The 57,671-nt window shown below is 39.8% G+C and carries 44 protein-coding genes and 3 pseudogenes (1 of these 47 running past the window's edge); 26 read left to right on the plus strand and 21 right to left on the minus strand.

Translation table 11 applies throughout. The features are described 5' to 3' along the window. The first annotated feature begins 383 nt into the window (after positions 1-383). The gene (locus tag KV40_RS16835; RefSeq protein WP_036483946.1) at positions 384-1,394 is read left to right on the plus strand and encodes a radical SAM protein; all 1,011 of its coding nucleotides are present in this window, start codon (positions 384-386) and stop codon (positions 1,392-1,394) included. Between the two features lie 137 nt (positions 1,395-1,531). On the opposite strand, the gene KV40_RS32240 is transcribed toward KV40_RS16835, so the two are convergent. Beyond that, positions 1,532-6,406, minus strand: coding sequence for an FG-GAP repeat protein (locus KV40_RS32240; protein WP_052055707.1), 4,875 nt, complete (start codon positions 6,404-6,406; stop codon positions 1,532-1,534). Between the two features lie 623 nt (positions 6,407-7,029). Between KV40_RS32240 and KV40_RS33450 the strand changes: the two genes are divergently transcribed. The 4 genes from KV40_RS33450 to KV40_RS16860 all read left to right on the plus strand — a co-directional run bounded on the left by KV40_RS33450 (position 7,030) and on the right by KV40_RS16860 (position 12,643). Beyond that, positions 7,030-8,211 (plus strand): YgcG family protein, encoded by a 1,182-nt coding sequence (locus tag KV40_RS33450; protein ID WP_036484187.1) that lies wholly within the window; start codon positions 7,030-7,032, stop codon positions 8,209-8,211. A gap of 325 nt (positions 8,212-8,536) precedes the next feature. Continuing rightward, entirely contained in the window at positions 8,537-10,423 is a 1,887-nt protein-coding gene (locus tag KV40_RS16850; RefSeq protein WP_036483948.1) for a hypothetical protein, read from the plus strand. Positions 10,424-10,437: 14 nt separating this feature from the next. Beyond that, positions 10,438-12,123, plus strand: coding sequence for a Calx-beta domain-containing protein (locus KV40_RS32250; RefSeq protein ID WP_052055708.1), 1,686 nt, complete (start codon positions 10,438-10,440; stop codon positions 12,121-12,123). 331 nt (positions 12,124-12,454) lie between these two features. After that, positions 12,455-12,643, plus strand: coding sequence for a hypothetical protein (locus KV40_RS16860; RefSeq protein ID WP_036483950.1), 189 nt, complete (start codon positions 12,455-12,457; stop codon positions 12,641-12,643). 99 nt (positions 12,644-12,742) lie between these two features. Here KV40_RS16860 and KV40_RS16865 read toward each other — a convergent pair whose 3' ends face one another. Further along, entirely contained in the window at positions 12,743-12,928 is a 186-nt protein-coding gene (locus KV40_RS16865; RefSeq protein ID WP_036483952.1) for a hypothetical protein, read from the minus strand. Between the two features lie 211 nt (positions 12,929-13,139). On the opposite strand from KV40_RS16865, the gene lipA reads away from it, so the two are divergent. Together lipA and sigC are read left to right on the plus strand one after the other, a co-directional pair. Then, positions 13,140-14,033: a lipoyl synthase gene (gene lipA, locus KV40_RS16870; protein ID WP_036483953.1), complete on the plus strand. Its 894-nt coding sequence runs from the start codon at positions 13,140-13,142 to the stop codon at positions 14,031-14,033. Between the two features lie 374 nt (positions 14,034-14,407). Beyond that, a complete protein-coding gene (gene sigC / locus KV40_RS16875; RefSeq protein ID WP_036483956.1) occupies positions 14,408-15,658 on the plus strand; it encodes an RNA polymerase sigma factor SigC in 1,251 nt (416 codons plus the stop codon). 43 nt (positions 15,659-15,701) lie between these two features. Here sigC and recF read toward each other — a convergent pair whose 3' ends face one another. Both recF and hemJ read right to left on the minus strand, forming a co-directional pair. Then, the gene (recF, locus tag KV40_RS16880) at positions 15,702-16,859 is read right to left on the minus strand and encodes a DNA replication/repair protein RecF (protein ID WP_036483959.1); all 1,158 of its coding nucleotides are present in this window, start codon (positions 16,857-16,859) and stop codon (positions 15,702-15,704) included. A 5-nt stretch (positions 16,860-16,864) separates the two neighbouring features. After that, positions 16,865-17,452 carry a protoporphyrinogen oxidase HemJ gene (hemJ, locus tag KV40_RS16885; RefSeq protein ID WP_036483962.1) on the minus strand — a complete coding sequence of 196 codons (588 nt, stop codon included), beginning with the start codon at positions 17,450-17,452 and terminating at the stop codon, positions 16,865-16,867. A gap of 159 nt (positions 17,453-17,611) precedes the next feature. Here hemJ and KV40_RS16890 point away from each other — a divergent pair, with 159 nt between their 5' ends. After that, the gene (locus KV40_RS16890; RefSeq protein WP_036483964.1) at positions 17,612-18,442 is read left to right on the plus strand and encodes a metallophosphoesterase; all 831 of its coding nucleotides are present in this window, start codon (positions 17,612-17,614) and stop codon (positions 18,440-18,442) included. Positions 18,443-18,472: 30 nt separating this feature from the next. On the opposite strand, the gene radC is transcribed toward KV40_RS16890, so the two are convergent. Then, positions 18,473-19,204, minus strand: coding sequence for a DNA repair protein RadC (gene radC / locus KV40_RS16895; RefSeq protein ID WP_036483966.1), 732 nt, complete (start codon positions 19,202-19,204; stop codon positions 18,473-18,475). A gap of 291 nt (positions 19,205-19,495) precedes the next feature. Here radC and KV40_RS16900 point away from each other — a divergent pair, with 291 nt between their 5' ends. Then, entirely contained in the window at positions 19,496-20,176 is a 681-nt protein-coding gene (locus tag KV40_RS16900; RefSeq protein ID WP_036483968.1) for a methyltransferase domain-containing protein, read from the plus strand. Positions 20,177-20,280: 104 nt separating this feature from the next. Here the strand turns inward: KV40_RS16900 and pyrR are convergent, their stop codons facing one another. Continuing rightward, positions 20,281-20,817, minus strand: a complete 537-nt coding sequence (gene pyrR / locus KV40_RS16905; protein ID WP_036483970.1) for a bifunctional pyr operon transcriptional regulator/uracil phosphoribosyltransferase PyrR — start codon at positions 20,815-20,817, stop codon at positions 20,281-20,283. Between the two features lie 63 nt (positions 20,818-20,880). Continuing rightward, entirely contained in the window at positions 20,881-21,762 is an 882-nt protein-coding gene (locus tag KV40_RS16910) for a lipopolysaccharide assembly protein LapB (protein ID WP_036483973.1), read from the minus strand. A gap of 540 nt (positions 21,763-22,302) precedes the next feature. Between KV40_RS16910 and KV40_RS16915 the strand changes: the two genes are divergently transcribed. The 4 genes from KV40_RS16915 to KV40_RS16930 all read left to right on the plus strand — a co-directional run bounded on the left by KV40_RS16915 (position 22,303) and on the right by KV40_RS16930 (position 27,783). Further along, the gene (locus KV40_RS16915; protein WP_036483975.1) at positions 22,303-23,730 is read left to right on the plus strand and encodes an efflux RND transporter periplasmic adaptor subunit; all 1,428 of its coding nucleotides are present in this window, start codon (positions 22,303-22,305) and stop codon (positions 23,728-23,730) included. Positions 23,731-23,812: 82 nt separating this feature from the next. Next, positions 23,813-25,030 (plus strand): ABC transporter permease, encoded by a 1,218-nt coding sequence (locus KV40_RS16920; RefSeq protein ID WP_036483978.1) that lies wholly within the window; start codon positions 23,813-23,815, stop codon positions 25,028-25,030. A 243-nt stretch (positions 25,031-25,273) separates the two neighbouring features. Continuing rightward, positions 25,274-25,747 (plus strand): hypothetical protein, encoded by a 474-nt coding sequence (locus KV40_RS16925; protein ID WP_036483981.1) that lies wholly within the window; start codon positions 25,274-25,276, stop codon positions 25,745-25,747. A gap of 626 nt (positions 25,748-26,373) precedes the next feature. Next, complete coding sequence (locus tag KV40_RS16930; protein WP_052055709.1) at positions 26,374-27,783, plus strand: NAD-dependent succinate-semialdehyde dehydrogenase; 1,410 nt, start codon at positions 26,374-26,376, stop codon at positions 27,781-27,783. Between the two features lie 251 nt (positions 27,784-28,034). On the opposite strand, the gene KV40_RS16935 is transcribed toward KV40_RS16930, so the two are convergent. From KV40_RS16935 to KV40_RS16960, 6 genes are all read right to left on the minus strand, one after another. Continuing rightward, a complete protein-coding gene (locus KV40_RS16935; protein WP_036483984.1) occupies positions 28,035-29,417 on the minus strand; it encodes an alkaline phosphatase family protein in 1,383 nt (460 codons plus the stop codon). 109 nt (positions 29,418-29,526) lie between these two features. Continuing rightward, the gene (gene eboE, locus KV40_RS16940) at positions 29,527-30,771 is read right to left on the minus strand and encodes a metabolite traffic protein EboE (protein ID WP_036483987.1); all 1,245 of its coding nucleotides are present in this window, start codon (positions 30,769-30,771) and stop codon (positions 29,527-29,529) included. 24 nt (positions 30,772-30,795) lie between these two features. Then, positions 30,796-31,998 (minus strand): 3-dehydroquinate synthase, encoded by a 1,203-nt coding sequence (locus tag KV40_RS16945; RefSeq protein WP_036483988.1) that lies wholly within the window; start codon positions 31,996-31,998, stop codon positions 30,796-30,798. Positions 31,999-32,089: 91 nt separating this feature from the next. After that, entirely contained in the window at positions 32,090-33,001 is a 912-nt protein-coding gene (eboC, locus tag KV40_RS16950; RefSeq protein WP_036483990.1) for a UbiA-like protein EboC, read from the minus strand. Positions 33,002-33,028: 27 nt separating this feature from the next. Continuing rightward, positions 33,029-33,934: a TatD family hydrolase gene (locus tag KV40_RS16955; RefSeq protein ID WP_036484195.1), complete on the minus strand. Its 906-nt coding sequence runs from the start codon at positions 33,932-33,934 to the stop codon at positions 33,029-33,031. A 127-nt stretch (positions 33,935-34,061) separates the two neighbouring features. Continuing rightward, on the minus strand, positions 34,062-34,802 hold the full coding sequence (locus tag KV40_RS16960; protein ID WP_036483992.1) for an EboA family metabolite traffic protein: 741 nt from the start codon (positions 34,800-34,802) through the stop codon (positions 34,062-34,064). A 106-nt stretch (positions 34,803-34,908) separates the two neighbouring features. Here KV40_RS16960 and KV40_RS35000 point away from each other — a divergent pair, with 106 nt between their 5' ends. From KV40_RS35000 to KV40_RS16980, 5 genes are all read left to right on the plus strand, one after another. Continuing rightward, positions 34,909-35,088 (plus strand): hypothetical protein, encoded by a 180-nt coding sequence (locus tag KV40_RS35000; protein WP_156114061.1) that lies wholly within the window; start codon positions 34,909-34,911, stop codon positions 35,086-35,088. 368 nt (positions 35,089-35,456) lie between these two features. After that, positions 35,457-36,329 (plus strand): SDR family oxidoreductase, encoded by an 873-nt coding sequence (locus KV40_RS16965; RefSeq protein ID WP_036483995.1) that lies wholly within the window; start codon positions 35,457-35,459, stop codon positions 36,327-36,329. Positions 36,330-36,476: 147 nt separating this feature from the next. Further along, on the plus strand, positions 36,477-36,878 hold the full coding sequence (locus tag KV40_RS34190; protein ID WP_156114062.1) for a hypothetical protein: 402 nt from the start codon (positions 36,477-36,479) through the stop codon (positions 36,876-36,878). Between the two features lie 147 nt (positions 36,879-37,025). Next, on the plus strand, positions 37,026-37,619 hold the full coding sequence (locus KV40_RS16975; RefSeq protein ID WP_036484199.1) for a hypothetical protein: 594 nt from the start codon (positions 37,026-37,028) through the stop codon (positions 37,617-37,619). A 113-nt stretch (positions 37,620-37,732) separates the two neighbouring features. Then, positions 37,733-38,755 (plus strand): AI-2E family transporter, encoded by a 1,023-nt coding sequence (locus KV40_RS16980; protein WP_036483999.1) that lies wholly within the window; start codon positions 37,733-37,735, stop codon positions 38,753-38,755. Positions 38,756-38,827: 72 nt separating this feature from the next. Here the strand turns inward: KV40_RS16980 and wrbA are convergent, their stop codons facing one another. After that, positions 38,828-39,460: an NAD(P)H:quinone oxidoreductase gene (gene wrbA, locus KV40_RS16985; protein WP_036484002.1), complete on the minus strand. Its 633-nt coding sequence runs from the start codon at positions 39,458-39,460 to the stop codon at positions 38,828-38,830. A 160-nt stretch (positions 39,461-39,620) separates the two neighbouring features. Between wrbA and KV40_RS16990 the strand changes: the two genes are divergently transcribed. The 3 genes from KV40_RS16990 to KV40_RS17000 all read left to right on the plus strand — a co-directional run bounded on the left by KV40_RS16990 (position 39,621) and on the right by KV40_RS17000 (position 43,265). Then, on the plus strand, positions 39,621-40,628 hold the full coding sequence (locus KV40_RS16990; RefSeq protein WP_036484004.1) for a hydroxyacid dehydrogenase: 1,008 nt from the start codon (positions 39,621-39,623) through the stop codon (positions 40,626-40,628). 94 nt (positions 40,629-40,722) lie between these two features. Next, positions 40,723-42,375, plus strand: a complete 1,653-nt coding sequence (locus KV40_RS16995) for an alpha-amylase family glycosyl hydrolase (RefSeq protein ID WP_036484006.1) — start codon at positions 40,723-40,725, stop codon at positions 42,373-42,375. Positions 42,376-43,073: 698 nt separating this feature from the next. Further along, positions 43,074-43,265: a hypothetical protein gene (locus tag KV40_RS17000; RefSeq protein ID WP_036484008.1), complete on the plus strand. Its 192-nt coding sequence runs from the start codon at positions 43,074-43,076 to the stop codon at positions 43,263-43,265. 9 nt (positions 43,266-43,274) lie between these two features. Here the strand turns inward: KV40_RS17000 and KV40_RS17005 are convergent, their stop codons facing one another. After that, entirely contained in the window at positions 43,275-43,943 is a 669-nt protein-coding gene (locus KV40_RS17005; RefSeq protein WP_036484009.1) for a class I SAM-dependent methyltransferase, read from the minus strand. An 88-nt stretch (positions 43,944-44,031) separates the two neighbouring features. After that, positions 44,032-44,475 (minus strand): NUDIX hydrolase, encoded by a 444-nt coding sequence (locus tag KV40_RS17010; protein WP_036484012.1) that lies wholly within the window; start codon positions 44,473-44,475, stop codon positions 44,032-44,034. Positions 44,476-44,609: 134 nt separating this feature from the next. Here KV40_RS17010 and KV40_RS17015 point away from each other — a divergent pair, with 134 nt between their 5' ends. Next, positions 44,610-45,605 (plus strand): hypothetical protein, encoded by a 996-nt coding sequence (locus KV40_RS17015; RefSeq protein WP_036484013.1) that lies wholly within the window; start codon positions 44,610-44,612, stop codon positions 45,603-45,605. Between the two features lie 25 nt (positions 45,606-45,630). Here the strand turns inward: KV40_RS17015 and KV40_RS37340 are convergent, their stop codons facing one another. Further along, positions 45,631-45,795: a hypothetical protein gene (locus tag KV40_RS37340; RefSeq protein ID WP_172657305.1), complete on the minus strand. Its 165-nt coding sequence runs from the start codon at positions 45,793-45,795 to the stop codon at positions 45,631-45,633. 458 nt (positions 45,796-46,253) lie between these two features. Beyond that, positions 46,254-47,147: a sulfotransferase domain-containing protein gene (locus KV40_RS17020; RefSeq protein ID WP_036484016.1), complete on the minus strand. Its 894-nt coding sequence runs from the start codon at positions 47,145-47,147 to the stop codon at positions 46,254-46,256. Between the two features lie 358 nt (positions 47,148-47,505). Here KV40_RS17020 and KV40_RS17025 point away from each other — a divergent pair. From KV40_RS17025 to KV40_RS17035, 3 genes and pseudogenes are all read left to right on the plus strand, one after another. After that, positions 47,506-47,736, plus strand: a pseudogene (locus tag KV40_RS17025) (LL-diaminopimelate aminotransferase); the annotation flags it as partial. Between the two features lie 888 nt (positions 47,737-48,624). Further along, the gene (ltrA, locus tag KV40_RS17030) at positions 48,625-50,442 is read left to right on the plus strand and encodes a group II intron reverse transcriptase/maturase (RefSeq protein ID WP_172657302.1); all 1,818 of its coding nucleotides are present in this window, start codon (positions 48,625-48,627) and stop codon (positions 50,440-50,442) included. A gap of 107 nt (positions 50,443-50,549) precedes the next feature. Beyond that, a pseudogene (locus tag KV40_RS17035) lies at positions 50,550-51,554 on the plus strand (LL-diaminopimelate aminotransferase); the annotation flags it as partial. Positions 51,555-51,699: 145 nt separating this feature from the next. Here the strand turns inward: KV40_RS17035 and KV40_RS17040 are convergent. The 3 genes and pseudogenes from KV40_RS17040 to KV40_RS36715 all read right to left on the minus strand — a co-directional run. Beyond that, positions 51,700-52,761 carry a group II intron maturase-specific domain-containing protein gene (locus KV40_RS17040; protein ID WP_052055713.1) on the minus strand — a complete coding sequence of 354 codons (1,062 nt, stop codon included), beginning with the start codon at positions 52,759-52,761 and terminating at the stop codon, positions 51,700-51,702. 79 nt (positions 52,762-52,840) lie between these two features. Further along, positions 52,841-54,502, minus strand: a complete 1,662-nt coding sequence (gene ltrA, locus KV40_RS17045) for a group II intron reverse transcriptase/maturase (protein WP_036476559.1) — start codon at positions 54,500-54,502, stop codon at positions 52,841-52,843. A 613-nt stretch (positions 54,503-55,115) separates the two neighbouring features. Next, a pseudogene (locus KV40_RS36715) lies at positions 55,116-55,772 on the minus strand (reverse transcriptase N-terminal domain-containing protein); the annotation flags it as partial. A gap of 868 nt (positions 55,773-56,640) precedes the next feature. Between KV40_RS36715 and KV40_RS17055 the strand changes: the two are divergent. Beyond that, on the plus strand, positions 56,641-57,671 hold the 5' portion of the coding sequence (locus tag KV40_RS17055) for a hypothetical protein (protein ID WP_036484021.1). The gene runs 340 nt beyond the window's last position; only the first 1,031 of its 1,371 coding nucleotides appear in the window; its start codon is at positions 56,641-56,643; its stop codon lies beyond the right edge, outside the window.

Raw genomic sequence — 57,671 nt, forward strand, 5'->3', positions numbered from 1 at the left:
CAAACCAAGTACGAGTAAACCCTCAATACCCGACATATGTACCGTTGGTATATGTCTTCCTCCCGACCGATTTGACCATAACAAACTAGTTAGCTCTAAACCAGGCGATGTTTTTAAAAAAGCCAAGATCTAGCTCTAAATTATAGGAGTCTAACTTCTCAGTAAAGTGACTACTTCAAAGTAGTTGCGGTTATAGCAGTAAAAATTAGCTCTTCTTTCGTACACGAGACGCTAATTGATAGCGTCTTTTTCTTCGGTATCAAATTTTGGACAACATTGAATAGACTCTTTATCTTCGCACATATAAATAGGGATTGAGTCGAACCGACAAAGCACTTCATTATCAATTCTGCTATTTCTATATATATAAGGATTATAAACCTATGACACCTACAAAAATTACCAATAAAATTTTGCATATTCATCCTCTAAGAAGATGCAATCTGCGCTGTCTCCACTGCTATAGTTCGTCTAGTCCAGAAGAACGAGAAGAATTAGAGGTCGAACTTTTACAACAAGCGATTGCTGATGCTAGTGAAGAAGGCTACAGTGTTCTAAGCGTTTCGGGTGGCGAACCGATGCTTTATCAACCCCTAGAGGAGCTATTAGCAACCGCTCATCGCTATCAAATGAGAACGTCTATTGTTTCTAACGGTATCTTATTAAATCCTTCTCGTTTAGAGCAGTTGCAGGGGTTGATAGACATAATTGCTATTAGTTTAGATGGCAAACCAGAGTTACACGACCGCCTGAGAAATAAATCGGGTGCGTTCGCTCACATGGTAGCCAAACTAGAAGGATTGCGTCGGTCAAAAATTCCTTTCGGGTTTGTGTTTACCGTCTCTCGGTTCAACTTTCGTGACTTGGGTTGGGCGGTCGATTTCGCTCTCGAACAACAAGCAAAATTATTACACATACATCTTTTAGAAGAAATTGGCAGAGCCAAAGAAAATTTATCGGGGATAGAACTCAACGAGACTATTGCCGCTTATGTCTATTTTCAAGCTATGAAGTTAAAAGATAAAGTAGGCGATCGCTTAAAAATTCATATCGATCTATTACACCAGGAAACACTTAGAGCAAATCACGCTTATTTTTACGCCGAAGAGAGCGAAAGTTCGCTAACAAAGATACCTCTAGCCGAAATAGTTTCACCTCTAATTATCGAAACTGATGGCACTGTCGTTCCGTTACAACATGGAATGGCAAGAAAATACGCTTTGGGTAATTTGAAACAAACAGCTTTACCTCAACTAGCACGTCAGTGGCAAAAACAGAAATATCGAGCTTTTCGCCAGCTTTGCCAGCAAGTAGAGCAAGAATTAATGCTACCAGCAGAATTGCCAATCAAAAACTGGTATAGAGAGATATTTAAACGGGCAGCGAGCGTGTAAAGCTTGGGACGTATCGAGCGTTAAATTAATTTAAGCAAATATAATTGCATGACTGCGGTGGCTTGCGCCAATCGACTTTGCCGCTTCCCCGCTCATACCAATTCTCGAAAATACTGTTTTTTCACTCTTTTTGGGGTTTAATATTTACTTGACCAGGTAAAATCGGACATAGTCAAATTACTAGCATCAACCCCAATTAAAGTCGCTAAAACTTCTTTAGTCTCACTTACACTTATCTTCGTTCCATTTTCATTAGTTCCAATTGTCAATTTATTGAAGTCTAAACCTCCTGCCAGTATCAGCGAGTCAATACCAACTTGAAAATCAAAAATCGTATCGGTTCCCGCACCTTTTTTCAGCACGAATTCATCAGCACCAATACCACCAAATAAACCATCATTGCCTTTACCACCGTCTAAGCGATCGCTACCTCTGCCCCCATCGAGTAGTAAGTCATCGCCACTATTACCGCGCAGCACGTCATCTCCAGAACGTCCTAATAAAACATCATTGCCTTTTAGACCATCAATTACGTCATCGGAGTTATTAAACCCTTGAAGGATATTATCCAAATCGTTTAAAAATGTCGCCGTATTAAAATTAAACACGCGAGAGCGAATTTGCTCGGCATCAAACACATCAAAGCTATCGGCAATTGTTTGTTGTCCGTCGAACAAAATGTTACCGATACCTGATGGTAGATTATCTAGCTGTTCTAAATTGAAGTCTGACAAAATAACTGTGGTGTCTGCTACTCCTTTAAACGTAAGTTCTAAATCTTTATCATTTTGAGTGAGAATTAGATTATCGGCAGTTAACTGCGAACCAACGAATTTAAGAGTATCGACCTCATCAATAACCCTGGCGGGAGGATTAATCCCAGTACCCACGCCGCCAAAGTCACTGATGATTACTCGACCATCGCCAGTATTGACAGTAAATGTCTTTTGTCCACCCGAACCAGAAACAGCGGTGCTGAAGTCAATTGTAGTTGTAGCCACAGCACTAGTATTATTAAAAGCCGCACCATCATCGACAGTAAATTCGAGCGTGCGATTTCTCGTATCTAAAGTCTCAGCAGTATTGTTGTAAGTAACGGTTTCTAGGACTTGGCGATAGTTATCAATGTTGTCTTCACCAGTGAGTGAAAGGGTACCAGTAGCAAGATTATAATCGGCAGAGATATTGGTTCCAGCAGTATCGGCAGACAGTAACTCGTTACCTTTATTGAAGGGATTGGTAATAACTACCGTTGCTTCAGAGAGGGCATTGGAATTAGAGTCGGTCAAGGTGAGATTGTTGCCATCTAAGATAGAAACGGGACAGTCAGTAAAGGTAGCGAGCGAGTCGCTGCCTGTATCTATGCCGTTAAGGTCTAGTTGAGGTGCGGCATTGCCGAAGACAATATAGCTTTCTCCTCGGCGATCGCTGAAAGTGCTTCCATAACGAGAAATTGGATTGCCAGCATAAGGTGCGCTGACAAGCAGGTCGTCGATGCTGTCATCGTTGATGTCTCCCGCGCCGCTTACTGAAAAACCAGTGTTATCAAAATTTTCGTTGCCTACTAATATTAAGCTTTTACTGCTATCGAGAGCGTCTACGGCGAGCTTGCCATTGCTACCAACTTCGCCATTGCCAAAAACTATAAAGCTCGCGCCAGGACCTGGACGTGAAAAATAGTTGTATTCATAATATCTGCCAGCATCAGGAGCACCGATAATCAAATCTTCAAAGCCATCGCCATTAACATCTCCCGCATTGCTTACCGAGCGACCTAAAAGATCGCCTTCTTCTTTACTTTCGAGAGTAAAACCATTACTACCATCCAGCACTTTGGGATCGATAGTGCCGCTATCTCCTACTTTATTACTGCCAAATATGACATACCCCAAACCCCGCCCAGCTAGATACCCTCCCCTTTGATAAAAATTAAGAGCCGCACCAATAAATAACTCATCGAAGCCATCACCGTTGACATCTCCACTGCTTACTGAAACACCAAAGTAATTACCAGAAGAATTATCATCAAGAACAAAGCCATTATTGCCATTAAGAGAGTCTAGAGCGATACTGCCGCTAGTCCCAACTGCGCTACTACCAAAAATTACATAAGTCTCTCCTTTACCACCTGCTCTGCTGTAGCTATCAAAAGAACCAGGTGCGCCGACAACTATGTCATCGAAACCATCGCCATTAATATCTCCCGCACCGCTTACTGCAAAACCAAAGCGATCGCGATCGTAGGAATATGAAGATTCATTACCACCATCAATGCCTTTAAGTACAAAACCATTACTACCATTAAGCGAGCTTAGATTTATACTGCCATTGCTGCCGATTTTACTCCCACCAAATACTACATAGCTTTCACCATTTTTTAGAGGTTTGCTGCCATAAGGGTCGTAATATGGGACACCAGCAGCATTAGGCGCGCCGATAATTAGATCGTCAAAGCCATCGCCATTGACATCACCCAAACTACTGACTGCGCTACCAGAGTAGTCGCCGCCATAGATACCTTTAATTGTAAAACCATCGCTGCTACTGAGTGAAGCTAGTTCCAAACTGCCGTCATTGCCAATTTCACGATCGCCAAATATTACATAGCTTTCTCCATTAGTTGTATATTTACGGTCGTAAGAACTGTAGGTTGGTATACCGCCTTTTGCACCTGGTGCGCCAACAATTAAATCGTCGATACCGTCGCCGTTAACATCTCCTGCATTGCTAACAGAACTTCCAAGATTGTCGTCTGAGTCAGAACCTTTAATTACAAAGCCATTACTACCATCGAGCGAACTTGGTTTGACATTACCATCGCTGCCAACTCCACTACTACCAAATATTACGTAGCTTTCACCTGCGGGATCGGTACCTGGTGCGCCAATAATTAGATCGTCGATACCGTCGCCGTTAACATCTCCTGCATTGCTAACAGAGCTTCCAAGACCATCGTATTGAGAGGAGCCTTCAATTATAAAGCCATTACTACCATTAACGTCGTTAAGATTTAAAACGTTCTGGTTTCTGCCAAAAATTATATCTAAACTGAGAGTAGTTGTAGCTACTTTACTAGTGCTATTAAATAAAGCTCCTTCATCAACAGTAAAATCGAGCGTGCGCTTGCCTCTAGTTGGAGATTTAGCAGTATTGTTGTAAGTAACGGTTTTCAATACTTGCTGATAATTTTCAGTACTGTCTTTGCCAGTAAGAGTTAAAGTACCACTACTAGATTCTTCAAATTCATACTCAGCAGTAATATTGGTTCCAGAGGTATCGACAGCAAGTAACTCTTTATTGCCATCAAAAGCATTATTGAGAACTACCGTTGCTTGTGAAAATGTATCGGAGCTTGAATCGCCCGTTGTTAGATTGTCAGCATCAACAACAGCAACTGGAGTACCAGTAAAAGTAGCTGTGAAATCTATATCTGCTGCATCCCCGTTGAGGTCGAGTTCTGGAGCGTCATTGCCAAATACCACATAGCTTTCTCCCGCATCATCATTGCCATTAGGATCGGCATCTGGTGCACCAACAATTAGATCGTCGATACCATCTAAGTTAATATCTCCTGCACTGCTTACAGAATTACCAAAGCGATCGTTTTCATCTATTCCTTCAAGCACCGCCAGATTATCGTAAGGCTCTTCTATTCTCAAAAAATTAATGTCATCAAGTTCTTCTCCCCCAAACACTACATAACTTTCTCCTATATTGCTTATATCTTCTCTTGAAGTGTTTGCGTAGGGGGCACCAATAATAATGTCATCAAAGCCATCACCGTTAACATCCCCCACTTTACTAACAGAACTTCCACTTTTAGCATTGAAGCTCTCACTAAGGCTAGGACTAATAACTAAGCGGTTGACATTGTCTGAATATAGTTCGATAGCACCATCACTACCGAGTTCTTCGTTGCCAAAAATTACATAGCTCTGTCCTAGTCCACTAAATTCAGCACCTGGTACGCCGATAATCAGGTCATCAATACCGTCGCCGTTAAGATCTCCCGCACTACTGACTTTAAAACCCAACCCGTCAAATTCAGTAATTTCGTTAAATACAAAGCCGTCAGTCCCATTAAGTGTATTTAGATTGACATTGCCACCATTACCAATTTTATTGCTACCAAAAATTACATAGCTAGTTCCCGTGCGAGCGTAATTGTAATAGTCACCAGAAGTAGTGCCAGTCGCGCCGATAATCAGATCGTCAATGCCATCACCATTAACATCGCCTGCACTACTAACAGAACGACCTGAATAATCATATTCAACGATACCATCGATTGCAAAACCGTCGCTACCATCAAGGGCATCTAACTCAATAACACCGTTGCTGCCGAGAGCTTGGCTCCCACCGAATACCACATAACTTGCTCCAGCTAACTCGAACTCTCCAGCGTTAGCATCGGGTGCGCCAATAATAATGTCGTCAATGCCATCGTTATTGACATCGCCAGCACTGCTGACGGAAAATCCCAAATCGTCTCCTATTGCCACACCATCAATTACCAAGCCCTTGCTACCATCGAGAGAACTTAGTTCGATACTGCCATCGCTACCAACTTCTGTTCCCCCAAATATCAAATAGCTTTTGTTTGCTTCGGTATCGGGAGTATTCAAATTGGGTGCACCAATAATGATGTCATCAAAGCCATCGCTATTAAAATCTCCTGCATTGCTGACAGAGAAACCAAAACCATCGCCTACTTCAACACCATCGATGACGAACCCGTTACTGCCATCTATCGAGTTCAAATCGACTGTCTCAGCTTTATCAATTACGCTGCTACCAAATATTACATAGCTTTTTCCTTTACCAAAGTAGTAACCAAAAGGATATTCTTTGTATATTTTCTCAGGCGCACCAATAATGATATCTTCCAAACCGTCCCCATTTACATCTCCAGCATTGCTGACAGAATATCCCAAGCGATCGCTAGACTGAATACCGTTAATCACAAAACCATTGCTACCATCGATGTCATCTAAACTAAAAAGATTTGCCATAATAATTTAGCTCTAGCGAATTTGCCTAAATTAACCCGTTTTATTTAAAGAGTTTTTACAGCAAATCATAGCTTTAACGATTCGGTGGGTGCTTGAGTTGTAGTCAAATTTAATAACTTGTATTTTCAGTTAACCAAATTATAAATAGACTTCTTGCATGAATAAAAGATGGTCATGTACAAAATTTGTGGTTCGCGGAATGAGAAAGAATCTTGTCTGAGCCAGGATTAAAGCGAAGAATTGGCATAACACTGTAGCATGACTGTCTGAATGAGAGCAAGTTGCTTCTCTTCTTTGCTACTGAGTTGTTTGGGGACTGGCACTCCTAATAGCATCTACTATCTGTCCTCCTTTAGCTTGGTATTCCTCTTGTCTCAGATAGCGGTCAAATTGCTCAAATAACTCTTCAATCATTTCTCCTCTGCTTTTCTTCTATCTATTTTTTCATCTAGCGACCGACTCAATCAATTTTTCGAGGTGCTCTTATGAACATTTTGAAAGGAAATTGTGCGATGAATAAAATAGCTAATTTGCTTAAACCGAAGATTTCAATCGTATTAGATCTAAACAGAATGCAGTACAAAAGCAGACCTATAATCTTTCGCTGCATTCTGTTACTGAAAATGAAAACCACAATTTATTTTTCAATGTTAAAGCATATAGTTAGCCTTGGGGTTATCGGTGCAACCGTAACTTTATTTTCTGCCACCAGTCAAGCGGTCACTGTCGAAGAAGTAGCTAACCCCCGTCAGACAAATGGTGGATGGGTTACGGACATGGCAGATATTTTGAGTAGCGAGACGGAAGACAAGCTAAATAGTCTAATTACTAATTTAGAACGCGCTGACGGAACGGAAATTGCGGTAGTTACCATGCCAGAAACTGCTCCCGCCGTCTCTCCCAAAGCCTTTGCTACCGAACTTTTCAATTATTGGGGTATTGGTAAAGAAGGACTAGACAACGGCATTTTGTTTTTAATTTCCGAGGGAGATAACCGCATCGAGATTGAAACTGGCTATGGTATCCCCGAAAGAATGTCTGATGAATGGGTAGCTACAATTATCAATAATCAAATTTTGCCTCAATATCGCGTAGGGGATTTTGATGGCGGTACTTTGGCAGGAACGCAAGCATTAATTCAGCAATTACAATCCGATCCTAAATTTATTTTCAACGAGCAAAATTTTTGGCTGTTGTTACTTACAGGTACGGGAGCGATCGCCATTGTCGGTGGAATAACACGCTTAATTCGCAGACGAAACAAAATATTTGTCAAACCAGGTAAAAATCTTAGTTTACAACGTAAGGATACTAGGACTGTCTGTTGTGCCAAGTGTCGCCAACCGATGAATAGAACCAAGGAAATCGTATTAACCGATGCTCAAAGGGTTGCTCAAAGGTTAGGTAGCGTCAGCTATCGCGCTTATCATTGTTCGCACTATAATTTGTTCGACAATTCAGTTGTTGCTTATTTTTCCGATTCCGATCGCTATGAAGAATGTTCTAAATGTCAAGAATTAACGGTAGTTAAAACGGGTAAAGTAATTACTCCTGCTACTACTAGAAGTTCTGGCGAGCTTCTCTCAATCCGAAAATGCCATTGCTGCGATTATTATCAGGAGAAAACCGAGATAATTCCAGCGATCGCTAAATTTAATCCTCAACGAGATCGAACTCACCACAACAATTTTCATTCTCATCACCACTATTACTCTGGTGGAGATAGTTATAGCGGTGGCGGTAGTTCGGGGGGGGATTTTGGCGGCGGTTCTAGCGGTGGCGGAGGTGCTGGAGGTGGTTGGTAAGGTTATTTTTCAAGAAATTCTTTTGTGTGCTTTTTGCATTTTTATTTATCATATATTTTTATTTGTTAAACATAAAAGTTACTTTTACTTTTTAAGACAAACGATAGAAGTAAGTAACAAAAAAATGTTTTTTGTTAGATGTCGCATATTCTTTTTATGAAAATAGTTTTACCAAAATCTATCCGCACTTTTATTAGACAATAATTTTTAATAAAATAAATAATCAATATAAACTACAATCAAGTTATTGTTAGTAACAAAGTTCAAAAAGTGTGTTTAAATAACCTAAAAGTTAACAATATATCGAATTATTAAAGACCGATAAATGAAGAACAGCAACGCACCATTTTTGAGTTCAGATGTTTATTCCGAGCTATCGATCGACGATTTGTTGGCAAAATCCACAAAACTAACAGAAGATTGGCTTTTACAATTTGCTAGCAAACCAAAGTTTACAGAACAGCTACAATTAATCTTTGATTCTGAAAATAATTTCGATCGTTTTAGAGAAGAATGGCAAACACACGACTTTTACCTTCCTACCATAAAAATAGACTTTTCACAGGAGCTTAATAAAGCAAACGCAGCGTTTTCTGGTGATACCAATAAAATTTATTTTTCTCAAGAGTTTTTACTAGCAAATCAGTCTAACCCTAATGCGATTGCAGCAGTTTTATTAGAAGAATACGGTCATTATCTTGATAGTAAAATTAATTCTACCGACGCGCCAGGGGATGAAGGAGCAATTTTTTCGGCTTTGGTAAGAGGAGAAGAATTAAACACTAGTCAATTACAGCAGTTTAAAAATGAAGATGATACTTCTGTCGTAATTTTGGATGGAGAAGAAATTGCTATCGAGCAAAATACTCAGATTACTAAACTAACAGATAGTATTTTTTGGAATTTTTCTCCAGCAATTTCAGACAACAATATAGTTTGGGAGGAGTATACAGGCGACCTATTTGAAGCCGTCTTGTCCGATGATTTTGAAATAATATTTTATGATGGTCAGATTACCAAACAACTAACAGGTAACGTCGAAGATGATACTTCTCCAGCAATTTCGGGCAATAATGTAGTTTGGGAGCAGCGCGATCTTGTTGGTAATGGTTATGAAATAATATTTTATGATGGTCAAACTACCAAACAGCTAACAGATAACGATCTGGATGATACTTCTCCAGCAATTTCAGACAACAATATAGTTTGGGAGCAGTTTGATGGTACTGACTCTGAAATAGTATTTTATGATGGTCAAACTACCAAACAGCTAACAGATAACGATCTGGATGATTCTCTTCCAGCAATTTCGGGTGACAATATAGTTTGGCAGCAGTCTGATGGTAATGACTCTGAAATAGTATTTTATGATGGTCAAACTACCAAACAGCTAACAGATAACGATCTGGATGATTCTCTTCCAGCAATTTCGGGTGACAATATAGTTTGGCAGCAGTCTGATGGTAATGACTCTGAAATAGTATTTTATGATGGTCAAACTACCAAACAGCTAACAGATAACGATCTGGATGATTCTCTTCCAGCAATTTCGGGTAACAATATAGTTTGGCAGCAGTCTAATGTTTGGTATCAGTCTGATGGTACTGACTCTGAAATAGTATTTTACGATGGTCAAACTACCAAACAGCTAACAGATAACAATCTCGATGATTCTTCTCCAGCAATTTCGGGTAACAATATAGTCTGGGTAGAGTCCTATAGCAATGCCTCTAATATAATTCTAGCTAAGATAGCCAGAGGTTCTACTGTCTATCGTTTCTTCAATCCGACTGCGGGAGTTCATTTCTACACGGCTGATAGAAACGAAAGTGATTATGTTCGCGATAACTTAGACAACTACAATTATGAAGGAGAGTCTTACGTTACTGTAGACCCCTTAACGGGAAACGATGCAGAAGAAGTTTATCGTTTCTTTAACTCCACTACAGGAGTACATTTATACACTACAGATGAAACAGAACGAGATTACATCATCGATAATCTCGACAATTTTGCCTACGAAGATGTCAAGTTCCATGCCTACGAAACTGAGATAGAAGGAACAGTACCCATTTATCGCTTTTACGAACCGACTATCGGCGTACACTTCTACACTCCAAATGAAGGCGAAAAAACCTATGTCGAAGACAATCTCTCTAACTATACCTATGAAGGCATTGCCTATTATGCTTTTCCTATTAATGAAATTTAAACTATTAAAACATTATGAATAAACAACCTATTTTAATTAAAGACATCAATCCAGGTACAAATAATTCTTCTCCCGAAAAGTTGACTGTGATTAATGATACGCTATACTTCACTGCTAATGATGGTAATAATAATAGAAAAATTTGGAAAAGTGATGGTACTTTAGGGGGAACTGTTTTAGCACCAAATGATATTAAGAACGATGATTTAGTAAATCCTGCTGACTTACCAGATCCCTATTTTAAAACCGATATTAATATTAACGGTACTCGTTATTTTACTGATGGTTATGAGTTACGCAAGAGCGAAATTTCTTCTAATAAAGACGTTCTAATTAAAGAATTAGATGACTTTCTTACTAACATTCATAGCTTTACCGAATATAAAGATACCCTTTACTTCGTGCTTGAGTTTGGCGAACAGAGTTCTGCCCAAAGTTCCCAACTATGGAAAAGCGATGGAACATCTAAAGGAACCGTTTTAGTTGAAGAATTTTATTCTTATAGCGTTACTGGCTTTACAGAGGTTGATGATTCGCTCTTTTTTAATGTTGAGATTTATGATGGTGAGTCTTTCACGTCCGAACTATGGAAGAGTGATGGGACAACTGAAGGAACTGTTATAATCAAAAGTTTTGATATTTCATCTTCGAGTGATGATGTTTATATTCACGATTTAACCAAGGTTGGAAATGCTCTTTATTTTACTGCTGATGACGGTAATGGGAGAGGACTGTGGCAGAGTGATGGAACGTCTGAGGGAACGATGCTGCTCGAACACATTAATCCTAACGGTAATTCCGACCCTAATAATTTAATTGAGGTAAATGGCAACTTATATTTTACTGCTGACGACGGGGTTAATGGAGTAGAACTATGGTCGGTTTCGACAACCACACCGCCTACTATTGCTTTTGAAACCGCAAAGTTTGATGTAGAAGAAGGCAAAGAGGCAACAATTACTCTAACCCGTAATGGTGAATATATAAATACTGTTTCTCTAGTTAACATTGACGTAGAAGGCGGTACGGCTACTATTGATGATGACTTCAACAATAATATTTTTCCTCAAACGGTTTCATTTGCCGCTAATGAAGTAGAAAAAAGTTTTACACTTTCTTTAGTTGATGATACGAAGTTAGAGCAGACTGAAACAATTGAATTAACTATTACTGCCGAAGATAATGCTGTTGTTGCTAATGATAATTTTAAGGCAACAGTCAACATTAGCGATAACGGTAATGATACTCCTCCAATTGTCTATCGTTTCTTTAATCCGACTGCGGGAGCGCATTTTTACACCGCCGATAAAGTAGAGCGAGATTATGTACGCGATAATCTAGACAACTATGACTATGAAGGCGAATCTTACGTCACTGTAGATCCTGTATCGGGAAGCAGCCCCGAAGAAGTCTATCGTTTCTTTAACTCCACTACAGGAGTACATTTGTACACCACAGATGAAAACGAAAGAGATTACATCATCAACAATCTCGATAACTTTGCTTATGAGAATATTAAGTTTCATGCTTACGAAACCGAAATAGCTGGAACTGTACCTATCTATCGCTTTTACGAACCGACTATTGGCGTACATTTCTATACTCCGAATGAAGACGAAAAAACCTATGTCGAGAATAATCTTTCTAACTACACCTATGAAGGCATTGCTTACTATGCTTTTCCTATTAGTGATGTTTAAACTATGAAAGTGCTTTTGTAAAAATTGTTTTTATGTACTAAGCGCGATTGCCGAAGGCAGCGGCAGAGCCGCTCGCTCAATCTCAAAAGCTCTAAGAAAAACAGATATCTAGACTTTGAGATATCTGCAATACTTGTTTTCTATTTGTTGTCGAAAGTTAAAAAGAAATGGGGACGGCAGATAATTCTGTCTCAACGCCATCCTGCTCTAATTCTTCGCTTTCAGTCTTAATTGGTAAACACAGAGTTACAGTATCAAGATGGTTAAGTAACTACAGAACAGAAGGCCTCAAAGCTTTACTAGCAAAAGGAAAAAGAAGCTTAATCCCTTATTGGAAGAAAGTCTCAAGCAAGAATTAGAAGACCCAGAAGGATTCTCTAGCTATAAAGAAGTTCAAAGCAGCGCATTCGCTTCTGCGGTCAAAGCAGTACACAATGAAATCTCTGTTTTGGTTTTGCCTTCTGCCAGAAATTTGATGGCGAGCAGCCAAATTATGATACAGCTTTTGCCAGTGTTCTAAGTTCAACTGCTGTTTCTTTAGCTTTGTAAATATAAAATTAAGTATGAAATCGGTGGTTGAAAAAATCACCGAAGTTTCTGTACCTCAATTGCTTGAAATTTACAATTTTTCCCTTTTAGTAGCAGCTTGGTTTTCGGGAGCTTCTTCAGCTCGCTCTGCTGCGGGAGCTTCTTTAGTAATTGCTTCTGGATTTACTGATTTAGAAGCTACATCTATTTGTCCTTCCGCATTAGTATTTGGTTTTGCCGTACTGCTTTTACCAGTAGCATTTTTATTATCTGACATAAATAATTAAAATCAAAACATTAGTTCTCGTACATTTTGACTAAAAGCTTAAAATAATTTGTCGTACTAAAGATAGAGTTGAACTGAGGCTGATAAAATGGAGCTACTCAAGAATATCTGAGTATGGCTCGCTAAAATCGTCTATTCTCCACTTCGCATTTAGATACAATAAACACAAAGCCAATAGATTTATTCAAGGAGCAGTTTGGGAGTGGCAGTAAAACCAGAGTGGTTGAGAGTAAAAGCACCGCAGTGGCAGCGCGTCGGTAGCGTAACTGAGATTTTAAGAGATTTAAATTTAAATACTGTTTGCGAAGAGGCTTCTTGCCCTAATATTGGCGAATGTTTTAACGTCGGTACGGCAACATTTTTAATTATGGGTCCTGCTTGTACTCGCGCATGTCCTTATTGTGATATTGATTTTGAAAAACAACCCCCAGCACTTGACCCTCTAGAACCTTTACAGCTAGCCGAAGCCGTAAGCCGCCTCAAGCTCAATCATGTAGTGATTACCTCTGTCAACCGCGACGATTTGTCTGACGGAGGGGCTTCACAGTTTGTACGCTGTATTGCAGAAATTCGTAGAAGTTCACCCCAAACTACTATCGAGCTACTGATTCCCGATTTATGCGGTAACTGGGAAGCCTTAAGCACAATTTTGTCGGCACAACCCGATGTACTCAACCACAATACCGAAACTATCCCACGGTTGTATCGACGGGTAAGACCACAGGGAAATTACCGACGTTCTTTAGAAGTCTTAGAACAAACTCGTGCGATCGCCCCTTGGGTATATACTAAATCTGGTATTATGGTGGGTTTGGATGAAACAGATGCTGAAGTCTGTCAGGTCATGGAAGATTTACGCCGCGTTGATTGCGATATTTTAACTATCGGACAGTATCTGCAACCATCTACCCACCATTTAAAAGTTAAAGAGTTTGTCACCCCCGCTCAATTTGCACGCTGGAAAGAATTAGGAGAGTCTCTCGGTTTTCTTCAGGTTGTTTCTAGTCCTCTTACTCGTAGTTCTTACCATGCAGAACAGGTTAGGGCTTTGATGAAGCTTCATCCTCGTAGTAAGCCGACTCATTTGTCCGTATAATCCATTAGCTTTATAGTTTCTTCAATCTTTGACTAGATACTTTGACTAGATAGATTTTTGCTGGCGGCAAACAGCAGCTTTAATTGTTAACAAACGTAAAAACTCTTGCTTTTAAGGAACAAGTAACGTTTCATTAGCTTCCTCACACCCATAGAGTTGTAAATTGCCATGTCTTCATTAGCTTGACGACATAACCCTTTAAGAAAATTAGTTAGGTATAAATTCTTATTGTTAACAATACATAAGTTAAATTACTGACTAGTTTCAAAAAAACTTTTCAGAAATGTTCTTTTTTTCTGCAAATTGGGCAACCTATTCCCAGAGAAGTTAATCAAACCTAATTTCCACGCTAAGTCATCAATTAAGAAATTCTTATGCTTGCCAGTTCTTTATCCGTTGAAACTAAAAAAGCCAATTCTTCAGCTACCGATCCCACAATAGATTTGGAAGAAAAAGAAGAAAATTCTAAATTTGCAGAAGACGATTTAGTAGAACTCGACTTGGAAAACCTCGATCCAGACTATTCTGGTAAGACAAATCGCACTACTACCGATCTTGTAAGGCTTTATTTACAAGAGATTGGTAGAGTTCCCCTACTAGAAAGAGACGAAGAAGTTTCCGAAGCTCAAAAAGTTCAACGCCACATTAATATTTTAGAGCAACGAGCCGAAGCTGCCAAGAGCGGCGACCAAATAATGCAAGAATTCGTGGCATTAGTTGATGTTCACGATCGTTTAGTAACTCAACTCAGTCATCGTCCTTCTTTAAAACGATGGTCTAAAGCCGTAGGAATTGAGATTCCCGACCTAAAAGCCCTTTTAAAACAAGGCAAACAGCGCTGGGCAGAAATTGTCGGCTGTGATGTAAAAGAATTAGAAAACATTCAAAAAAGCGGTATTCGTGCTAAGGAACACATGATTAAGGCGAATCTGCGCCTAGTGGTTTCGGTAGCTAAAAAATATCAAAATCGCGGCTTAGAGCTTTTAGATTTAATTCAGGAAGGGACTCTCGGACTAGAAAGAGCCGTAGAAAAGTTCGATCCTACCAAAGGCTATCGTTTTAGTACCTATGCTTACTGGTGGATTCGCCAGGGTATTACTAGAGCGATCGCTACTCAAAGTAGAACAATTCGTCTTCCCGTTCACATTACCGAAAAACTCAATAAAATCAAAAAAGCTCAGCGCAAGATGTCTCAAGAAATGGGACGCACGCCTAAAATTGAAGATCTCGCCCAAGAGCTAGAAATGTCTGCGGCGCAAATTAGAGAAGTATTATTGCGCGTACCGCGTTCGGTTTCTTTAGAAATAAAAGTCGGTAAAGAAAAAGACACCGAACTAGGAGATTTGCTAGAAACTGAAAGTGCTTCTCCCGAAGAGACTCTAATGCGAGAATCTTTGCAAAAAGATTTAAATTATTTGCTTTCCGAACTTACTAGCCGCGAACGGGAAGTAATTCAAATGCGTTTTGGTTTTGGCGGTGAAAAACCCTTTTCTCTGGCTGAAATTGGTCGCTGTCTGGAACTATCTCGCGAACGGGTCAGACAAATTGAAGCAAAAGCTTTACAAAAATTACGTCAACCCCGCCGCAGAAACATGATTAGAGATTATCTCGAATCTTTGAGCTAACCATGCTGTAAGTAGGAATATGTACCTGCTCTAAGACGTGTTCCTACTCTAATATAGTTTCGCGAATTTTACCTGCTTCAACCGACATAATCTGAGAGTCCTGAATCCAATCGTGGTTAAATGAACCCAGATGGGTTGTAGTAATTAAAGTTTGAAAGCGATCGCCAATAGCGGCTAAAAGCTGGTTTTGTCGATTGGGATCGAGTTCGGCTAACACATCATCAAGCAATAACAGGGGGGGTTCTCCTACTACCTCTTCAATTAATTTTAATTCTGCTAGTTTTAAAGCTAAAACTAAGGTGCGTTGCTGTCCCTGGGAGCCGTAATACCTGGCTGGAGAGCGATCGATACTAAATTCAATTTCATCTCGATGAGGACCGACGACGGTTTTTCCCTGGTAGTATTCTGCCGTGCGTCGCTGTTCGATTTTGTCTAAAAAAGCCTGCTGTACCTTTTCTGGCTCGTCTTCCGTCCATTCTACGTTAGGAAGATAGTTTATTTCCAACTGTTCGGTTTTGCTGCTAATGCGATTGTGCCAGGCGCGAGCAATGGGTGTTAGTCTGGCTAATACTCTGGCACGCCTTCTAGTTACTCTCGAACCTGCTGCGGCTAGTTGTTCGTCCCACAGTCGTAGCTGCGTATCGTAAGGTTTGCTAAATTCAGTATTTTTTGTAGCATCAGCTTCTCGCTCTAAACGAATTTTTTTAAGTAAAGCATTACGCTGACGCAAGACTTTGCCGTACTGTTGCAAAATATGAGCGTAAACTGGTTCTAGCTGAACTAATAAGCTATCGATCCAGTTACGTCTGGCATCTGGCGCACCGCGAACCAAATCTAAATCCAGACTGGAAAACTGTACGGCATTGAGTATGCCTAAAAAATCTAACTGGCGACGTAGAGCTTCGCGATTGAGAGCAACGGTTCTTTTTCCCTGACGGCGCAAAGTAAGGCTGAGTTGTGTCGTGCCGTAAGTTCGTTCTAAAATGCCTTCAATCTGACCGACAGGACTAGTATCTAAAATCAATTCGCGATCGCGACTGGTACGATGGCTTTTAAGAGTTGCCAGTAATTCTACTGCCTCTAATAAATTAGACTTTCCCTGCGCGTTATTACCGACAATTATGGTTTTTTGTGCCGTAAAATTTATCTGGCGATCGCCGTAATTACGAAACGATCGCAGATGCAGATTTTTTAGATACATTAAACTTATTCGCCTACCGAACTAGAAGCTAGTTCTGGTTCTCGATCTAGACGCTCTTTATCTCGACGGCGTTTTTTGGCATAAAGCTGGATAGTTATTATCATCGTCAAGACCAAACCTGCTATCAACCAAGTAGTAAGATCTAAAGGCAAACTATTTTTGAATACCGCCAATAATACAATTAGTACTAAAAAAACTGTTGGTGCTTCATTTAAAGCTCTAAACTGCTGTCCCGTCCACTGACACTCATTTTTTGCCAGCTTCTTCATAATTCGACGGCAATAGTGATGGTAACCAATAAGTAATAGAACTAAAGCTAACTTGGCGTGTAGCCAGCCAGATTTAAGAACTTCTGGTTCGGTATAGATTAGTCCCCCTGCCATAACTACAGTCACAATCATTCCTGGGGTGGTAATGATGCTGTAGAGACGTTTTTCCATCAACTCATATTGATTTTTTAAAATACTTCTGGCAGGTTCGCTCTCTTGTTCTGCTTCGGCATGATAGACAAAAAGACGCACTAAATAAAATAATCCTGCAAACCATACTACGATTCCAACCAGGTGAAAAGCTTTAAACCAGTAATAAGCCATAAATAAATAATTTTAATTTTTTTAAGTCTAGTCTTCTTTTGTGAGTGTATATTTTTCTTTGCGATCCAATACTACTTCGCAATAAAATTTTAAGTCTGAGGTTAAAATATCAAAGGTTTTATCTGTTTGATAATTTAACAACAACAGAACAGATCTGACATGGCTATAGTATTTAGCGAATCTCTCAAGGTCGAACGTATAGCGATCGCAATTGCCAGTCTTCCCGATCGTTGCATAGGTACCAAAATCGTTCAGCTATCGGATTTACATTATGACGGTATTTGCTTGTCAGAGGAATTATTGGAACGAGCGATCGCGCTAAGTAATCGCGAACAACCTGACTTGGTAGTAATAACTGGAGATTTTATCACTGACGATCCTACTCCTATTGTTCGACTGGCAGATCGGCTGAAAAATTTGAAGAGCAAAAACGGAATTTATGGTTGTTTGAGCAATCACGACGTTGCTACACCCTACGCCAAACAGGCGATCGTGCACGCTTTAGCTGACGTAGGAATTAAAGTTTTGTCTAATGAAGTTGCCTATCCTTGTGAACAAGAGTTGGCAATTGTAAGACTAGCAGATTATTGGTCGTCAGAATTTAATCCTAAAGAGGTTTTTACTCAAATTGCTCCTGACATACCGCGAATTGTTTTGTCGCATAATCCAGATTCGGCAGCAGTTTTAAAAAAGTGGCGTGTCGATTTACAGCTTTCTGGTCATACTCATGGCGGACAAGTAGTTATTCCTGGTTATGGTGAAGCCGCTCCTATTTTATTGCAATATCTTAGAAAAATAGTTCCCAAGTCTTTTCACAACTATTTTCCCTTTCTCAAAAATTGTTCGCAGGTCGTCAAATATTGGCAATGGTCGCAGGGATGGCATCAAATTGGCAGAAACCAGCTTTATATCAATCGCGGTTTGGGTTCTTATCCACCTGGTCGAATTTTTTGTCCTCCCGAACTAAGCGTAATCACATTAGAAGCTTAAAAATTTCTGCCATTTGCCATCTGCCCTCGTTTAATCTTCTTGGGGATAGCGAGTCCACAAATCCAATTCTTCTCGGAGACTTTGATAGTCCCCATTGCCCAAGATTAAATGGTCTAAAAGCGGAATTTGCAAACATTCGGCAGCTTTTAATAGCTGTTCGGTAAGCATAATATCCGCCTCAGAAGGTTCGAGATTACCTGAAGGATGATTGTGAGCGATAATCAGTTTTGTTGCACCCTGACGCACTACTTCTCTAAAAACTTCGCGGGGATGCACTAAAGTTTCGGTTGCCGTACCAATAGTTATAGTTTTGCTACCCATCAACCGATTTTTAACATCTAATAGTAGTACGGCAAATTTTTCTTGACTCTGCCACATTAAATCTTGGCTTAAAGCGGCAGCAGCAGCATCACAGTTATTTACTAAAACTCGTTCGTTGGGTCTAAATTGAAAAGTGCGCTTGCCTAATTCTACAGCAGCTACTATGGTTGCTGCTTTTGCAGGACCAATACCTGGAATCTCCATCAACTCTTGCGGATTAATATCTCGCAGTACATCGAGAGAAGAACGCTTGTGCTGTTCTAACTGTTTGAGAATGTACTGCGCCAAACCAATTGCCGATAATTTTCCTTTGCCCTGCCCCGTTCCTAGCAAAATCGCAATTAGTTCGGCAGTAGCTAAATTTTTTGCCCCCAAAGCCAATAATCTTTCGCGGGGACGTTCGCCTACAGGAATATCGGCGATTCTCAAACTATAGGTCATGTTAGCAAGTGTCGAACGGATGGCAACGAGTTTATAAGAATAAAAACTAAAGAACGCAAATAAATTTTTGTTTATTTATGCTCCTTGATATGTGGTAGCGAAAAAAACTTGTTTGGTGCTGTTTTTAAGCGGTTTTAAGTAATTTCAATGAATTTAATGCTACTATAACCTATTTGTTCTGAGTTTGTAACGCGATCGCTTGTTAAAAAAACAATATAGCAGTCAATTCGCCCGTTCTGCTTGAAGATAACCTATTATAATATCCACAAATGTTTATTTGGTTTCAAAAACATGGTTTTATCTAGAAATTTTGTCGTACACAAAATAATAAAGAAGCTTCCATTATCATTAAAAAAATACGAATTAAAACCGTCTTATAAAAGTTTTAATAGTCAAAATTTTATTAACAAAACTAATAAACCTCAAAATTTAGACGCTCGCGACCTCAAAAAAATAAACTATGCCTGTGGTAAGAAGTATCTGGAAAATTGGTTAAATGTAGATTTTTATTATAAAAATTCGTTTTTAATTCCAGATAAAATAATTTACTATCCTGTAGATTTAACTGCAAAACATCCCTTCCCCGACAACTACTTTGAATTTGGCTTTGCCGAAGATTTTATCGAACATCTACAACAAGTTGATTCAATTATTTTTCTTAATGAATGTTATCGTACTTTTAAAACAGGTGGAGTTTTGCGTCTTTCTTTTCCAGGGTTAGAAGGAGTTTTTCAAAAACACTATCAAACTATGGATTATGAAACCGTAATCAAAGCAAAAGAAGAAGCATTTACAGCTTACGGTCATTTTCATTTTTATTCTAGAGATGAGCTAAGAACAGTAGCAAAACATATCGGATATCGAGAAGTAAATTTTGTAGACTATGGTGCTTCTAGCTTTCCCGAACTAAACAATTTAGATACTCGAAAAGAACAAATTGGGCTTAATACTTATGTGGAATTGATAAAATAAATTTGGCATAGTGTTTGTCGCAATCGACAATAGTTAATTATTAGCAAATATTTTAAATTCTTAATTTTTACGGATAAATTAAAATTACCGTATTGTTTTATTTTTCAATTTCTAATTAGTTCGACTCCATCTTTACCATCGATATCTTGAAAGTAAACTTTTACCTTTTCTTCAGAGGCAGTCGGTAACTTTTTGCCTGTAAAATCAGGATGAATGGGCAACTCTCGATGACCTCGATCTACTAATACTGCTAAACGAATAGTTTCTGGTCTACCGTATTCAGTAACGGCGTTGAGTGCGGCGCGTATGGTACGACCTTTGTAGATAACGTCATCGACCAAAATTACAGTTTTACCAGTTAGATCGACAGGAATTTTGGTTTTTTCTGGAGTTCTAGTTCCAAAGCGATCGAGATCGTCACGATAGAAAGTAATATCGATCGCCCCTACTAAAATCTGCAAATTTTCTAATACTTCAATTTGTCTCGCTAATAAATGAGCCAGGGGTACGCCTCTAGTATAGATACCAATCAAAACCGCCTGTGACAAATCTCCAGTTTGTTCGACTATCTGAGAAGCCATGCGGGTTAATGTACGGCGAATTTCTTCAGCCGAAAGAATCTCTACAATTTTGGCTGGCATTTTTTAAGAAGTAGAAAGTTTTAAAAAACTATAACTTTTTTCTCTGTCTCCTCGTTACCTATTTTAAGGAAGGATTGGTTCTGGTTGAGAATTTTGACCTTTGCGAGGAACAATAGCCTGCATTTGCGGTGTATTTAATAACTCTTGAGTATCTTCAATTAAGCGATCGCCCCAGAGATTATCTTTTAAAAATTGTATATCTCCGTAGCGTTCGTCTAGAGCTAAAGCCGCTTTACCTAATTCGATCCCTTTTTCTCTGTCTCCCCGTGCATAATGAGCTACCGCCAAAGCCAGTTGAGGTTCTGCCTGTTCGGCATCGACTTCTAAGACGTTTTGCCATCTGGCGATCGCTTCTTCAATATCACCTTGTTCGTATTCTACCAAACCGACATTATTTAAAGCGGGCCAAAAGCTTGCTTCTCGTTCGAATGCTTGTTCGTAAAGATCGATTGCTTTATCCAATTCTTCTAACTTGAAATAAGTATTACCCAGATCGAATAATGCTTCGGGCGAATTTTCCTCTATTTCGAGTCCTGATTCTAATTTTTCTTTAGCTTTCTGATATTCTCCTTTTTGAAAATAGGCATTGCCCAAACTAAACAAAATCCCCTCTTGTTTTGGTGCTAGAGATTCAGCTTTTTGTAAAGTTTCAATACCGCGATCTAGTTCATCTTGCTGCAAATACAGACTACCTAGAATAAACCAAACCTCATAGTTATTAGGAGCCAACTGAGTAGCTAACTCGGCTCGCGGTAAGGCTAATTCGTATTGTTGAAATCTAATTAATTGAACCACATCTTGTAAAAGCTGTAATCCCTGTAATTCCAGTTGTTCGGAATCTAATTTTGGTACGTACGGCAGTAAAGCTTGCCCTCTAACTGGCAAAGCTACACTCGAAATACCAGCACAAGCTATTAATGATAAAAACCAGTTAAGTTTTGGCACAGTTTCGCCTCATTTGCAATCTAATAATGTTTGGCACTTGCGATCTTAGCAATAATCGCTACGAACATCATTGAATATAATACTAAGGTTTATAGCTCGTTTACTACTAAGGGAAGCAAAACTCAGCAATGCCGCGCTATAGCAACAGTATTTATGTAAAATCACTTTAATCGATAAATTTTTAAAATTTTTATTTTTTATAGTGCGATCGATGGAATAACAGTGGCGATCGCTGCTCTCAAGTGACAAAAATTTTATTTCAAAAGCCCAAAACCCGTTTAATTGCCGATTTCATCCATTTGAATTTCATATAAGTTAGCATATATATACATAAAGTAAACTTCGTTCGTAAAAGACTCAATTTGCTCGAATTCAGTCTTAAACATCGAGCATTTGTTTTTAAATTAGTAAAGTTTCTAATTTGCGTTTAATAAGTTGGTTTGATTGACGATTAGACTCTATTTTGTCTTACGGTAGTGTACCGACAACCCAGACAAAACTAACGCGATTCAAGCTAAATTCTATTTGAAAAAATTAATGATGGAAATTCCTGTTATTGGCAAAGTCAAACCTTCTTTACCCTGGTTTTTGGGTTTAACAACTACCTGTTTGATTTTAATTGGAGGAACGACTTATGCTATTTTGCAAAGTTCTCGTTCTAAGTTAGACATAGAAACTTTAACCGTAGCAGCAACCGAGCAAAATCTCAGTGTAGAAATCGAAGCTAGTGGTAGAGTCGAGCCAGTAAGAAGCGTTAACATTAGTCCCAAAGAGCCAGGACGTTTGGTCAAACTTCTGGTAGAACAGGGCGATCGCGTCACGACAGCACAAACTCTGGCAATAATGGAAAACTCCGAACAGCAGGTAGAAACCTCTCGTGCCGCAGCTGAACTAAGACAGAGCCAGGCAGGTTTATCGGAGGGTAAAGCCAAAATAGAAGCTGAAATCGTTCGGGCAAGAGCCAGACTCCAACAGGCAAGAGCTAGACTCCAACAGGCACAAGCCAGAATTCCCAGAGATATCGAACAGACCAAAGCACAAATTGACGCTGCCGAGTCCCGTCTCGAACTAGTAAAAGAGCGCAGAAGGCGCAATCAGTATCTTTTAAACGAAGGCGCGATCGCTCAAGATACTTTCGATGAGGCTTTGAACGAATATCAGAACGCACAGGCGACCCTCACCGAGCTAAAGCAAAGACTCCAGCAGCTTCAAATTACTGGTGACTCGGAAATTGCCCAGCTAGAAGCTGAAGTAAACGAGGCTCAAACCGACCTAAACCAAAGACAGCAAACTGCTGCGGCAGAAATTGAATCTCTACAGGCTACTACAGATGTTTCTCAGGCAGCTTTAGAGCGATCTCAAATTCAATATGCCGATACTATTGTTAAGGCTCCTTTTGACGGTATCGTCACTCAAAGGTATGCGGTTGAAGGAGCGTTTGTAACCCCCTCTACCTCGGCATCTAGTACCGCTTCGGCTTCGGCTACTTCAATTTTGGCTCTGGCACAGGGATTGGAAGTGGTGGCTAAAGTCCCCGAATTAGATGTGGGACAGCTAGAGCGAGGACAAAAAGTTAGAATCATCGCTGATGCCTATCCCGATAGCGTGTTTTTTGGTGAGGTAGCACAAATTGCTCCCGAAGCGATTATTGAAGATAACGTTACTTCTTTTGAAGTCAAAATCCGTTTGGTGACGGGACAAAACAAGTTACGCTCGAAAATGAACGTCGATGTTATCTTCTTGGGACAAGAATTAGAAGATACTTTAGTGGTTCCTACGGTAGCGATCGTTACCCAGAAAGGAGAAACGGGAGTAATGCTCCTCAACGCCGAAGACGAACCAGAGTTTAAACCCGTCAATATTGGATTGACCATTGAAGACAAAACTCAAGTTTTAGAAGGGTTAGAGGCAGGCGATCGCGTGTTTATCGATTTACCCGAAGAAAATAGAAGCGGTGGAGACGAGTAATAAGTTGTCAAATAAGACAAGTAAAATTTTTTAGATGAGTCATGACAGAACGAGAACAAAACCAGAAAATTAACGAGTCAGAATGAATTTAGCAGAAACTTTTAAAATGGCAACCTCGACCCTAATTGCCAACAAAATGCGTAGCACTCTAACCATGTTGGGAATTGTCATCGGTAATGCCTCGGTGATTGCTATGGTTGGTGTCGGTGAAGGTACGCAAACCCTAGCTTCAGAACAGTTTGAATCTTTAGGTCCCAACGTAATCTTTGTAGTTCCTGGTGCCGAAGAAGAACGGCGAACCAGCTTTAGTTTGCCCAAAACTCTAGTTTGGGAAGATGCGATCGCTATTAACGAACAGGTACCAACAGTCAAACAAGTTGCCCCTCAAGTTAGCGACAATGAGTTAATTACCTATCGCAATCGCAATACTAAAGAATCAGTCATTGGTACCACTCCCGAATATCTAGCCGTAAGAAGTTTCGATTTAGCTGAGGGCAGATTTATTAGCGATAGCGACCTCAAACGCAATCAGAGAGTAGTAGTTTTAGGCGCAGAAATCGCCGATCGCTTTTTTCTCCAACAAAGTCCTTTGGGTAAATCGATTCGGATTAAAAATATTAGCTTTAAAGTTATCGGCGTATTAGAAGCTAAGGGGGCTTTTTTAGGAGATAACCAGGATCGCAACGTTTATATTCCCCTGAGTACGATGGCAAATCAGATTGTCGGCGATACCTCCCCCTACGGTACGCAGCTAACGTTTATTTCTATCGCTGCTAATAGCGAACAGAGCATTCGCGCTGCTAAATTTCAAATTGAAAATCTCTTGCGGTTGCGCCATCAAGTTAGCGGCGAAGATGATTTTACCGTTCGGACTCAAAAAGATATTCTTCAGGTTGTCGGCACAATAACTAATGCTCTAACGATTTTGCTAGCGGCGATCGCAGGAATTTCTTTATTGGTAGGCGGTATTGGCGTGATGAACATTATGCTAGTAGCAGTCACCGAACGCACCCAGGAAATTGGTTTGCGTAAGGCAATTGGAGCAAAAGAAGGCGATATTTTAACTCAGTTTCTCATCGAAGCAACTATTCTCTCGGCAGCAGGAGGCGTTGTCGGCACGATTATTGGCGTAGGCGGGATTTTAATCGTCGGCGCAGTTTCTCCCCTTACTGCTACAGTATCTCCTGTGGCGATCGTGCTTGCTGTAGGCGTATCTGGCGCGATCGGTCTATTTTTTGGCGTTTTCCCTGCCAGAGCGGCAGCTAAGTTAGATCCAATTGTGGCGTTGCGGAGTGTTTAAAAACAAAAATTCTAATTTGACCTTCTTAAATTTCACAAAAATATTACTTTAGATTGAAATCTTCTCTAACCTGTTCTGATGATTTCGTAGACTATTTTCTATTGCATGATTTCAAGAAAAATTATAGAGATATCACTGATGGCTACTGCTAAGTGACTTGATATTTTATATAAAACAAGCTCAAAAAACTTTTATACATAAATTTTTATTAGCTAGTTTGAAATCGTTATTTTTCTGCTATTTATGCCGAAATCTTTAGAGCGAATAGAGAAAACAATAAAAAAAATAGATTTGCTGACTGACCCTTCGAGTAAACAATACGGACGACTGCTCAATTGGAAAAGTTCACACGATCCATTTTGGCATTATGGAATTGGTCTGTCCGATGTATATATTTTTGATACAGGTAAAGGATTACGTCCATTTAAAAAGAAAAGAGCAAAATTTGTTATCGGCATCAATAGCATTGCTTTTCAGCCAGATGTAACAATTGAGCGTCTCAAGCACGCTCTTTATGTTTTTGCCAATTGGAAATACACCACCTCTGGCTGGAATTGCGAGCATCTCGGTAGGTTGATTGCAACGGATAAACCTAGATGCTATCAAAGTCGTTCTGTATGGTGGTTATGCAATTTGACTCCAAAGGGCGACCATAAAACTGCACGTAAAATATTTCGGAATCATTTGAAAAAAGTTGAGCCAAAACTTGTTCGGTAATTGCTCAATATTACAACACTAAAGGAAAATCAACAGAAGCAAGACATAAATTTATCATCGCTTTTCTCTTGCTCTTACTACAGGATTAATGCAGCAAGAAAATTTATGAATCCCTACTATACGGAGATTGCTTAGAATAGTAAGCCGTACCAGAACTATTGTGCAGCTTCACCATTATGTCTCGCGATCGATACCTAGCGTTTTGGTAGAATGTAGGCGATCGCAATTGTCTATCCACATATTTATCCCTACTGATGGATGGCTAGATAAATATTTTTTGAGAGCCTTAAATAAGGAACAATTATCTTATTAACAGCTAGCTCTTAATCAAAGCTCAAATCGGTCTTCTTATTAGAACCTAAAGCCTCTTAAAAAACTAAGCTTGTTATCCAACAAACTATCCGTACTAGTTTCCAATCTCATAACTTAGTTGGGGAAAAATCAGAAATGAGAAGCTTAGTTTTTTTGCATTCAACTATATAAGGTTTGAGCTAGTGAAAAAGTTTTATTCCTACACCAACGTAATTTACGAAAACTGTGACTGCATTTTTCTTGCTTGAGGTGGATGGCAGGAAATATTTTAACAGTCTCTAGTTTTCTTTAATAGAGTTCTAAATAATATAATAATGGTACAAACGCAAAGCAAAATCGACAGTTCGCAGCACGAGCAGGTTGAAACCAAAAATCCTGCAACAGGTCAAACTCACAAAGTCTACGACAAGCACACCAAACAAGAAGCTGAAGGCATTATCGATAAAACCCACGAAGCTTTTTTAAAGTGGCGAGAAACTTCTCTAGAAGAACGCGCCGATATTATTCGGAAAATAGCACAAGGTCTTTCAGACAATAAAGAAGAGCTTTCGCGAATGATGGCGAATCAAATGGGTAAGCCTATTGCTCAGGGTAATAGCGAGGTCGATTTATGTGTAAATATTTGCACATATACTGCTGATAATGGTCCTCAAGAACTCAAACAGGAAGAAAGAAAGATTTCTAGCGGCGGTAGAGGAATCGTTTCTTACGAGCCAATTGGCGTTATTTTAGGAATGCAGCCCTGGAATTTTCCTTGCTACCAGGTCGTTCGCTACAGCATCGCCAACATCATGGCAGGCAATACGACTGCTTTCAAACATGCCGAAATCTGTTGGGAAACGGCGGAGAAGTTGAAACAAATTTATGAAGATGCTGGCTTACCTCAAAACGTGTTCAGCGTCCTATTTGTAGATGACGAAACGGTTGATGAATTGATTGCCCATGAGAAGGTGCGCGGTGTGACCATGACAGGTAGTGCCAAAGCTGGAAAAATTGTGGCTGAGGAGTCTGGCAAACATCTCAAGAAAACGGTTTTGGAATTGGGAGGAAGCGACCCTTACATTGTTTTAGAAGATGTCAAGCTAGATGAAATTATGGATACGTGCGTTCAGGGACGTGTTAACAACGCGGGTCAAACGTGCATTGCCGCTAAACGTTTCATTGTTTTAGACGACATCTACGACGAATTTAGAGAAAAATTTGTAGCTGCGATGAAATCTGTCAGCTATGGTCATCCCATTAATGATGAGCCAGATATGGGACCGATCGCCCGTGAAGATTTACGGGAAAAACTGCACGACCAAGTGCAAGAGTCTGCCCAGAAAGGCGCGACGATTTTGTGCGGTGGCGAAATTCCTAGCGGCGCGGGCTATTTTTATCCTGCAACAGTGTTAGAAAATGTGAAACCTGGTATGCCAGCCTATGACGATGAACTTTTTGGACCAGTTGCCACATTGATTAAGGTAAGTGATGAAGACGAAGCGATTCGTATTGCCAATGACCATCGATATGGTTTGGGTGGTGGAGTCTTTTCAGGGAATAGAGATCGCGCTATAAAGGTCGCTCATAAGATTGATACAGGCATGGTAAACGTAAATAGTTATAACCTGTCGCAGCCTAGTATGCCGTTTGGCGGTGTAAAAGAAAGTGGCTATGGACGCGAACACGGAGGCTTTGGCATGAAAGAGTTCGTTAATATCAAATCGATTATGATGAGCCAATAGAACGGAATTATTGCTCGATCGATCTATTTTATAGGTTGTGTTCTGTGTCACTCCATATAGAGGTATGCTTCGTGCCTAAAGCTTTATGGCATACCTCTTATCGTATTTGTATTAGTTAGCGAAATATTCTATCAATTGTGTTAGAGCGATTGTAGAAACTCGTTCGTTCTCGAAGTAGAAAACAGCAATTCGCTCGTTATTTCTCTATTGAAGTTAATTTAGAAGAGGAAGTTAGTTAACTGTAGCGCAACCTAATGATTGACTATACTTAGATGTTTGAGAATCAAATTAAAAACGTCAGTAGCCTCAATTTTTTCGGTGTTTAACAAGTCTTGCTGTTGGGTAATAAAAACGGGCGATCGCGCTAATGAAGTAGTAAGGTGACCGTGTGAACCTTTAACTAAACTGGCATCTAGCGGGATAACATCCATTAAATAGCGAAAGCCGAGTTTCTTTTGCAGTAACTTTGAAGCAACTTTTACCTTTGGTAATTTAATATGGGGATCTACAAAAAGCTCTACAGGATCGTAGCCTGGTTTGCGATGGATATCTACAGTGCGGGCAAAATCGGGAGCGTGGTTATCATCGAGCCAATAGTAATAGGTAAACCAAGCATCGGGATCGGCAACTGCAACTAATTCACCCGAACGAGAATGATCTAGATGATACTTTTGCTTTCCTGCTTCATCTAAAACTAACTCGATACCAGAGGTATTTTCTAAAATACTTTTTACTAGATCGAAACAGCTTGAGTCATTAATATATACTTGGGCAATTTGATGATCGGCGACGGCAAAAGCTTTACTAGCACCAGGAATCAAAATTTCTTTGCCTAATTCTTCTCTAACGGTAATTAAATTTTCCTGACGTAACAGGCGGTTGATGTGAATTGGCTTGTTTACGGGAGTAATGCCATATTCAGAGAGAACAATTACCTTTGCACCTCTAGCTTCGTAAAATTCGATCGCATCTTGGCACACACGGTCTATTTCTTGTAAGTCAGTTGCAATATCTTGAGGTTCGGTGCCGAGCTTTTGCAGACAGTAGTCGAGGTGGGGTAGATAAATTAAAGTAAGTGTAGGACTGTATTTTAGTTCGATTTTTTTTGCCGCTTCAGCAATCCACTGACTCGATTTTACCGAAGTATTGGGACCCCAAAAGTTAAATAGGGGAAACTGCCCTAATTCAGATTGCAGCCAGGGACGCAGTTCCATTGGTTCGGTGTAGATATCGGGTAGTTTTCTGCCGTCTGCGGGATACATAGGGCGGGGTGTTACCGCATAATCTACAGAAGAGTACATGTTGTACCAGCCAAAAAGATTGGCGCAGGTAAAATCGGGATCTAGCGATCGCGCTTTTTCCCAGATTTTAGGTGCTTCTACTAGATGATTAGACTGTCGCCACAGTTTGACTTCACATTCATCGCGAAAATACCAGCCATTGGCTACAATCCCATGTTTGTTGGGATTGGTTCCCGTGTAGTAGGTTGCCTGGGCGGTACAGGTAACGGCAGGTAATACTGGTTTAATTGAGGCTGTTTTACCCTGACTTTGCCAGCGAGACAGAAAAGGGGTATGTTCTCCAATTAATTGAGGAGTCAAACCAACTATGTTGAGAACGACAGTTTTATCCATAATTACGTTTAAATATTTACTAATAATAAAGAGCGAAAAGTATTTAAGTTGCCTGTTTACTATTCGTATAGGATTTGAAGCAAGGATGATTGATAATTCTCCTCGTCTCCTAGTCGACATACATCATTTCCTGATGAGGTAAAGCCAAAGTCTTTAAAACCCATTGATACTCTCTTTCAATGGAGGTTAAAATGTCCATTTTCATCTCTGGTGGTAAAACTTCCCAGGTATAGGTTTCAATTTCTAAATGATTGCAAACAGGATTTTCTGGTAAAAGCTGCAACACTTTAGTTAAATGTTCTTGAGTCGATTCAAATGGCTGATAGTTACGAATAAAAATCGGTACATGGAAGTGGGTGCGCCACTCTTGAGCTTTGGTAGTTGCTAGATGGGGTAGAGCTTGAGAAAGATCGGCATAATGCTGCAAAGTGCGATCGCCATGACGAGCAATTACCTGATGTAGATAGGTAGATTCGGCAAAAGCCGACAGTTTTTCTAAAATAACCTGCCTTTGTGCTGTTTCTGCCGATAGATCGATCTTTATCGCCGAACTAAGCTGAATTTTACCAATTTTAATCCCTGCATTTTTTAGCTTCTGAAGTACGTCCTCTGGTTCTTCGTATTCGACAGCAAAATGACAGGTATCGTAACAAACTCGAATGTGGTTTCTCAGCCATGACTCGGCTAATTCTTTACTAATTCCTAAATTTTGCTGTAGCCAGTTACCAGCTATAGGTAATAGCCAGTCATGAAAATAATTAATTACCTCAACTGTATTTTCCAGCATGGCATCGGGTTCTGGTTCGAGATCGAGATGAAGTAGTTTGCCCGTGTTATTTTGAATCTCTGCCAGTTTTGCTGCTATCTGCGCCAGATGCAGACTACTTTGATGTAAGGTTTTGTCTCTACCATTGGGATTATCTTGCCACCAGGGTTTATAAGATAGAGGTACAGTAGAAATTCCTCCATCGAGTCTTTCTGGTAAGAGAGTTGCCAGAATTTCAATTAGCCGTAAAGTATAGTCTACTCGTTCGACTGTAGACCAGTCGGGAGCATATACTTTATCTTTTACTACCTGATGGTGAAATCCGCCGTAGGGAAAACCATTGAGAGTAAAGACATACAAGTCATGTTCTTGCAGCCAGGTTTGAAATTGCAAGAGATTATCTTTAGCAAGTAGTTCTCTCACTGCTGCCTCTGCTAGCCTTAAGCCAATTCCCAAGGAGCGATTGTCCAGTCTGGCTTTTAATTTAGGAAGATATTGCTGGAGGTTATCTTTAACTTCCGTCCAGCTTTCCCCAGGATGGATGTTAGTGCAGTAGGTAAGATGAAAGTCGGTACCTGCTATTTTCACGGCAACTGTAATTTTTTTATTAGCTTATGCAGAAATGTTAGTCTCAATCATCTGCAACCACAATATTGCCTTTTGATACAAAGAAATGTCTACAGTATTTACTTCTATACCTCTACCGATTCCCTGTAGCAACATTATTGCCAACTCGCCGCCTATATGCTCTTTAAATTCAACTAAGCCTCGAAAAACACAGCTTTCGGAATTTGTATCATCTAGATCGATCGCCAGTTCGGGTACGTAGAGGCTAAAACCTAGCTGTTGTAAAGTTTTAATAATTTGCTGCCAATCTTTTTTGGTCAGCAATCCTTGCAAATAAGAATAGGTACAGTCTAAAGCGATACCGATGGCTACTGCTTCTCCGTGTCTGAGTCGGTAATTAGTTAAATGCTCTAGTCTGTGTGCCGCCCAGTGACCAAAATCTAAAGGACGAGAAGAACCCATTTCAAAAGGATCGCCGTAACCAGCAATATGATTGAGATGTAGTTGGCTACAGCGATAGATTAAATACTCCATAGCCTCGGAGTCACGATTTGCCAAATCTGCGGCGCGATCGCTGATAAACTGCCAAAAGTTACTATCTTTAATTAAGGCTACTTTTACCGCTTCGGCAATACCCGCTCTCCAGTCGCGATCGTCTAAAGTATTTAGAAAATCAAAGTCGTTGAGTACGGCAACGGGTGGCGCAAAAGTCCCTAAAAAGTTCTTTTTACCAAAGGCATTGATGCCGTTTTTAACTCCCACACCCGAATCATTTTGAGCTAATACGGTGGTAGGAATGCGAACTAGTCTAATGCCGCGATGGGCAGTAGCAGCAGCATAACCTACCATATCAATTACCGCACCGCCACCAATTGCCAGAATATAGGAGTGACGACACAACCCTACTCGTTCGACAACTTGATGAATTTGCTCTACCAAAGTCGGGTCATTTTTAGCAGCTTCACCGCCAGGAACTACAATAGGCTCGACAGCTAAGTTAATAATTTGGGAGTAAAAATTTGTATAATTTTGGATTTGCGCTACTAATTGAGGATGATGTTCTAATAAACCCGAATCAACTACGACGATTATCGATTTAGTAACGTTATCTCGATTTAAAACTTTAGCTAGTAAAGGATTGCTGGGTTCAAATAGTCCTCTGGTAAAGTGAACGTCGTAGTCAAACCTAACAGCAACACTTTGATGTAAAGACTCAATTTTTGAGGTGTTTCTTTCTTGTAGATACATAATAGTAAATTAATCTTAGTAGTTAGTTTAAGGATTTTATTAAAACAAGCTTTAAGCTTTTAGCCTTTAGCTAACGGCTACCGCGAAGCGGTTAAGTAACGGCAAACAAACGGGATAACAGACGCGATAGCGGCAATAATGCTAGCAAACACAAGCCATAAAGCCAGTTAGTAAAGCCTGCGGCTATAGTTGCATCTAAAACGATTAAAGCTAGTACTCCTGCTTTAACCGCCAGTTGAATTAGTTTGGCTTGAGGAGTTACAGCAGCTTTAACAAAGGCAGGTAAGACTAGGAAGGCAAACAAGACTAAAAACGGAAGTGTAATTAACACGTCGTACTGTGGTAAAAATCCCAAACCGAGAATACTGCCAATAACGAGCGCAATTAAAGCGATCGCCACGATACCAGTAGTTTTATCACCACCGCGAACTTCTCCTTGAGAAATAGCGGTAATGGCAGCAATGTAAACGATGGGAATTAAAGCTAAAAACCAGCGATCGCTTAAAGCCATAGGAACGGCACTAACTCCAAGTAGTAAGTTACCTCCCCGACAGGCACCCATATTCAAAGGACCTAAAAAAGTCTGGTGTTTGCCCCATTTATCGTAGATAAAAGCCGCTGCTGCTATAGTTATGGCTAAAACCGCACTGAGTTTTGAAACCATCGCAGCGGCTATAATTGCTGTTGATAACAAGGCTACTCCCAAAGCGATCGCGCCTTCTTTTGAAGCTCTACCGCTAGGAATGGGGCGTTCTGGGCGTTCGACGGCATCTAGTTCGGCATCGCAGACATCGTTGAGGACAACTCCACCGCCATATAGTCCCGTAGTGGCTAAAATTAACCAGCCTAAAGCTATAAAATTTGCTTCGTTGATTTCGGTACTAACCGCACCAGCGGCAGCGAAGCCGAGAAAAATATCTGCCCAGGCAGTAATGATATTGGCAGGACGTAGCAGTTGTAAATAAGCCCAGACAGACTGTGATTTTGTTGTGGTAGTAATCATTGTTATTTCTTACTTTCTACTTCCTACTCAAACAATAACCATCGAGTCTTTAGCTTCAACTACTGGCTGTTGCCCTCTGAGTACGGAGTTACCGCTATATAGCTGCCGCTGGTCTACAGCATTGGAATTTAACCAGTCGCTTTCTTTAATTTGTCCGCTTTGACTGTATGCCGTTAGGGCATTTTGATAGCAAAMGGCGCGAATATGTTCTTCGGGAATMCCTCTTTCTGCCATCAACCAAGCCGTTTTGGGTACGGCTAAAGGATCGCTAACGCCCCAGTCAGCACTACTATCGACGATGATGCGATCGCAGCCATACTGGCGTACTACTTCGACCATTCTTTCATTACCCATTTTGGTGTTGGGATAAATGGTAAATCCCGCCCAGAAACCGCGATCTAAAACTTCTTTGCAGGTTTCTTCGTTATTGTGATCGACAATTACCCGAGATGGTTCCAAACCATGTTCGAGACAGACATCCATACTGCGAGAGGTACCCGCTTTTTTATCGCGGTGGGGGGTGTGAATCATCACGGGTAGGTTTAATTCTTTAGCTAGTTCTAGCTGAAGGCGAAAGTACTTATCTTCGGCTGGAGTCATGTCGTCATAGCCGATTTCGCCAATTGCTACTACCCCTTCTTTACAGGCATATAGAGGTAATAGTTCCATTACTGCTTCTGCTAAAGGTTCGTTATTTGCTTCTTTAGAGTTCAAACCAATAGTGCAATAGTGTTTGATGCCAAACTGACTAGCTCTAAATCTTTCCCAACCAACCAAAGAACTCATGTAGTCTTTGTAACTATCGGCACTGGTGCGGGGTTGACCCAACCAAAAAGTTGGTTCGATAACAGCAACTATTCCCGCTTTAGCCATTGCCTGATAGTCATCAGTAGTTCTGGCGGTCATGTGAATGTGAGGATCGAGAAACATCATTTTATTATTAGTCATGGTTATCAAGAATTTATTTTACTAATTAGTTTAAAATTGAGAATCTGAGAAATTAGTGGTAAATTTTTAGGAATCTGGGAAATTAGTGGTAAATTTTTAGGAATCTGGGAAATTAGTCGTGCATTTTATCAAATGCCGCTTTTAATCTAACGACTTCTTCAGGTTGAAAAGCTGCTGTCAAGTCCCAAAGTTCTGGATTTACTGTTCTTTTAGCTGCCAATCTTTCGCGAGCATAATTGAGCAGCATTTGGGATAGTTGCTGATTGTTACGTTGTTTTAAACCATAAATAGGATGCAAGGGAGTACCGACAAATAAAGCCTTGAGAATCATTTGATTCCAAGCTAAGTCGTCCAGATAGTTGGCAGGGTAAGGATTATGCAAAGCTACAGCGTTAAACACCGAAGTCATATTGGTGCGAATGCCCTCTGCCGCTCGTAATTTAAAACTATTGGGATAGGGTAGCAGAGGTAGACTTTGATATAGCGCGATCGCTTCTCCCACATCCGCCGCCGCAAAAATTTTGTCTAGAGTTTTAATATATTTATCTTCGTCTCGATTGGGAAAAGAAAGAATTAAAATAGTACGACCAACTTGGTCTAAAGTCCAGCGACTGGGATTCCAGCCAGCTTTTAAATTGTTTGCTGTTGCTAATTCTGCGTTTGTTAGTTGGAAATTAGTTTTTTCTATGTAACGAGGGACGGCACTAAAAGCAGTAAATAACTTTCTTTCTGCACCGTCTCGAATAATTTCGGCTTTTCGCTCTTTCAGCCAGGCAAAACTTTCTGGTGAAATTTGTCTTGACAGCCAATTAGTTAATAGAGTTACGCCGTTATTAGTTTCGATATCAGCCAATATGATTATGTAATAACTTTAGTGTTACTACTTAAATATAATCACACTTGCTTTAATAAACCGTAAAAATTGTATATGGTTTGTGTCAATTAAAACCAACAGCATTATGAAATTGACTCTAAGTTTTGCTTTGCAGATGAGAAGGTTTGCGCGATCGCGCTATAGGAATGTTAATGCCAAGAATAGTTTTTCGGGCAACTGTTCTTTCAACACTTCTGACTGGCGATCGATTGGCAGTGAGTCAATTTTTATCGAGCAAATAGCAAATAGACTTATGTTTTCTTAAGATTTTTATAAACTTTCGACTACTTTTCAGTACGGTTACTAACATTCATTTAAAAAATATCAAAAATATTTTGTATATCATTATACTGTATTGTCGCAGAGTAACAACTGGTGTCTTACAAGAAACCTAACTATAAACAACCAATGTCTTATTTCTACCGTTGGCGAGAGGAATATTAGTTATAGATATTGCTACGGTTGTATTTATCAAACTAGGTAATAATTCTCGATGCTATTGCTAAAGTTATCCTTTTGGAGATCGCCAGAGTCGAGTAAATAACAAAATCTCGATCTGCTTTAGCTTTTGAGCCTGGCTTGTCTGGCGCAGCGAGCTTTTAAAAAAACATAGGTAGAAAATTAAGTATGAGTATGAGACGTTTTGAAGATAAAGTTGCAATTGTAACTGGTGCGGGTACGGGTATTGGAGAAGCGATCGCTCATAAACTAGCCAAAGAAGGTGCCAAAGTAGTAGCTAATGGCTTGCCCTACGATCCTCTAGATGATGTAGTAGCTGCAATTAAAGATTATGGTGGCGAGGTAACTGGCTATTGCGGGGATGTGTCGGAAGCAGAAGAAGCTCTTAACTGCGTTAAAACAGCCATCGATAGCTACGGTAAGCTAGACATTTTAGTCAACAATGCTGGTGTTTTTTTAGCAGTAGCAGAAACCCAAGACTATCCTATAGAAGCCTTCGATCGCACGATAAGAATGAACTTGCGATCGGCTTTTTTGATGACTAAGTATGCTTTACCTCACCTGCAAAAAACCAGAGGTAATATTGTCTGTGCGGGTTCGGAAGCAGGTTATAATGGCTTGGCGCAGAACACACCTTATGGCGGTACTAAAGGCTGGATGCACTCTTTTGTGAAAGGAGTAGCAGTAGAACAAGCAAAATATGGAGTGCGGGTTAACTGTTACTGTCCTGGCGCGATCGATACTGGTTGGACGCACAAAGAGACGGGTCCTATGGACGCACAAATGGAAGAAATGTTAATTAACGCTACGCCAATGGCAAGACGGGGTACGCCAGAGGAAATGGCAAATGTCTGCGCCTTTTTAGCTTCTGATGAAGCCAGTTACGTTACGGGAGCCTTATGGCTGGCAGACGGCGGAGTTACTGTAGCCAAAGGTGCCATCGGTCAACAAACACCAGAAGAGTTACGCTCTCTTCCACAAGGAGAATTACGTTTGGATCACTCGCAAGAAGGCTTGGTTAACAAACAAACCCAAACGATTAAGTAAATATTCGACCGTTAGCAATGAGCAATGAACAATGAGCAATGAGCAATAACAGGTGTTAAATAATAAATGATAAATGTTTAATGTTCAATGAAATATCTATCGATAATAAAATACTTGCTGTCTAAAAACTTAATAGCCAAAATTTTTTTGATTAGTGCAACTTTTTGGGTTTGGAATAATTCTCTCGACAATTCCAGCCAAAACGCTATGGCTACTTCAGTTTCTACACCAGTCATCGCTTCTAGTGTGCAGTCCGAACAGTCTGAAGAACGATCCCCATCTGAGTCAAAAAATTTACCAATGCCAGTTCAAACTGCGGTTTTAGAAGCTGCTGCCAGTAGAACTAGCCGTACTGTGGCTGAGTTCCAAATTTTGGAAGCGCGACGGCGCAATTGGTCAGATGGCTGTCTGGGTATTTCTCAACCAGATGAATTATGTACCCAAGTAATTACTCCTGGCTGGCAAGTGATAGTTACCGACGGACGAAGAAATTGGGTTTATCGAACTGATGTTTTGGGCGAACGTGTTAAGTTAGCCGAAATACCGTAATAAAGAGGAAATAGCAGAAATTTGTTTAAAGTAGCAAGTGGCATATTTTCTGTATTTCTAATTATCTGCTATTTTGTTGTCTTTAAAGCATTGTCAAAAGTTCGGCAACGCCAAAACTACCAGATGTTGCTTGCTAAAAACATCTATATGAATAGAAAAATAAGTATTTTAATAGCTCTATTTATTATCTTAATTCCCTGGTTAGAAGGCTGCGATTCTACTTCTGAAATGCAAGAGTCTTTATCGCCAAACTCAAATACATCTGAAGATAAGAGCGATAACGAGACAATTACTCTCAGTCAGATTTGTAATAATAACAATGTTGGTTATCAAATTAATTATCCTCAAGGTTGGCAGACTAATCCTGGTACGGTAATATCTCCCTGTCAAATTTTCGATCCTCAATCTGCTATCGTTCCTAAAAATACCGAAAGTATTGATAAAGCAATTTACTTACGAGTAGAAGAAAACGTAACTTTCGATTTAGTAACGAAAGAAAATAAACATGAGCGGCATTTATCGCGTCAAATGACCACTATCGAAAATAGGCGAGCTATGAAGATAGAAAGTGAGTCTACTGGTAAGGCTCTGTTACCTTCAGGGACACGCACCTATAGTTACATTATCGATTTAGACAACAGCACTCTTATCGCCTTGACTTACAATCTGGCAGGCGATCGCTATCAGACAAATAAGCAAGTATTAGATCGCATGATGAAAACTATTAAGTTTGACAGCTAAAAATTATAAGATTGCGGCAAATTTTTTTACTCGCTATATCAAAGAAGATTGCCATCAATGAGTATAAGATTTATGTTCTAATTAATTATCTATAGCGATCGATAAATAAAACTATGCAATCTGGTAAAACGACCCAAATTTTAATGGCAATCATTGCTACAATTTTGGTCGTGGCGGCTCTCAAAGCAACTCGTCCGATTTCTATGCCGCTAGCATTTGCATTTTTTATTGTAGTTCTAGTGCATCCGCTACAGCGTTGGCTCGAAGGTCACTTTCCTCGCTGGTTGAGTCTAATTTTAGTCTTGTTACTTTTACTGGGAATATTGGGTATAGCTGGCGGAGCAATATCGCTGAGTGCCGAAATTATCGAACCCAAAGTTCCCGAATATCTCGATCGCCTGCAACAAATAGTAGCAACGGCAAAAACCTGGGCTAGCGATCGCGGTTTACAGCTGCCTCAATTTACTTCTCAAGCTAACGGCGCATCCAATAAGTTAGCGAGACAGGCAATTGGCGGAATCCAAACTTTTTTATCGGCACTCAGCTTGTTTGTTCTGGTAGCATCTTTACTCGTATTGCTACTAATAGAAGTCAGTCAGTATCGTCACAAGGTGCAAAAAGCATTTCCTACTGGCACTGGCGATCGCCTGATTAATGCCGTTGGCAATACCAGTGCTAAATTGCGGCGCTATCTTCTAGTTATGACCCTTACCAGTTTTCTGACGGGAGTTCTAACTAGTATTTGGTGCTTTGTTTTGGGGGTCGATCTGGCATTTGTCTGGGGCTTGATTGCTTTTGTTCTTAATTATATTCCTACCATAGGTTCGATTATTGCAGTTATTCCTCCCGTTCTAGTCGCACTTTTGTTTGATGGTGTTAGTCGCGCTATTGCTACTTTAGTAGGGTTGGCGGTACTGCAAGTTGTAATGGGCAATTTTGTCGATCCCAGAGTTCAGGGAAAAAGTTTGCAGCTATCACCGTTTATTGCTTTGGTTTCTATTGTGTTTTGGGGGTGGGTTTGGGGAATTCCTGGTGCTATATTAGGTGTCCCGATGACTATATCGATTATTTTGTTCTGTCAGGAATTTAAAGTAACTCGAGGTGTTGCTATATTTCTAGGTGAAGGCAAAAGTTAGAGATAGTTTTCAGCAAACTAACTCTAATTTTCAAAGCTGAGTTGTAAAGAAAGAGCCGATCGCACGAAGCTATTATTGAAGCTTGACTGTAACCTCTGCTATTCGCTTGCCTAAAGCTTTAGCAATTGCTAAATCCTCTGGTTTTGGTTCTAATTCTCCCTGTCCGCCAGCAATTGTCGTCGGACCATAAGGAGTTCCGCCTCGCGCCTCGTTATGAATCATGCCGTCAACTGAATAGGGAACACCCATAACAATCATGCCCAGATGTAGCAGGGGAACCATCATAGTCAGTAAGGTTGTTTCTTGACCGCCGTGAGTACTTGCAGTTGAAGTAAATACACCCGCAGGTTTACCTTCCATCTCACCATTGAGCCATAGCTTGGTCATCGAATCAAACAACTGCTTTATTTGAGCAGACATATTGCCAAAGCGAGTCGGGCTGCCAAAAACTACCCCGTTAGCCGCGCGTAGATCGTCTAGCGAACAAACGCGAATATCTTGCTGCTGTTCCCAGATCTTTTGTGCGGCATCATTACCATCAATTGCCTTCTGTTTGACCACTTCAAATTCTTCTACACGGCGCAACATAACTTCTACGTTAGAAACAGATTTTGCTCCTTCTGCCACTGCCTGCGCTAGCTGCAAAGTGTGACCGTATAAAGAATAGTAAACAACTAAAATTTTTACCGATTTTTCAACTGCCATGTCGAGAGAACGAATGTTTTTGTACGTTTTTTAACATATTTGACGTATGAGCGGTACTCTTCCCTCTAAAGATAGAAGATTCCAGGCGATCGACTTGGTTAAGTTAAAAAAAATTTTTAGCCACACCAATATTGTTATTCAATAATACTAAGCAAAGATAATGAAAATTGTAATTTTTAATGTCGAACCTTGGGAAAGACAGACTTTCGATCGCCTGAGTGAAGACGACCATCAAATCGAGTATGTCGATCGCCCTTTAACCGCTAACAATGCCCATCAATATCAGGATGCAGAAATTATTTCTACATTTATTTACTCCGATCTTCACGCTAATGTATTGAAACAATTGCCCAACTTAAAACTTATCGCTACGCGGTCGACTGGTTTTGACCATATTGACAACGAATACTGCGAACAACACGATATTAAAGTTTGTAATGTCCCTACTTATGGCGAAAACACCGTTGCCGAACACGTATTTGGACTGCTGCTAGCCATTAGTCATAAATTAATCGAGGCTAGCGAACGCACTCGTAAAGGAGATTTTTCGCTCAAAGGATTGCAGGGTTTTGACTTGCGGGGTAAAACTTTAGGAGTTATCGGTACGGGAAATATTGGTTTGTGCGTTATTGAAATTGCCAAAGGCTTTCGGATGGAAACAGTAGCTTTTGACATTAAACCCAAAGAAGAATTGGCTACCAAACTAGGTTTTCGCTATGCACCTTTAAAAGAAGTGTTAGCAACTGCCGATATTATTACCTTGCACCTTCCTGCCAATCCTAAAACCGAAAATTTTATCTCCACCGAACAATTTAACCAAATGAAAGATGGAGTTGTCTTAATTAATACTTCTCGCGGTACTATTGTCAATACCAAGGCTTTGCTACGTGCGCTAGCTGAGGAGAAAGTAGCGGCAGCGGGACTGGATGTGTTGCCAGAAGAACCAACAATGCGAGAAGAAGCAGAACTATTACGCTCGGTTTACACTCAACAGCACGACTTAGATACATTACTTGCCGACCACGTATTGTTACGTTTGAGAAATGTAATTATCACCCCCCACAGTGCTTTTAATACTCGCGAGGCAGTCCAGCGCATTGCCGATACTACCGTTTCAAACATTCAGGCTTTTGTCAAAGGACAACCTCAAGAGGTTGTTGTCGGTTAAATTATTATTGCGATCGCTTGTTTCATAGTAGAAAAAGCCAATTTTTTTTAAGGTAAAGTAGACGTTGACGAAGTATAAAGATAAATAAAGCAAAATGCCAAAGCTGGAATGGTGGCAAAATGCCATAATTTATCAAATTTGTCCCTGGAGTTTCTTTGATACTACTGGTAAGGGAATAGGAGATCTCAAGGGAATTATTGCCAAACTCGATTATGTAGCTACTTTAAGTGTTGATGCTATCTGGCTTTCGCCTATTTTTACCTCGCCAATGAAAGATTTGGGCTATGACATTACCGATATGCGTGGTGTAGATCCACTCTTTGGCAGCATGGCAGACTTCGATCTTTTGCTGGATCTCTGTCATGCTAGAGGATTGAAACTAATTTTAGACCAAGTTTGGAATCATACTTCAGATCGACATCCCTGGTTTCTTGAAAGTCGCAGCAGTCGCGATAATGCCAAAGCCAACTGGTATGTTTGGGAAGATCCTAAAGAAGATGGTTCGCCTCCCAACAATTGGCTTTCTTCTTTTTTAGGAGAAAGTGCCTGGGCATGGGATGAGCAAAGACAACAGTTTTATCTCTACAATTTTGTTAAAGAACAGCCCGATCTTAACTGGTACAATCCAGATTTAATTGAAGCAATCTTCGAGCGAGCTAAGTTTTGGTTAGATAAGGGCGTAGACGGCTTTCGCATCGATGCCCCAAACTACTTTCTGCACGATCGCGCTCTCAGAGATAATCCCCCTCGTCCCGCTGACGCGCCCTTACCCGACGGTATACCCCCAGATAACCCAATGGTACGGCAACTGTTTAAATACAATTTTTGCCGCCCTGAAACTATAGAGATTATCAAACAAATCCGTAAATTTGTCGATCGCTATCCTGGAGTTTTTACACTCGGAGAAACTACACTAGCAGAAGACTCAATTGCCCTATCGGGGGAATATGCCTTTGGTGAGGACAGGCTGCATTTAGCCTACAGTAGTGCTTTACTGGTCGATGAGCCGATTAGTGCCAAACTGATGCAGCGTATCTTAAAAAAAGTAGACCGTCACTTTACTCATGGCGGTAACTGCTGGATGGTAGGCAATCACGATTACGGACGGATGCGATCGCGCTGGACGGGAGTAGATGCTGCGGGTAATCCCTATCCTGAAGAATTTTATCATTTGTTGGCGGCATTGTTAGTTTCTCTGCCTGGAGCATTATGTCTCTATCAGGGAGACGAATTAGGTTTACCAGAAGCTCGCATTCCCGACGATATTCCCGTAGAGCGAATTAAAGATCCCTTTGGTCGGGCTTTATATCCCAATGTTAAGGGTAGAGATGGTTCTCGTACTCCCATGCCCTGGCAAAAAGAGGCTCGTAATGCAGGGTTTACTACAGCTAAAGAACCCTGGTTGCCTATCCCCCAAGCTCATTTCGATCGCGCTGTGGACGTGCAAAGTCACGACAGGCAATCGCTCCTAAATACCTGGCGACGGATGCTTCACTGGCAAAAACAGCAGCCTGCTTTGAGATTTGGCACCTGTCAAATTTTAGATACTAAAGAACCAATTTTAGGCTTAATTAGAAACTGCGAACGACAGCGAATGTTTTGTTTGTTCAATCTCAGCGAAGAAAGAGCTAAGTATCAACTGCCTGCTTGCTGTGAAAGTATTGAAGATTCGGGTTTTGCTGTAGAACGACAGGGCAATCTGGTTGAGATACCTGGTTACAGTGCCTTTTTTGGAGTTTTAGAATAATAAATAAAAGTGAATAATTGAAAGAGATCGCAACTGTAGACTAAACAGTTCGCCAAATTGCAGACAATTTTAACTTCAACTTTTAGCAAAAATAATAGCACCCAGACAACATAATCGCGTCTGGGTGAGAGTTATTATATACCAGCTTTTTATATTAGGTAGCTGGCGACTTAAATATATTTGACTAAATTATAAAATTAGATTTTTAAAATTGAAAGTGCTTTGAGATAATTAAGGCTATATTTCATTGATTCTTTATCATAAATCTACAAACGATCGCTTTGTCTATAAATATTTGCGTTTTAAAAGTTGTTTTTGTACGTAATTTAAAAACAAAGCAGAATAATTTCATTTATTTGTGGAATTTACTATTGATTTTTTTATTAAAAATAATAGCACCCAGACAACATAATCGCGTCTGGGTGAGAATTATTATATACCAGCTTTTTATATTAGATAGCTGGCGGCTTAAATATATTTGACTAAATTATAAAATTAGATTTTTAAAATTGAAAGTGGTTTCAAGTAATTAAAACTAAATTTCATTGTTTCTTTATCAGAAACCTACAAACGATCGCTTTATCTATAAATACTCGATCTGAAAAAAGCTTTGTTTGGTCGAGCAAATTAAATTTCTGTAATTTCTTTAGCTAAAATGGGTAGCCTCAATAAACCCCTTAAAAATTAGACAAATAGAGATGTCAATAGAACGTTTGCTTATTCGAGAAAATTGTTTGTTGCTAGTGTTTCATACTAAAGAAAATAGCTATCAGTATGAAATACTATTTACTAACGGCGCAACAATTGTTTCCAGACAGATTTACTATTCTGAAGTTCAAGCATACAGGAAAGGGATCGATATGATTGAGTTGGTTCTCGATCGTCAGTAGTTAGTTGTTTTAATTCACTTGCTTCATAGCCAGAGTCAAACCATCGGCAATAGGCAGCATACTAATTTTGACACGTTTATCTTGATGTAGCTGCTGGTTGAATTGTTGTAAGGCGATGGTTCGCTTATCAGTTGGGTTGCGGTCGGCGACACTTCCCGACCATAATACATTGTCGATCGCGATCGCACCACCTGGACGAATTAACTGCAAGCATCTTTCGTAATAGTTAGGATAGTTTCGCTTATCTGCATCGATAAAAGCAAAGTCAAAGCTATTCGCCTCTCCTGCTGCAATTAATTTATCGAGAGTTTCTAAAGCTGGCGCAATTCGCAAATCGATTTTATGAGAGACTTCTGCTTCTTGCCAATATTTACGAGCGATCGCAGTAGTTTTTTCATCAACATCGCAAGCAATAATTTTACCGTCGGGTGGTAACGCTAAGGCTACTGCCAGAGAACTATAGCCTGTAAACACCCCAATTTCTAAAGTTTTTTTTGCTCCCATTAACTGTACCAGCAAACTCATAAACTGTCCCTGATCGGGAGAAATTTGCATTCTATTCATTGGCAGCTTGTCTGTTTCTTGACGCAGCTTGACTAGAACTTCTGGTTCTCGCAGAGATACGGATAGTAAATATTGATATAGTTGGCTATCTAAACCTAAAATTGTTTTACCCATTAGTTAGTTATTAGTAGTTAGTGGTTAGTTGTTATTTGTTAGTAGAGGAGAAGAAACGTTAGTAGTCTTACTTCCTACTTTCTACTTTTTACTTTCTACTTCCTGCATAGTTTGGTCTAATACCATAGTTGCGATAGTGGTAATATTCTTTGATTATGCGATCGTGGTCGAAGCATAGTTTTGTCGGTATTTCCCATTGATGGAACACGCCGAGATTTTTGGCATCGTCGGCAGCTTCGGGATTTCCCGTCGCAGTAGCAATGAAAACAATAGATAGAGTATGTTTACGAGGATCGCGATCTGGGGCAGAATAAACTTGAAACTGTTCGATTAATTCTACTGTCAAACTAACTTCTTCTTGTGCCTCTCTAACGGCAGTAGTTTCGGCTGACTCGCCATAGTCGATAAATCCTCCAGGAATTGCCCAACCGTAAGGAGAATTAAGTCTTTCAATCAGCACAATTGGTCTTGAAGGGCGATCGATTAATTCGATAATTATATCTACAGTCGGTGCGGGATTACGATGAGCCATATTTAGTTAATAATATTCAATTCAATTAGTTTCGGCTGTCGGACAATTTTATCTAATGAAAATTTCAACCAGGCAACTTTACCATGTTTGTTTGCGTCTGGGAATCTATAATATTGGCGATTAAATTTTGTAAAATGAGGAAATATTTAACTGCTAAGTTGTTAAAAGTTACCGAACCTAACTTGCTTCCTAAGAAAGCAGCGATCGCACCACGTTTATTTATTTCTCTCATTGCTTTTATTGCTATTTATAGTGCGCCGATTTTTAATCCACCACATCCTTTATTTAGATCGCTCTTCTTAAAAGACAATTTAGCTGTTGTGAATAACGCTTTAAATAATGTCGAGTTAATCAAATTACCCACGCCACCTTTTGAACGAGATTCGCCAGGAGAAGTTAATGTTAGATACAGTCCTGTAAATCTCAATGTCGTATCGGTAGAGGGTAACAATATTACTGACGATCTCGCCTGGTTTGCTAATAATAATTTATCTTTACCTACTTACCAAGTACCAAATCCAAATCGAAATATAGCTGGCAATCTTCCTGACTATATTCCTCAAACTTTTAACGACAATGTTTTAGTGAAAGCCATTCGCTATCCAACTAAAGAATACCTAATTTATGGCAATAACTATGGCGACGGTAAATATCTATTTATTTACGATTTAAAAAAACGACAATTTACGGCAGGTTACGACTTCGGCAATTATCTCTTACCCCCAGATTATCCTGTAAGCGATGGCGATTTTATCGACCAAAGTTTGACTTGGATAGTACCAGAAGATAATATTCTTTATGTTTCTCATCGCCATCGTACATATGCCGAATCTTCTCAGGGAATGAATGGCTATTTAACGGCGATCGATCTTAATACCAACAACATACTCTGGCGCAGCAAACCTTTAGTGTGTAATGCCGAAAACTTTGTCATTATCGATCGCGTTATTATCTGTGGCTATGGTTTTACTGCCGAACCAGATTATTTGTATTTAATTGACAAACAAAATGGCGAAATTTTGCAGCAGATAAATGTTAAAACCGCTCCCGATTATATTATTCCCAAAGACAATAAGTTATTCGTTCGTACTTACGATACAAATTATGTATTTGAAATTCAGCAGAAATAATAACTCTCTATATTTAGCGATTGCCTTATAATGTTTTCATAAAATCTTCAATATCGTTAATAGTTACACTCCATTCTGATATTTTATTTCCTTCTTCGTCTATTATTTCTCTTTCTGAAAGGCAATCGTATACATGACCTTCATCAAAAAGTCTATTAAATTCTTTAAGAAAAAGTATTTGATTTTGTATTAAATTTGACTATATATTCAATTCTTTGTTTCTACTGACATGAATAATCAAATTAGTCAAAAACTTAATACTCGTTTGGCAACATTAGCATATTTTAAAAGAGCGATCGCGCCTTTGTGTAACGAACAAGCAGAATTACAAGTTAATTAATATTTTAAAAACAGCTTTTTACTTATTACTTTAAATTAAGTAATATCAGGTTTTGAAATTTGCTGAAAACTTAGTGTCAAGTCAAAAATCAAAAGTTGAGAGTGCAAAATGTGCCATTAGGCAAAACGGACGGCAGACGTTGGAGCGTTTCGGCTACGAACTACACGTCTGCTTCGGAGACACCTTCTGAAATTGTGACTTGAGGCAAACTCAAGATAACCTCGCGGTTGAAAGCAAGATAAAAAAGACACTTAGACATTAATTTCAATAATCGATAATAACTAATATGTCTAGCTACTTTTAAAGATTTAATTTATATCATAATTCAATGTAACTAAAACATCATGAAACTCTTTATTAAGTATTTCAATGGTTTCTGACTTCAATTTTCGACGATGATCGCCAGGTAATACTTGACGCTTATGAGAGTAAATGTTTTCCTGAGAAACATCAAAATTAGCTTCTTGAATAAGATTACTAATAGTTTCTGGATCTGCTTTAAAAGGTAAAAACTCTACCACTGCATCCATCCAGTTATGAAAGTCACAAACCATCGATTCATATGTCAAAAATTTTACATTCGATCGCCCTACTAATGTTTCAATATAAGCTCTATATTTTTTTGATAGCTCGCCAGCTTTTTGTAAAACATAGTCATCGATATTGTTGGTCTTAATCATTTGTCGTTTTTTTAAAAAGTTTTCTTTTAACTTTTCATTAACTGGCATGGAATGACTAAAGCCAAAAGAAAAATATTGTGAAGTAAGAACATCTCTAGGATCTCGTAAGACAAGTAAAATTTTATAGTTTTCTAAATTAGGAATAAAATCCAAAAATTTACCATATCTCAAAGGACAATAAAAATAACCATGAGGAACAAAGGCATTGGAGATCTTGGCGCGCTCATGCTCCTTCGCATCCCAGATTGAAATATTGAGTTTGTTAAGATGCGTTTCTAAATCGATTGTTGTTACTTGAGTGTTTGCTGTAATTCTTTTCATAACTTCACCCAAATACACAGAAGCGCACTTTGGAGAAGTAAATAACAAAGTACTTTGAACCTCGCTATTTTTTTTCTTTAAGTTAAAATCTATAAGGCTAATTTCCCGATAATGTTTCTTAATATACGAGTATTCATGATATGTGTCTTTAAGGACGGGAATTCTTGCAATTGAATTAATAACTTTTTTCTTAAGTTCCATGACCGCAAAAGTCTACAAATCTGCTCCAAGATATCTTATGTTAAAAAGATTGTCACTAAAAACATATCAAGGCTGATGGCAACTCATATTTTTTTATACACAGTACTTACGCAAATATGCGATACATACATACTAGAAGACAAGCATTTAACTTTATCTTAAGTTACAAGTAATATTTAGAGTCAGAGCGATCGCACCTTCATAATGTGGGCAAGCAGTTTCGGGGGTAAAAATTATTCGTTATGTTCTAGAAATTGGACAATGCCCACACTACTTCTGTACGGACGTTACATGTAACGTTTCTTCTACCTGCTACTTTTTAGTAAGCTTTATAGATGGTGTAAGAAAAAAAAGATATATGGCAACCATCAACGACAACTATCTCAAACTGAAAGCAGGGTACTTATTTCCTGAAATTGCCAGACGAGTCAACGAATTTGTTAAAGATAATCCCGATGCTTCAATTATTAAGCTGGGTATTGGCGATGTTACCGAACCTTTACCCGAAGCCTGTTGTGAGGCGATAATTAAAGCTACACACGACATGAGCGATCGCGCTACTTTTCACGGCTATGGACCCGAACAGGGTGTGCGACTCGTTTAGTGCGAAAGTACTATTTATAGTATATAAGCACTAGCATGGTATGACTAAATGTTAAGTATTTAATAATTCTTAACAGGTCAAATAAAACGCTATTTATTACGTTTTTGAACCATGACAACTAAATACTTCGTATAGGTGAGATGTCCCATATTTATATGGTCGCTAAATACCAATAAAAGCATAATCATCAAGTCCTATCTCTCAGGTGTTGGAGATGAAAGCATAACCCCTACGGTAGAGAATGGTCATCAATCCGTAAAGCGGGGTTAAACGGGGCTATGACTGGTAGTCTGAACTAGTTACCCTCTAGCAAGAATCCTATGGATAGAGCGTTCGCTCGAAGTACCAGAACCATCGTCACGGGTACACGGCTAAATCAGTACTGATAAGCCATAGCCAAAAGGCGACATTGCAAATTGTTAGTTATATGTACCTTGCATATAACTCAATACCAACAAGCAATCGGTGGAAAGGTTAAAGTCCCAAGCATCGTGACTTCTAAACAGCCAAATCATGACTGATAGGCTGTAAACAAAAATGTTAAACCTACAAAAAATTACTTTGATACTCGAGTATATCAAAGTCAACACCAATAGTAGGCGGTGTAAAGACACATCCTAAAGGTTCATACCAACGAAGTATTTGGAACGAGGAAACCCTTCTTACAACTCTCAAGGAAAGGTCGAACCCCTTGAGTAGTCAACCAAGACGCAATATCTCGGATTTATGAGGTTGTAGAAGGAGTAGGATTCGGCAAGAAGCAAATGCCCTAACTCGATTCAACGAGTAATGCTAGTGATAGATGGTGTAATGCCAGGGATACGCCCACGTGCCGACTTTAATTAGGTAGGAAAAGAACTAGTAGCAATAAATATGTCTAATACACATCCAATACCCAAATTGAATAGTGTGGAATGGAACGAGATTAACTGGCGTAAAGTCGAAAAATCGGTGTTCAAGTTGCAAAAGCGCATTTTCCAAGCCAGCAAAACTGACAATGTTAGAAAGTTAAGACGGTTACAAAAAACCCTTCTAAACTCTTACTATGCCAAACTATTAGCGGTCAGACGAATTACCCAAGATAACAGTGGCAAGAAGACAGCAGGTGTTGACGGAGTAAAATCAATAACCCCCAAGCAACGCCTCAACCTTGTCCAATCAATGAAGTTGAGCAAAAAATCCAAATCGGTCAGACGAGTATGGATTCCTAAAGCCAACGGAAAAGAACGACCTCTTGGAATCCCAGTAATGCACGATAGAGCAGTCCAAGCTCTAGTTAAGGCAGCACTAGAACCAGAATGGGAGGCAAAATTCGAGCCAAATAGCTACGGATTCCGACCAGGAAAAAGCTGCCATGATGCTATTCAAAGCATCTTCAACCAAATTAGGTATAAAACTAAATTTGTACTAGATGCCGATATTAGTAAGTGCTTTGACCGCATAAATCACACCAAACTTCTAAAAAAGGTAAACACCTTTCCAAAAATAAGAGGACAAATTAGGGCATGGCTAAAAGCGGGAATTCTAGACAACGGGAAAATTATATTCCCTGAAACTGGAAGCCCCCAAGGTGGAGTTATTAGCCCACTATTAGCCAACATCGCCTTACACGGAATGGAACAAGAAGTAAAAGAATACGCCGCTACTTGGAAGGGGAACAAACGGGATAATATGGATTCCTTATCCCTTATCAGATACGCGGATGATTTTCTGATACTGCACAAAGACCTGAACGTAGTCCAGACTTGCAGAAGGATATTAGAAGAATGGCTGTCCGACATCGGATTAGAACTAAACCAAGAAAAAACCAAAATTAAGCATACTCTTAACGAATATGAGAGAGAAAAACCAGGGTTCGATTTCTTAGGGTTCAACATCAGACAATACCCAGTTGGTAAACACCAATCAGGTAAGGACACAACAGGCAAAAAGTTAGGATTCAAAACGATAATCAAACCATCAAAAGAAAAAGTCACCAAACACTACCGCAAACTAGCAGATATAGTGGATGCCCATAAAGCTTCTCCACAACACGTACTAATTTTAAAATTAGCCCCTATTATTAGAGGATGGTGTAACTACTACAAAACGGTATGTTCCAAAGACATTTTCGCCAAAGTATACAGTTTATTATTCCGTAAACTACTAAGATGGGGAATTCGCAGACATCCTAACAAACCAAAGAGCTACAGCATAAATAAATACTGGACTAGTAATAAATTGGACAACTGGACATTCGGATGCAGCAAGGAAGGAATTAAATACGTTCTCCCTCAGCATCGAAATACAGCTATTACTCGTTATACAAAAGTCAAAGGTGATGCTAGCCCCTACGATGGAAACTCAACGTATTGGGCAACGAGAATGGGTAAACACCCAGAAATCAAAGCCTCACTAGCAAGACTACTTAAAAAGCAAAAGGGTAAATGCAACCACTGTGGATTAACTTTCAAACCTGAAGATAGAATCGAACGCGACCATATTACCGCCACTAAAGCTGGTGGTAAAAATATAATCGATAATATACAGGTATTACACAAACACTGTCACGATGTGAAGACTAAAAAGGATTTACAGGCAATTAAACGTCATAAAATCCGCAAAGGATGGAACAAAGTCTATAAACAATTTCAAGAACAATTTGACAAGACAGATTGGATTTGGAGTGAAGACTTACCTACCTTAGTCTGAATGGTACACATAACAAGTGCCTAATTAGAGAGGAGCCGTATGAGATGAAAATCTCACGTACGGTTCTGAAGACGAGTCGCTTCGGTGACGAAGTGGCTTAGTTTAACTATGTGTGGTTGCGAGACAAAATTGCCCAACACGATTTTCAAGCGCGGGGTTGCGAGATAAATCCAGCAGAAATCTTTATCTCTGACGGTTCTAAATGCGACTGTGGTAACATTCTCGATATTTTTGGCAAAGATAATACTATTGCCGTAACCGACCCCGTATATCCCGTGTATGTCGATACCAACGTCATGGCGGGGCATACAGGAGAAGTAAACGATAAGGGTGAATATGAAGGTTTAGTCTATCTACCTATTACTGCCGAAAATAACTTTACAGCAGAAATACCCAACCGCAAGGTAGATTTAATCTATCTTTGTTTTCCCAATAACCCCACTGGAGCGACGGCTACTAAAGAACATTTGCAAGCCTGGGTAGATTATGCCAGAGAACACGGCTCTTTAATTTTGTTCGATGCGGCTTACGAAGCCTTTATCACCGATCCCAATTTGCCTCATTCAATTTATGAACTAGAAGGTGCTAAAGATTGCGCGATTGAATTTCGCTCTTTTTCTAAAAATGCTGGATTTACAGGTACGCGCTGTGCTTTGACAGTCGTTCCTACCGAACTAACTGGTAAAGCTAGCGATGGTTCTGATGTCAAACTGTGGCAATTGTGGAATCGCCGTCAAGCTACTAAGTTTAACGGTGTATCTTACATCATTCAGCGTGGTGCGGAAGCAGTTTATTCGGAAGCAGGTCAAAAACAGACTAAAGAATTAGTTCAGTTCTATTTGGAAAATGCCAAAATTATTCGCGAACAGCTAACCGCAGCAGGAATTAAAGTTTATGGCGGGACTAATGCACCTTATGTATGGGTAAAAACTCCCAACGAACTTTCTAGCTGGGACTTCTTTGACAAGCTGTTACACACCTGTAATGTTGTCGGTACTCCAGGTTCTGGTTTTGGTGCTGCTGGTGAAGGATATTTTCGGATTTCTGCTTTCAATAGTCGTGACAATGTCAATGAGGCAATGAAGCGAATTACCAAAAACTTTAAGGTTTAATTCTGGCTAACAGTAGCGATCGCCAACTATTTTAGCGCGATCGCTCCTAGTTGTTATCTAAGCTAGAGAGTCGCCTCTCTAACTCGACTACAGAACGCAGCATGAGAGTTTCCCCTCACTGCGCTCCTCAATGAGATGATTCTTGTCATGAATACTTCTGTTTCTGCCATTCAAGGTAATCTTGTCGGCTTTTATTGTCGTGGCAATGTCGATGTAGTAGTTGAAGGTTTTTGTATGTGTCTTTCCCACCCAAGCTTATCGGTTTGATATGGTCTACCTCTAAGATGTCTTGGTTTGTGAATGACAGTTTACATATCGTGCATTTTGCCTTTTGCCTCTTGAGTAAGATTCTTACTCTGATAGGGGTTTCAGGGTATGCGCTTAACCTTTGACTCCAATATACAAAATCCCCATCGTAAGGAGATTTTACTCCTCTTACTTTGATATGTCGGATTATTTTAGTGTCCGAGTGATTTATCAATTTATAGGTGATTTTGCCTTCGTGGGTGTTGGAGAATATCCAATTACGGTTATCAATAGGTTTCCAATATTTATTCTTCACCCATTTTTTTCCTTTATTTGGATGTCTTCTCTTAGCCCATCTTCTGAGTTTTTGATATGTTAGGTGGTCTAAAAGTTTAAATGTTTCACTACTAATAACGCCTTTGTAGTAATTACACCATCCTCTAATGATTGGGTTTAGTAATCCGATTATTTTATCGGGTTTAGAAGCTCGATGTTTATCGATAACCTCTTCAATCTTTACTAGATGGTTTTTAATACTATTTTTAGATGGTGTTATTCTTGTCTTGAAACCCAGAGGTATTTTGTGTCCATTCACTCCTGATTTATATTTTCCAACTTTGTATTGTTGGATGTGGAAGCCGAGGAACTCAAATCCTATGTTTCCTTTATGTTCTTCAAGAGTGTGACTTATTCGAGTTTTTTCTGGTTTAAGTTCTAGTCCCATATCTTTTAGCCATGTTTCTATTAGAGACTTACAACGTTCTATGACTTCTATTTCCTTGTGAAGGACTACAAAATCATCGGCATAGCGGATGATATTTGGTGTTGGGCTATCCCATCGCTTACCGTCTTTACGACCTTGTCTACGTGGGAACGACTTTTTAATCAAGTCTTCCAGACCGTGTAAAGCGATATTGGCGAGTAATGGGGAAATAGAGTAGGCACAAAGCGCACTTTCCAATCTTGCGATTGATGTGTTTCTTCATACCTCTCTCCAAACCGTACGTGACAATTTCTCGTCATACGGCTTTCCATCATTGTTACCTCCGACCAAACGAGGGTGTTAAGGCATGACAAGAGCGACATAGTAGCTGAAGATTATCTTCAGTGTCTTTACCCTTGCTTTTGCGCGGTATGATGTGGTGCAGGTCTAGTTTTCCTAGTGCGCCACAACATTCGCATTTTGCGCCCCTCTCAGCTTTAATTTTCTCTTTGAGTTCGCGCCATGTGACGTTCTCGGCATTTCCCATCCAGATTATTTGGGATAAAGGTATTTCTGGCTGTGCTGCTGATAATGTTCCAAACCCTTCTAAATAAGGGTTTTCTGGTGAACGAGAACGGTATTTCTTTAGGGGTAAATCGCTCATCCTATAAAGAAAAAGGTGATTATCCCCGTTGAGTACACCAAAGTTCCATCTCTTCCCGTTCTCACGGAGTTTGAATCTATCTAGTACTTTTCGTTTGGATACTTTATGCCGTTTACTTAACCAGAGAAACAGCCTTTCGTTAACCCAGAAGTCTAGATCTTTGGCTAATTTCTTGGTGTTAGTATGGCGATAGTAATTAATCCATCCTCTGAGTACTGCGTTTAAAGCTGAGATTTTGAGCAATGGTGAATCTTGAAACCACTTGCGTCGCGTCATCTCTTTAATCTTGAGCTTCAACTTTTTAATGTTTTCCTGGGCTGGAGTGACCAGCATTTTAGGTCGGTCATTAGATTTTACGTATCTTTGAACGTGAAAACCTAAAAAGTCAAAACCTTGATTTACATGAGTTATGTGCGTTTTTTCTGGTGAAAGTTCGAGCTTTAGTTCTTTCCAGAGGAAGGCTTGAAACTCTTCTTTTAGCCTGATGGCTTCTGCTTTCCCACCGTTGGTAAGTAGTAGCCAATCATCAGCATATCGAATCAGCGCACAGTTTCCCATGTGGTTTATTCGACGACGTTCTTTCTGTTTGCGGTGAAGATTGCCGTATTTGTTCCACCAGTAGAGGTCTAGCTGATGTAAGTAGATGTTCGCCAAAATTGGCGAGCAGATTGCACCCTGCGGTGTTCCCGTTTCGGTGCGTTTGAACAAACAACCTTCCATAATTCCCGCTTCAAGAAATCGTTCTATTAGTTTTAAGAACTTTTCATCAGAGATTCTTTGAGCCAGCAGTTTTATCAATATTTGATGGTGAATGCTGTCAAATGCTCCTTTGATATCCCCTTCGATAACCCAATAGTATTTGTTGCGTCGGTTGATGTAGCTATCTAATCGGGCGATACAGTCCTGTGTTCTGCGTCCTGGTCGAAAACCGTTGGAGCAGTTCAAGAAGTCGCTTTCATAAATAGGTTCTAACACCATTTTGACAAGCATTTGTACTACTCGGTCTTTGATTGTAGGAATACCCAATGGGCGAGTTTTACCGTTAGACTTAGGAATGTATATTCGACGAACGGGCATTGGGCGGAACTGTTTTTGACGCAGTTCGCTTTCAAGCTCTTTCACAAATTTAGACTTTGCTACCTCTGATTCTAGAGCCTTTTTGCTTATTCCATCGACTCCTGGTGTCTTAGACCCTTTATTTGAGAGAATTGTCTTTAGGACATCGGCAATCCAATCTCGACGGCAAATGAGCCGATAGAGATGGTCAAATTGATGTTCCTTCTGGAACTTTGCTTTTATGGCGAGACTACGTTGGGTTTTGATGATATCGGACATACTTCTTAGTCCTCTCTACTTCCTATGTGTATCTCTAACAATGACTGCCATCCTTCGCCATGTACCAGACTATTTTCTGGCTCGGACTACTACGATGGCTCTGCCACGCAATAACTACTTCAGTTGCAGTTAACCCAGTCTGTGACCAGACCAGCTATTGCGCTTCCTACGTTCATACTTCGGTAAGTGGTTACATTTAACCGTGGGCTTCTTCTTTACTCCGTAAGGATACAGACCTAGTATCCCCGACATCAGTTGATAATTTGTACCCTTATAATTAGAGCAATTTGAACCGCGTCGAAAGTTCTTTTCAGTCAAACGAGTGCAACATTGACTTACCTGATGTCTCACGCCATCTCTGTTGTTTAGCGGCGTGTCCAAGGTGTAGGAGCGTCGGACGAAGATTCCTTTCGTAGCCATAGTTAAATTCAGGCTCGAAGCCTCATACTGTAACAGAGTGCCAGTATTTTGCCCCTTGTTCCCCAGGCTTCAAACAGGTTTTTACTCATTGTCCCCTGCCTGCTGGGTCAGCCTTAGTACATTAGGGAATGTACTATCTCTTGGTAGTTTTCACTCTCCTTGAGCATTACCAAAGTACGCTTCGCAGCGCACACACACCTCCTTGAGGTGTTCCTTCGTTTGTTGGAAATAGGTCGCCTTTATCTATCACCCCTGCTTTTAGCCAAGCTTTTACTTGTCTATTTATGGTAGGGGATGCGTTTAATTTCTCTAATAGTTTTTGATGGTCAATTTTGTCAAAACATTTAGATATATCTGCATCTAGGACGTATTTTGCTTTCTGCTTTAACGTTAAATAGATTGCTCCTATTGCGTCGTGGCATGAGCGTCCAGGTCTGAATCCGTATGAATTAGGTTCAAATTTGGCTTCCCATTCTGGCTCGATTGCCATTTTTACCAGAGCTTGTTTAGCCCTGTCATTCATGGTGGGTATGCCCAAGGGTCGTTTTTCTGTTTTTCCTGGTTTTGGTATCCAAATTCTTCGAGTAGGCTTTGATTTATTGCCTAACTTGAGATTTTCTACCAATTCCCTTCTTTCTCTGGGTTTTAGTGATTTAACACCATCTACTCCAGCCGTTTTCTTCCCTTGATTATCCTGCGTTACTTTCCTAACTGCGATTGCTTTGCTCGACCATGAGCTAATCAGAAGTTTTTGAAGTCTGCGAACTACTTTGACATCTCCACGTTCAGAAGCTTGATAAATTCTTTTTTGAAGCTTGAATACTTTCTTCTCTAGCTGATGCCAGGGAATAGTATTCTATTCATACATCGGTTTTGCCGTGTTCATGACCTTACTTTTACTACAGACTTTATCTTTCATCTCACCGTGAGTCCGTCAGCATATCTTGGGCATTACTCCAAGCATTCGCTTCTGACTCTATCCTTCCCTGATAAGGCTTGCGCTGGTTACTACTCAGCTTATTTGACCAAGCTGAGAGCCTTAAGAGGGTTATACCGTTCCTAAGATTCGTTGGTTTCTAACTTTAGAGTCTTTCTATTCGCCGAAGGCTGTTAGTTGGATGCCAAGAAACAAGGATCGATCTGTTTCTCTTTTGATAAGCAAAGATCGACTGCTTATCCTTTAGCCTTGTGAACTTTTGTTCCCAGCCTGACAACCTGTTTTGGCTGGTTTGGTATTACGACGATTCAAACGAAAGTTCGTCTCCTACTCATAGTTAGCTGCTTCGATGGGATTCTCAATCAGGTTTTGAGTTACCACCTTTTAACATCCCGCTTCATCAATTAAAGTTACCACCTTTAGTTGATGGGGATGCGCTTTCACCCTTGCATCTAGGGGGATGGACTTGGTTATTAACCTCACCATCACGAACCTTAAGTTGTCTAATTATTAATTTTTATTACTTTCGTAATATTCCTTAACAATTAGCAGTCTATCCTTGAGTATTAAATACTCATTTCAGACTAACGGTTCGCACCAATCATTTACCAATTTACCAGTGTGCAATTGATGGGTTGACTGGACAAGCAGGAGTACAAAATATAAAAGAGCAAAGTGAAGTAAAAGCAAATATTAAGCGAGTCTTTACCTTTCTATTAGTTAATATACAAAACACTGCTTAAAAACGAGTCGATCGCGATCGATCAATTATTTTCTACTGATGCGTAAGTTATATCTTTTTATCCTTCCCTTGCTAGTTATTTTCTATAGTTGTAAAACCCCAGAAAACGCCCAACCAGTTGAAGAAAAACCAGTAGAACCCGCCAACATAGAACAAGCCAGACCAGTCGCAGAGTATCTCGACTCGCTTGGTGTTGCCACTCATATTGGTTTTGCCAGACTACCATACAATCAAAATTTTGATGAAATTATCAAACCTCGCCTTCAGGAATTAGGTATAAAGCATATTAGAACCGATCTTAGCGGACAAAAATTTTACTTTCAGCACATGAAAGAGCTAGGGGCAATGGGGATTAAAGCCAATGTGGTTACTAGACCACAGACTGGTATGACTTTGGATGCCCTAATGAAAAATCTTAAAACTTTGGGAGATATGGCAATCTCTGTAGAAGGTCCTAACGAACAAGATGGTAGTCAAAATACAGGAAAAGGTAAACCAATATATCAAGGCAAATTTTATCCTGAAGGTCTAGAGTTATTTCAAAATAAGCTCTATGAAACTATAAATTCAGACTCAGAGACTCAAGATATAAAGGTAGTAGCACCATCATTTTTTACCAAAAATATCACTGAAGCATACTCTATGCTTGGTAAACTAAAATGCGATCTAAATAATATTCATAGCTATCCTGCTGGTCGCGGTATGACAACTAGAGGATTGGATACGATGGGTGGTGCTTTAAACAACGCTCTGGAATTTTGTGGAGAGGATAAGCCAATTATTGCTACAGAGACTGGCTATCACAATGCAATCTATGTCAGAGGTAAAAATCATAATGATGAAAAGTCGGCTGGTACTGGTGTTTCTGAAGCAGCAGCAGGAAAGTATATCAATCGCCTGTTTTTAAACTATTTCAACAGAAACATCGAGCGTACCTATATTTACGAACTTATCGACAAAAATCCAGACCCGTCTTTAAGCGAAACAAAAAATCACTGGGGACTATTGCGTAATGATGGTTCGCGCAAACCAAGCTTTATTGCCTTGCGTAATGCGATCGCCATACTCAG

The organism is Myxosarcina sp. GI1, assembly GCF_000756305.1.
In the GTDB taxonomy this organism is placed as follows: Bacteria; Cyanobacteriota; Cyanobacteriia; order Cyanobacteriales; family Xenococcaceae; genus Myxosarcina.

What these genes read in the sequence shown, in the direction of transcription:
- KV40_RS16835 (WP_036483946.1), top strand. Translation starts at nt 384, where the DNA reads ATGACACCTACAAAAATTACCAATAAAATTTTGCATATTCATCCTCTA.
- KV40_RS32240 (WP_052055707.1), bottom strand. Translation starts at nt 6,406, where the DNA reads ATGGCAAATCTTTTTAGTTTAGATGACATCGATGGTAGCAATGGTTTT.
- KV40_RS33450 (WP_036484187.1), top strand. Translation starts at nt 7,030, where the DNA reads ATGAAAACCACAATTTATTTTTCAATGTTAAAGCATATAGTTAGCCTT.
- KV40_RS16850 (WP_036483948.1), top strand. Translation starts at nt 8,537, where the DNA reads ATGAAGAACAGCAACGCACCATTTTTGAGTTCAGATGTTTATTCCGAG.
- KV40_RS32250 (WP_052055708.1), top strand. Translation starts at nt 10,438, where the DNA reads ATGAATAAACAACCTATTTTAATTAAAGACATCAATCCAGGTACAAAT.
- KV40_RS16865 (WP_036483952.1), bottom strand. Translation starts at nt 12,928, where the DNA reads ATGTCAGATAATAAAAATGCTACTGGTAAAAGCAGTACGGCAAAACCA.
- sigC (WP_036483956.1), top strand. Translation starts at nt 14,408, where the DNA reads ATGCTTGCCAGTTCTTTATCCGTTGAAACTAAAAAAGCCAATTCTTCA.
- recF (WP_036483959.1), bottom strand. Translation starts at nt 16,859, where the DNA reads ATGTATCTAAAAAATCTGCATCTGCGATCGTTTCGTAATTACGGCGAT.
- hemJ (WP_036483962.1), bottom strand. Translation starts at nt 17,452, where the DNA reads ATGGCTTATTACTGGTTTAAAGCTTTTCACCTGGTTGGAATCGTAGTA.
- KV40_RS16890 (WP_036483964.1), top strand. Translation starts at nt 17,612, where the DNA reads ATGGCTATAGTATTTAGCGAATCTCTCAAGGTCGAACGTATAGCGATC.
- radC (WP_036483966.1), bottom strand. Translation starts at nt 19,204, where the DNA reads ATGACCTATAGTTTGAGAATCGCCGATATTCCTGTAGGCGAACGTCCC.
- KV40_RS16900 (WP_036483968.1), top strand. Translation starts at nt 19,496, where the DNA reads ATGGTTTTATCTAGAAATTTTGTCGTACACAAAATAATAAAGAAGCTT.
- pyrR (WP_036483970.1), bottom strand. Translation starts at nt 20,817, where the DNA reads ATGCCAGCCAAAATTGTAGAGATTCTTTCGGCTGAAGAAATTCGCCGT.
- KV40_RS16915 (WP_036483975.1), top strand. Translation starts at nt 22,303, where the DNA reads ATGGAAATTCCTGTTATTGGCAAAGTCAAACCTTCTTTACCCTGGTTT.
- KV40_RS16920 (WP_036483978.1), top strand. Translation starts at nt 23,813, where the DNA reads ATGAATTTAGCAGAAACTTTTAAAATGGCAACCTCGACCCTAATTGCC.
- KV40_RS16925 (WP_036483981.1), top strand. Translation starts at nt 25,274, where the DNA reads ATGCCGAAATCTTTAGAGCGAATAGAGAAAACAATAAAAAAAATAGAT.
- KV40_RS16930 (WP_052055709.1), top strand. Translation starts at nt 26,374, where the DNA reads ATGGTACAAACGCAAAGCAAAATCGACAGTTCGCAGCACGAGCAGGTT.
- KV40_RS16935 (WP_036483984.1), bottom strand. Translation starts at nt 29,417, where the DNA reads ATGGATAAAACTGTCGTTCTCAACATAGTTGGTTTGACTCCTCAATTA.
- KV40_RS16945 (WP_036483988.1), bottom strand. Translation starts at nt 31,998, where the DNA reads ATGTATCTACAAGAAAGAAACACCTCAAAAATTGAGTCTTTACATCAA.
- eboC (WP_036483990.1), bottom strand. Translation starts at nt 33,001, where the DNA reads ATGATTACTACCACAACAAAATCACAGTCTGTCTGGGCTTATTTACAA.
- KV40_RS35000 (WP_156114061.1), top strand. Translation starts at nt 34,909, where the DNA reads ATGAAATTGACTCTAAGTTTTGCTTTGCAGATGAGAAGGTTTGCGCGA.
- KV40_RS16965 (WP_036483995.1), top strand. Translation starts at nt 35,457, where the DNA reads ATGAGACGTTTTGAAGATAAAGTTGCAATTGTAACTGGTGCGGGTACG.
- KV40_RS16975 (WP_036484199.1), top strand. Translation starts at nt 37,026, where the DNA reads ATGAATAGAAAAATAAGTATTTTAATAGCTCTATTTATTATCTTAATT.
- KV40_RS16980 (WP_036483999.1), top strand. Translation starts at nt 37,733, where the DNA reads ATGCAATCTGGTAAAACGACCCAAATTTTAATGGCAATCATTGCTACA.
- wrbA (WP_036484002.1), bottom strand. Translation starts at nt 39,460, where the DNA reads ATGGCAGTTGAAAAATCGGTAAAAATTTTAGTTGTTTACTATTCTTTA.
- KV40_RS16990 (WP_036484004.1), top strand. Translation starts at nt 39,621, where the DNA reads ATGAAAATTGTAATTTTTAATGTCGAACCTTGGGAAAGACAGACTTTC.
- KV40_RS16995 (WP_036484006.1), top strand. Translation starts at nt 40,723, where the DNA reads ATGCCAAAGCTGGAATGGTGGCAAAATGCCATAATTTATCAAATTTGT.
- KV40_RS17000 (WP_036484008.1), top strand. Translation starts at nt 43,074, where the DNA reads ATGTCAATAGAACGTTTGCTTATTCGAGAAAATTGTTTGTTGCTAGTG.
- KV40_RS17005 (WP_036484009.1), bottom strand. Translation starts at nt 43,943, where the DNA reads ATGGGTAAAACAATTTTAGGTTTAGATAGCCAACTATATCAATATTTA.
- KV40_RS17010 (WP_036484012.1), bottom strand. Translation starts at nt 44,475, where the DNA reads ATGGCTCATCGTAATCCCGCACCGACTGTAGATATAATTATCGAATTA.
- KV40_RS17015 (WP_036484013.1), top strand. Translation starts at nt 44,610, where the DNA reads ATGAGGAAATATTTAACTGCTAAGTTGTTAAAAGTTACCGAACCTAAC.
- KV40_RS17020 (WP_036484016.1), bottom strand. Translation starts at nt 47,147, where the DNA reads ATGGAACTTAAGAAAAAAGTTATTAATTCAATTGCAAGAATTCCCGTC.
- ltrA (WP_172657302.1), top strand. Translation starts at nt 48,625, where the DNA reads ATGTCTAATACACATCCAATACCCAAATTGAATAGTGTGGAATGGAAC.
- ltrA (WP_036476559.1), bottom strand. Translation starts at nt 54,502, where the DNA reads ATGTCCGATATCATCAAAACCCAACGTAGTCTCGCCATAAAAGCAAAG.